Annotated in this window: 55 protein-coding genes; 27 read left to right on the top strand and 28 right to left on the bottom strand. The window is 72.1% G+C overall.

The window, feature by feature from the left end; genetic code table 11:
* Positions 1-174 precede the first annotated feature (174 nt).
* Genes ACFCZ1_RS02175 through ACFCZ1_RS02185 form a run of 3 tightly spaced genes read left to right on the top strand, consistent with a single transcriptional unit; the run spans position 175 to position 3,665 of the window.
* Complete coding sequence (locus ACFCZ1_RS02175; RefSeq protein ID WP_376676396.1) at positions 175-666, top strand: hypothetical protein; 492 nt, start codon at positions 175-177, stop codon at positions 664-666.
* Positions 659-3,379: a cation-translocating P-type ATPase gene (locus tag ACFCZ1_RS02180; RefSeq protein WP_376676397.1), complete on the top strand. Its 2,721-nt coding sequence runs from the start codon at positions 659-661 to the stop codon at positions 3,377-3,379. Before ACFCZ1_RS02175 ends, ACFCZ1_RS02180 begins: the two co-directional genes overlap by 8 nt.
* A complete protein-coding gene (locus ACFCZ1_RS02185) occupies positions 3,363-3,665 on the top strand; it encodes a DUF1876 domain-containing protein (protein WP_376676398.1) in 303 nt (100 codons plus the stop codon). The genes ACFCZ1_RS02180 and ACFCZ1_RS02185 overlap by 17 nt, the downstream gene beginning before the upstream one ends.
* A gap of 149 nt (positions 3,666-3,814) precedes the next feature.
* Here ACFCZ1_RS02185 and ACFCZ1_RS02190 read toward each other — a convergent pair whose 3' ends face one another.
* The 9 genes from ACFCZ1_RS02190 to ACFCZ1_RS02230 all read right to left on the bottom strand — a co-directional run bounded on the left by ACFCZ1_RS02190 (position 3,815) and on the right by ACFCZ1_RS02230 (position 11,497).
* A complete protein-coding gene (locus ACFCZ1_RS02190) occupies positions 3,815-4,810 on the bottom strand; it encodes an Acg family FMN-binding oxidoreductase (protein ID WP_376676399.1) in 996 nt (331 codons plus the stop codon).
* 27 nt (positions 4,811-4,837) lie between these two features.
* The gene (locus ACFCZ1_RS02195; RefSeq protein WP_376676400.1) at positions 4,838-5,713 is read right to left on the bottom strand and encodes a universal stress protein; all 876 of its coding nucleotides are present in this window, start codon (positions 5,711-5,713) and stop codon (positions 4,838-4,840) included.
* 59 nt (positions 5,714-5,772) lie between these two features.
* Positions 5,773-6,651, bottom strand: a complete 879-nt coding sequence (locus ACFCZ1_RS02200) for a universal stress protein (protein WP_376676401.1) — start codon at positions 6,649-6,651, stop codon at positions 5,773-5,775.
* 87 nt (positions 6,652-6,738) lie between these two features.
* On the bottom strand, positions 6,739-7,395 hold the full coding sequence (locus ACFCZ1_RS02205) for a CBS domain-containing protein (RefSeq protein ID WP_376676402.1): 657 nt from the start codon (positions 7,393-7,395) through the stop codon (positions 6,739-6,741).
* Between the two features lie 10 nt (positions 7,396-7,405).
* Positions 7,406-8,032, bottom strand: coding sequence for a CBS domain-containing protein (locus ACFCZ1_RS02210; RefSeq protein ID WP_376676403.1), 627 nt, complete (start codon positions 8,030-8,032; stop codon positions 7,406-7,408).
* 11 nt (positions 8,033-8,043) lie between these two features.
* A complete protein-coding gene (locus tag ACFCZ1_RS02215; protein ID WP_376676404.1) occupies positions 8,044-8,646 on the bottom strand; it encodes a CBS domain-containing protein in 603 nt (200 codons plus the stop codon).
* A 243-nt stretch (positions 8,647-8,889) separates the two neighbouring features.
* Positions 8,890-9,582 carry a CBS domain-containing protein gene (locus tag ACFCZ1_RS02220; RefSeq protein ID WP_376676405.1) on the bottom strand — a complete coding sequence of 231 codons (693 nt, stop codon included), beginning with the start codon at positions 9,580-9,582 and terminating at the stop codon, positions 8,890-8,892.
* Between the two features lie 27 nt (positions 9,583-9,609).
* Positions 9,610-10,479: a universal stress protein gene (locus ACFCZ1_RS02225; RefSeq protein ID WP_376676406.1), complete on the bottom strand. Its 870-nt coding sequence runs from the start codon at positions 10,477-10,479 to the stop codon at positions 9,610-9,612.
* Positions 10,480-10,816: 337 nt separating this feature from the next.
* On the bottom strand, positions 10,817-11,497 hold the full coding sequence (locus ACFCZ1_RS02230; protein ID WP_376676407.1) for a CBS domain-containing protein: 681 nt from the start codon (positions 11,495-11,497) through the stop codon (positions 10,817-10,819).
* 268 nt (positions 11,498-11,765) lie between these two features.
* On the opposite strand from ACFCZ1_RS02230, the gene ACFCZ1_RS02235 reads away from it, so the two are divergent.
* From ACFCZ1_RS02235 to ACFCZ1_RS02250, 4 genes are read left to right on the top strand one after another with little or no spacing between them, the layout of a single operon-like run.
* Positions 11,766-12,668: a universal stress protein gene (locus tag ACFCZ1_RS02235; protein ID WP_376676408.1), complete on the top strand. Its 903-nt coding sequence runs from the start codon at positions 11,766-11,768 to the stop codon at positions 12,666-12,668.
* Positions 12,665-13,522 carry a universal stress protein gene (locus ACFCZ1_RS02240; protein WP_376676409.1) on the top strand — a complete coding sequence of 286 codons (858 nt, stop codon included), beginning with the start codon at positions 12,665-12,667 and terminating at the stop codon, positions 13,520-13,522. Before ACFCZ1_RS02235 ends, ACFCZ1_RS02240 begins: the two co-directional genes overlap by 4 nt.
* On the top strand, positions 13,519-16,128 hold the full coding sequence (locus ACFCZ1_RS02245; RefSeq protein WP_376676410.1) for a cation-translocating P-type ATPase: 2,610 nt from the start codon (positions 13,519-13,521) through the stop codon (positions 16,126-16,128). The genes ACFCZ1_RS02240 and ACFCZ1_RS02245 overlap by 4 nt, the downstream gene beginning before the upstream one ends.
* The gene (locus ACFCZ1_RS02250) at positions 16,125-16,355 is read left to right on the top strand and encodes a DUF1918 domain-containing protein (protein WP_376676411.1); all 231 of its coding nucleotides are present in this window, start codon (positions 16,125-16,127) and stop codon (positions 16,353-16,355) included. Before ACFCZ1_RS02245 ends, ACFCZ1_RS02250 begins: the two co-directional genes overlap by 4 nt.
* 84 nt (positions 16,356-16,439) lie before the next feature.
* Here ACFCZ1_RS02250 and ACFCZ1_RS02255 read toward each other — a convergent pair whose 3' ends face one another.
* Both ACFCZ1_RS02255 and ACFCZ1_RS02260 read right to left on the bottom strand, forming a co-directional pair.
* Positions 16,440-17,093, bottom strand: coding sequence for a CBS domain-containing protein (locus tag ACFCZ1_RS02255; protein WP_376676412.1), 654 nt, complete (start codon positions 17,091-17,093; stop codon positions 16,440-16,442).
* A 75-nt stretch (positions 17,094-17,168) separates the two neighbouring features.
* Positions 17,169-17,633: a cyclic nucleotide-binding domain-containing protein gene (locus ACFCZ1_RS02260; protein ID WP_376676413.1), complete on the bottom strand. Its 465-nt coding sequence runs from the start codon at positions 17,631-17,633 to the stop codon at positions 17,169-17,171.
* Between the two features lie 184 nt (positions 17,634-17,817).
* Here ACFCZ1_RS02260 and ACFCZ1_RS02265 point away from each other — a divergent pair, with 184 nt between their 5' ends.
* From ACFCZ1_RS02265 to ACFCZ1_RS02275, 3 genes are all read left to right on the top strand, one after another.
* A complete protein-coding gene (locus ACFCZ1_RS02265; protein ID WP_376676414.1) occupies positions 17,818-18,096 on the top strand; it encodes an SHOCT domain-containing protein in 279 nt (92 codons plus the stop codon).
* Between the two features lie 31 nt (positions 18,097-18,127).
* On the top strand, positions 18,128-18,589 hold the full coding sequence (locus ACFCZ1_RS02270; protein ID WP_376676415.1) for a pyridoxamine 5'-phosphate oxidase family protein: 462 nt from the start codon (positions 18,128-18,130) through the stop codon (positions 18,587-18,589).
* A gap of 194 nt (positions 18,590-18,783) precedes the next feature.
* Positions 18,784-19,878, top strand: coding sequence for a PP2C family protein-serine/threonine phosphatase (locus ACFCZ1_RS02275; protein ID WP_376676416.1), 1,095 nt, complete (start codon positions 18,784-18,786; stop codon positions 19,876-19,878).
* An 89-nt stretch (positions 19,879-19,967) separates the two neighbouring features.
* Here the strand turns inward: ACFCZ1_RS02275 and ACFCZ1_RS02280 are convergent, their stop codons facing one another.
* The gene (locus tag ACFCZ1_RS02280) at positions 19,968-20,318 is read right to left on the bottom strand and encodes a hypothetical protein (RefSeq protein WP_376676417.1); all 351 of its coding nucleotides are present in this window, start codon (positions 20,316-20,318) and stop codon (positions 19,968-19,970) included.
* Between ACFCZ1_RS02280 and ACFCZ1_RS02285 the strand changes: the two genes are divergently transcribed.
* From ACFCZ1_RS02285 to ACFCZ1_RS02295, 3 genes are read left to right on the top strand one after another with little or no spacing between them, the layout of a single operon-like run.
* Complete coding sequence (locus ACFCZ1_RS02285) at positions 20,296-20,664, top strand: ATP-binding protein (protein ID WP_376676418.1); 369 nt, start codon at positions 20,296-20,298, stop codon at positions 20,662-20,664. The two genes, ACFCZ1_RS02280 and ACFCZ1_RS02285, sit on opposite strands and share 23 nt — an antisense overlap.
* Positions 20,661-20,861: a hypothetical protein gene (locus tag ACFCZ1_RS02290; protein WP_376676419.1), complete on the top strand. Its 201-nt coding sequence runs from the start codon at positions 20,661-20,663 to the stop codon at positions 20,859-20,861. Before ACFCZ1_RS02285 ends, ACFCZ1_RS02290 begins: the two co-directional genes overlap by 4 nt.
* The gene (locus ACFCZ1_RS02295; RefSeq protein ID WP_376676420.1) at positions 20,861-21,019 is read left to right on the top strand and encodes a DUF6126 family protein; all 159 of its coding nucleotides are present in this window, start codon (positions 20,861-20,863) and stop codon (positions 21,017-21,019) included. Before ACFCZ1_RS02290 ends, ACFCZ1_RS02295 begins: the two co-directional genes overlap by 1 nt.
* Positions 21,020-21,341: 322 nt before the next feature.
* Here ACFCZ1_RS02295 and ACFCZ1_RS02300 read toward each other — a convergent pair whose 3' ends face one another.
* The 6 genes from ACFCZ1_RS02300 to ACFCZ1_RS02325 form a co-directional block, all read right to left on the bottom strand.
* Positions 21,342-21,677 (bottom strand): ArsR/SmtB family transcription factor, encoded by a 336-nt coding sequence (locus ACFCZ1_RS02300; protein WP_376676421.1) that lies wholly within the window; start codon positions 21,675-21,677, stop codon positions 21,342-21,344.
* A gap of 222 nt (positions 21,678-21,899) precedes the next feature.
* The gene (locus ACFCZ1_RS02305; RefSeq protein WP_376676422.1) at positions 21,900-22,310 is read right to left on the bottom strand and encodes an STAS domain-containing protein; all 411 of its coding nucleotides are present in this window, start codon (positions 22,308-22,310) and stop codon (positions 21,900-21,902) included.
* Positions 22,311-22,326: 16 nt separating this feature from the next.
* Positions 22,327-22,752, bottom strand: a complete 426-nt coding sequence (locus tag ACFCZ1_RS02310) for an ATP-binding protein (RefSeq protein ID WP_376676423.1) — start codon at positions 22,750-22,752, stop codon at positions 22,327-22,329.
* On the bottom strand, positions 22,749-23,171 hold the full coding sequence (locus ACFCZ1_RS02315; RefSeq protein WP_376676424.1) for a pyridoxamine 5'-phosphate oxidase family protein: 423 nt from the start codon (positions 23,169-23,171) through the stop codon (positions 22,749-22,751). The genes ACFCZ1_RS02310 and ACFCZ1_RS02315 overlap by 4 nt, the downstream gene beginning before the upstream one ends.
* Positions 23,168-24,823, bottom strand: coding sequence for a SulP family inorganic anion transporter (locus tag ACFCZ1_RS02320; protein ID WP_376676770.1), 1,656 nt, complete (start codon positions 24,821-24,823; stop codon positions 23,168-23,170). Before ACFCZ1_RS02320 ends, ACFCZ1_RS02315 begins: the two co-directional genes overlap by 4 nt.
* Positions 24,824-24,897: 74 nt before the next feature.
* On the bottom strand, positions 24,898-25,239 hold the full coding sequence (locus tag ACFCZ1_RS02325) for an ArsR/SmtB family transcription factor (RefSeq protein WP_376676425.1): 342 nt from the start codon (positions 25,237-25,239) through the stop codon (positions 24,898-24,900).
* Between the two features lie 303 nt (positions 25,240-25,542).
* Here ACFCZ1_RS02325 and ACFCZ1_RS02330 point away from each other — a divergent pair, with 303 nt between their 5' ends.
* Positions 25,543-25,902, top strand: coding sequence for a zinc ribbon domain-containing protein YjdM (locus ACFCZ1_RS02330; RefSeq protein ID WP_376676426.1), 360 nt, complete (start codon positions 25,543-25,545; stop codon positions 25,900-25,902).
* Positions 25,903-26,070: 168 nt separating this feature from the next.
* Here ACFCZ1_RS02330 and ACFCZ1_RS02335 read toward each other — a convergent pair whose 3' ends face one another.
* Both ACFCZ1_RS02335 and ACFCZ1_RS02340 read right to left on the bottom strand, forming a co-directional pair.
* Complete coding sequence (locus tag ACFCZ1_RS02335) at positions 26,071-27,351, bottom strand: ATP-binding protein (RefSeq protein WP_376676427.1); 1,281 nt, start codon at positions 27,349-27,351, stop codon at positions 26,071-26,073.
* 251 nt (positions 27,352-27,602) lie between these two features.
* Positions 27,603-28,958, bottom strand: a complete 1,356-nt coding sequence (locus ACFCZ1_RS02340) for an SMI1/KNR4 family protein (protein ID WP_376676428.1) — start codon at positions 28,956-28,958, stop codon at positions 27,603-27,605.
* Between the two features lie 453 nt (positions 28,959-29,411).
* Here ACFCZ1_RS02340 and ACFCZ1_RS02345 point away from each other — a divergent pair, with 453 nt between their 5' ends.
* From ACFCZ1_RS02345 to ACFCZ1_RS02365, 5 genes are all read left to right on the top strand, one after another.
* Positions 29,412-30,635 (top strand): arginine deiminase, encoded by a 1,224-nt coding sequence (locus tag ACFCZ1_RS02345; protein WP_376676429.1) that lies wholly within the window; start codon positions 29,412-29,414, stop codon positions 30,633-30,635.
* 77 nt (positions 30,636-30,712) lie between these two features.
* Positions 30,713-31,714 carry an ornithine carbamoyltransferase gene (gene argF / locus ACFCZ1_RS02350; RefSeq protein ID WP_376676430.1) on the top strand — a complete coding sequence of 334 codons (1,002 nt, stop codon included), beginning with the start codon at positions 30,713-30,715 and terminating at the stop codon, positions 31,712-31,714.
* A gap of 34 nt (positions 31,715-31,748) precedes the next feature.
* Positions 31,749-32,702 (top strand): carbamate kinase, encoded by a 954-nt coding sequence (locus ACFCZ1_RS02355; RefSeq protein WP_376676431.1) that lies wholly within the window; start codon positions 31,749-31,751, stop codon positions 32,700-32,702.
* Positions 32,699-34,231, top strand: coding sequence for a YfcC family protein (locus ACFCZ1_RS02360; protein ID WP_376676432.1), 1,533 nt, complete (start codon positions 32,699-32,701; stop codon positions 34,229-34,231). The genes ACFCZ1_RS02355 and ACFCZ1_RS02360 overlap by 4 nt, the downstream gene beginning before the upstream one ends.
* Before the next feature lie 193 nt (positions 34,232-34,424).
* Positions 34,425-34,619 carry a hypothetical protein gene (locus tag ACFCZ1_RS02365; protein ID WP_376676433.1) on the top strand — a complete coding sequence of 65 codons (195 nt, stop codon included), beginning with the start codon at positions 34,425-34,427 and terminating at the stop codon, positions 34,617-34,619.
* Between the two features lie 325 nt (positions 34,620-34,944).
* On the opposite strand, the gene ACFCZ1_RS02370 is transcribed toward ACFCZ1_RS02365, so the two are convergent.
* The 4 genes from ACFCZ1_RS02370 to ACFCZ1_RS02385 all read right to left on the bottom strand — a co-directional run bounded on the left by ACFCZ1_RS02370 (position 34,945) and on the right by ACFCZ1_RS02385 (position 38,804).
* On the bottom strand, positions 34,945-35,379 hold the full coding sequence (locus tag ACFCZ1_RS02370) for a hypothetical protein (protein WP_376676434.1): 435 nt from the start codon (positions 35,377-35,379) through the stop codon (positions 34,945-34,947).
* 602 nt (positions 35,380-35,981) lie between these two features.
* Positions 35,982-36,929, bottom strand: coding sequence for a universal stress protein (locus ACFCZ1_RS02375; protein ID WP_376676435.1), 948 nt, complete (start codon positions 36,927-36,929; stop codon positions 35,982-35,984).
* A gap of 52 nt (positions 36,930-36,981) precedes the next feature.
* Entirely contained in the window at positions 36,982-37,779 is a 798-nt protein-coding gene (locus tag ACFCZ1_RS02380; protein WP_376676436.1) for a sigma 54 modulation/S30EA ribosomal C-terminal domain-containing protein, read from the bottom strand.
* Positions 37,780-38,081: 302 nt separating this feature from the next.
* Entirely contained in the window at positions 38,082-38,804 is a 723-nt protein-coding gene (locus tag ACFCZ1_RS02385) for a DJ-1/PfpI family protein (protein WP_376676437.1), read from the bottom strand.
* Positions 38,805-38,962: 158 nt separating this feature from the next.
* Between ACFCZ1_RS02385 and ACFCZ1_RS02390 the strand changes: the two genes are divergently transcribed.
* Entirely contained in the window at positions 38,963-40,015 is a 1,053-nt protein-coding gene (locus ACFCZ1_RS02390) for a GlxA family transcriptional regulator (RefSeq protein ID WP_376676438.1), read from the top strand.
* A 235-nt stretch (positions 40,016-40,250) separates the two neighbouring features.
* On the opposite strand, the gene ACFCZ1_RS02395 is transcribed toward ACFCZ1_RS02390, so the two are convergent.
* On the bottom strand, positions 40,251-40,886 hold the full coding sequence (locus ACFCZ1_RS02395) for a CBS domain-containing protein (protein ID WP_376676771.1): 636 nt from the start codon (positions 40,884-40,886) through the stop codon (positions 40,251-40,253).
* A 105-nt stretch (positions 40,887-40,991) separates the two neighbouring features.
* Positions 40,992-42,002, bottom strand: a complete 1,011-nt coding sequence (adhP, locus tag ACFCZ1_RS02400) for an alcohol dehydrogenase AdhP (RefSeq protein WP_376676439.1) — start codon at positions 42,000-42,002, stop codon at positions 40,992-40,994.
* Positions 42,003-42,238: 236 nt separating this feature from the next.
* On the opposite strand from adhP, the gene gap reads away from it, so the two are divergent.
* The 4 genes from gap to ACFCZ1_RS02420 all read left to right on the top strand — a co-directional run bounded on the left by gap (position 42,239) and on the right by ACFCZ1_RS02420 (position 48,485).
* Positions 42,239-43,267 (top strand): type I glyceraldehyde-3-phosphate dehydrogenase, encoded by a 1,029-nt coding sequence (gene gap, locus ACFCZ1_RS02405; protein ID WP_376676440.1) that lies wholly within the window; start codon positions 42,239-42,241, stop codon positions 43,265-43,267.
* A gap of 35 nt (positions 43,268-43,302) precedes the next feature.
* Complete coding sequence (locus ACFCZ1_RS02410; RefSeq protein ID WP_376676441.1) at positions 43,303-43,872, top strand: hypothetical protein; 570 nt, start codon at positions 43,303-43,305, stop codon at positions 43,870-43,872.
* A 156-nt stretch (positions 43,873-44,028) separates the two neighbouring features.
* Complete coding sequence (gene adhE, locus ACFCZ1_RS02415) at positions 44,029-46,698, top strand: bifunctional acetaldehyde-CoA/alcohol dehydrogenase (RefSeq protein WP_376676442.1); 2,670 nt, start codon at positions 44,029-44,031, stop codon at positions 46,696-46,698.
* 68 nt (positions 46,699-46,766) lie between these two features.
* A complete protein-coding gene (locus ACFCZ1_RS02420; RefSeq protein ID WP_376676443.1) occupies positions 46,767-48,485 on the top strand; it encodes a GAF domain-containing protein in 1,719 nt (572 codons plus the stop codon).
* A gap of 145 nt (positions 48,486-48,630) precedes the next feature.
* Here the strand turns inward: ACFCZ1_RS02420 and ACFCZ1_RS02425 are convergent, their stop codons facing one another.
* Positions 48,631-49,095 (bottom strand): pyridoxamine 5'-phosphate oxidase family protein, encoded by a 465-nt coding sequence (locus ACFCZ1_RS02425; protein ID WP_376676772.1) that lies wholly within the window; start codon positions 49,093-49,095, stop codon positions 48,631-48,633.
* Positions 49,096-49,547: 452 nt separating this feature from the next.
* Between ACFCZ1_RS02425 and ACFCZ1_RS02430 the strand changes: the two genes are divergently transcribed.
* Entirely contained in the window at positions 49,548-50,258 is a 711-nt protein-coding gene (locus tag ACFCZ1_RS02430) for a response regulator (protein WP_376676444.1), read from the top strand.
* Positions 50,259-50,413: 155 nt separating this feature from the next.
* On the opposite strand, the gene ACFCZ1_RS02435 is transcribed toward ACFCZ1_RS02430, so the two are convergent.
* The gene (locus ACFCZ1_RS02435) at positions 50,414-51,286 is read right to left on the bottom strand and encodes a universal stress protein (protein WP_376676445.1); all 873 of its coding nucleotides are present in this window, start codon (positions 51,284-51,286) and stop codon (positions 50,414-50,416) included.
* Positions 51,287-51,554: 268 nt separating this feature from the next.
* On the opposite strand from ACFCZ1_RS02435, the gene ACFCZ1_RS02440 reads away from it, so the two are divergent.
* Entirely contained in the window at positions 51,555-52,424 is an 870-nt protein-coding gene (locus ACFCZ1_RS02440) for a universal stress protein (protein ID WP_376676446.1), read from the top strand.
* An 84-nt stretch (positions 52,425-52,508) separates the two neighbouring features.
* Positions 52,509-55,211, top strand: coding sequence for a pyruvate, phosphate dikinase (gene ppdK / locus ACFCZ1_RS02445; protein WP_376676447.1), 2,703 nt, complete (start codon positions 52,509-52,511; stop codon positions 55,209-55,211).
* Positions 55,212-55,273: the final 62 nt, after the last annotated feature.

A 55,273-nucleotide genomic window follows, 5' to 3' on the forward strand; every position in this document is an offset into this window, starting at 1 on the left:
TCTGCCGGGCCGGCCCGGGCGGGGGGGGGGTGGCACCATTTGTCCGCCCCCCCCCGTGTTCGGGGCGGGCGCCCCCGCCGGCGGCGGCGCCCCCCAGCGAACGAACTGCGCCGCGCCGCCGACCGTACACGCGGCCACTGGCTCGTAGCCCTCGCGCTGTCTCCGCTCATCGCCGTGCTCTGTGCCATCGCCGTCGGGACGGCCGTCTGGAACACCGAAGCCCGCGCCGCCCACGCGGAGGCCCTGCACCGGCACCGGGTCCCGGCGACGACGGCCGGTGAGGCCGACCGCCTGCTCCCCGCCCGGTTCAACAGCGCCCGGATGGCCACGGCGCGGGCCGCCTGGGAGTACCCCGCCTCCCACCGGCACACCGACACGGTCCTGGTCCCGGCCGGCACACCCGTGGGCGCGAAGGTCACGATCTGGGTCGATGACGCGGGCAGGGAGGCGCAGGCCCCCCGCTCCGACGGCGAACTCGCCTCGACCGCCGTGGCCGCCGGATCCGGGGCCTTCGGCGTACTCGTCCTGTCCGCCGGGGGAGTCGTGTGGCTCAGGCTCCGCCGCGTCGAGGCGCGCAGCCTGGCCGCGTGGGAGCGCGAATGGGTGCTCGTGGAGCCACGGTGGTCCGGCCGTATGCGCCGGGAACCGGGAGCCGGAGATGACTGAGGCCACCACCTCCCCGCGGTCCGCAGGTCAGGAGCCGCTCCTGAGCCCGGACCCGATGGAGCCGCTGCCGCTGCTGCGCCGCGAACTCCACACCGGCCCGAGGGGCCTCTCCGCCCGGGAAGCGGCCCGACGCCTCGCCGTCTACGGTCCGAACGAGGTCCGCCGCAAGGCGCGTACCTCCCTGGGGCGAGAACTCGTACGACAGCTGGTGCATCCGCTGGCCCTGCTGCTCTGGGCGGCCGCCGCGCTGGCGTTCGTCGCGGCCCTTCCCGTGCTCGGGTGGGCCATCATCGCCGTGGTCCTCGTCAACGCGGCGTTCGCGCTCCTTCAGGAGCGGCAGGCCGAACAGGCGGTGGAGACCCTGGCGAAGTACCTGCCCGAGCACGCCTTGGTGATCCGCGACGGCCGCCCTTCGGCGGTGGAGGCGCGAGAACTGGTGCCGGGCGACCTGGTCGTCCTCGAAGAGGGGGCCAAGGTTCCCGCCGACGCACGGCTGAGCGAGGGAGGCATCGAGGTCGACCTGTCGATGCTGACGGGGGAGTCGACCCCCGCCGAACGCGTCGTCGGCCCCGGACTTATCGGGGCGCCGCTGCTGCAGGAGCCCAACCTCGTGTTCAGCGGCACCGTCTGCACGGAGGGCCAGGCCCGGGCGATCGTGTTCGCCACCGGGGACCACACCGAACTCGGCCGCATCGCCGCACTGAGCCAGCGCACCCGGCGCGACCCCAGCCCCCTGGAACAGCAGGTCAAGAAGGTCGCCTGGTTGATCGCCGCCGTAGCGGTCGCCATGGGCGGCGTGTTCCTGGCGGCTGGTGTCGCCGTGGGCCTGCCGCTGACGGACACCCTCATGTTCGCGATCGGCCTGCTCGTCGCCAACGTCCCCGAGGGGCTGCTGCCGACCATCACCCTCGCGCTCGCCGTCGGCGTACGCGTCCTCGCCCGCCAAGGAGCGGTGATCAAACGCCTGAGCGCCGTCGAAACCCTCGGCTCCACCAACGTCATCTGCACCGACAAGACCGGAACCCTCACCCAGAACCGCATGCGGCTCCAAGCCGTGTGGACGCCGGAGCACGGAAGGGAACCCGGGCCCTGGGACGGCGAGCTGATGCGAACCAGCGCACTGTGCACCACGGTCACCCGAGACGAAAGGGGCGCACTCCACGGCGACCCGACGGAGACGGCCCTGGTCGAGGGCGCCGCCGCCCACGCCGCTCCCGTCGACCTGGGCGGCCGTGACACCGGGCGCCGGGCCCTCTTCCGCTTCGACCCCCGCCTGCGTCTGATGTCCGTCGTCCAAGCCGATGGCGCACACGGTCTGCGGGTCATCGTCAAGGGCGCACCGGAGACGGTGCTGCACACGCTGGAACACGGTTCGGGGTCCGCGGCCGCCGCGGCGGAGGAACTCGCCCACGAGGGAATGCGCGTCCTGGCGGTCGCCGTCCGGGAACTGCCGACCGGTGCCGGGGTACCGGGCCGTCGCCAGGACGCGGAGACCGGGCTGCGCCTGCTCGGGCTCGTCGGCCTGTACGACCCGCCCCGGGCCGAAGTCGCCGCCGCCGTCCGGCGCTGCCACGACGCGGGCCTGCGCGTGCACATCGTCACCGGCGACAACGGTGCCACCGCCGCGGCCGTCGCGCGCGAAGTCGGCATCGGGCTGCCCCGTCTGCACGTGGTGGCACAGTCCGAGTCGATCGGTGACCACGACCTCGACGAACTCCTCGCATCGGCGGACGCCGAAGTCGTCTTCGCCCGCTCCTCACCCGAGACGAAGCTGAAGGTGGCCGACGCCCTGCGCGCCCACGGCCAGATCGTCGCCATGACCGGGGACGGCGTCAACGACGCCCCCGCGCTGCACCGCGCCCACATCGGCGTGGCCATGGGCCTCTCCGGCACGGACGTGGCCCGCGAGGCGTCCACCATGGTGCTGACCGACGACAACTTCGCCACCATCGTCGCCGCGATCGAATCCGGCCGCCGGGTCTACGACAACGTCCGCAAGTTCATCGTCTACATCTTCGCCCACCTCACCCCCGAGGTCGTCCCGTTCCTGGTCTTCGCGCTGTCGGCCGGCGCGGTCCCGCTGCCGCTGACCGTCCTCCAGATCCTCGCCATCGACCTCGGCACCGAGACCCTCCCCGCCCTCGCCCTCGGCCGCGAACGGGCCGAGCCGGGCACCATGAGCCGCCCGCCCCGCCCGAGTTCGCAGGGCGTCATCTCCCGCGACATGCTCATCCGCAGCTGGGGCTACCTCGGTACGGTCTCCGCAGTCCTGGTCATGGGCGCGTTCTTCTACGTGCTGTGGCGAGCCGGCTGGCAGCCGGGAGATCCCACCGGGACGGGCAGCCCACTCCACCACGCGTACGTCACCGCGACCACGGCCACGTTCGCCGGCATCGTCACCTGCCAGGTCGGCACGGCGGTGGCCGCCCGCACCGACCACGCGGCGCTGCGCGACATCGGGCTCTTCACCAACCCCCTGCTCCTGGCCGGCATCGCCTTCGAACTCGCCTTCACGGCAGCCCTCGTCTACGCACCGCCGCTGCAGGGCCTCTTCGGCACGGCCGCCCTGCCGCTCGACGTCGTCGCCCTCATCGCCACCTTCCCCGTCCTCGTCTGGGGCACCGACGAACTGCGGCGATGGGTCAGGCGTACGCACCGCCGCACGGAGTCCCGCCACCCCTCACCGGAGGCACGTCATGTCACACACCGCTGAATGGAAGGTCCGCCTCTACCTCTTCGAGGAGGACCAGACGACGAAGGCCCGCCTGGAACTGGACACCGGCGCGAACAAGCTCATCGGCCACGGCACCGCCCACTGCGCGCCCCAGGACAAGGACGTACCGGAGATCGGCGACGAACTCGCCGCCGCGCGGGCCATGGAGAACCTGGCCCAGCAGCTGAAGCGAACGGCCTACGGAGACATGCGGGCCGTCGGGGCGCCATCGCTTCAGGATTCCCCGAAGCCGTACACGGGCTGGCTGGACATGGAGGCCTCATAGCGCTGCGACCGGGAACGGCCGCCGGGGAGTCGGTGTCCGCGGCTCCCGGTCCGGTCGGGGGCACCCGGAGGCGCCCGGCGGGGGCACCGGATCCGGCATCACGGCCGGCCGACGCCCCTTCGGCACGGCCGGTCCGGTGCTCCGGTGGCTCATCGGACGTCGAGGACCTCGGCCACGGGGCGTCGGGGCGTCGCGGGCCCCTGGGGGCCGTAGCCGAGCCGGATGACCATCTGGACGTGGCTCATCGCCACCCCGGGGTCACGTACCGTCCAGCGGAGTTCCGGCCACTCCAGCGGCTGCGAGGTCATGGAGGTGACCAGGCCGTCGATGGTGGCCTGGAGCAGGACCCGCTCCAGGGCCTGTCCAGCGCGCAGCCAGTCCGCGGGCCCGTCCCCGGAGGTACCCAGCAGTGCGATCCGGGGGCGCCGTTCGAAAGCGGCCCAGCCCCGGCCGGGTACGGTCCGGGAGCGGCCGAAGTCGCGTACGGCGGCTCCCCGGCCGGACTGCTTGGGACCGAAGGCGTAGGCCGGGATGCCGTCGGGCCGGGTCTGCTCGTCCGGTGCGCCCGCACCCGTCCACGCCGTCGTCTCCGCCCGGAGCGCGGGATCCATCTCCTCGCGGTGCTCGGAGTCGTGGACCAGCCCCAGAACGGTCTCGGTGTGCCAGGCGTCCGGCACGGCCAGACGGCAGCCCTCCAGGCGAGCGGCGGCCCGCAGACCGTCCAGCAGGGCGGGCGGTACCTCCTCGTCCGTGAAGGGGAACCGGCTGGAGCGACGTCGCCGCACCGCCGGGTGGAGGGCTGCGAGTCCGCTGTCCGCCCCCGTCGCCCCCGGCTCCCGGAGCTGTACGGCGGCAAGGAGCCACGGGTCGCCGTCGTCGGGCAGCGTCCGTACGACGGGCTCCCAACCCGCCCGGGCCGCGGACACCCGCAGGTTGAACAGCGCGGCGGCGCAGCCCAGGTGGAGGGCGCGGTGGTCGGGGTCGGCGCGGGGCATGGACCGGCTGGGGTCACCGTGCACTTCGATGACTCCGGTGTCCGCCCGCAGGACGAACGTCCAGGGCTGGGCGTTGTGCATCGACGGCGCCATGACGGCGTCCTCGATGAGGGGAACGATCTCTGCTGGGTCCGGGAGTGACGTGGTCATGGGATTTCCCTGCCTGGGCGGTGGGCGTCAGCCGTGGGCGACCACGGCGACCGGCGAGGTCGCGTGGTGCATCACGGCGTGGGCGACCGGGCCGATGTGGGTGCCGAAGGACGAGCGGCGGATGCGCCGGCCGACGACGACGAGGGCGGCGCCGGTGGCGGCGTCAAGGATCTGGATCGCCGCCTGACCGATGGTCACGCGCGGTTCGACCGGCACCGAGGGGAATTCGGCCCGCCACGGGCCCAGGATCCCCTCCAGCTCCGTGCCGATGCCGTGACCGATCTCCATGAGGACCCCGGCGTCGAGCGCCGGCGCATAGCTCAGGACCGGGGGCGGAGACCATCCGTGGACGACGACCAGCGTGCCGTCGCGACGGGCGGCCTCTTCGAAGGCGAAGGCGAGGATCCGGTCACCGGGCTGGTGGATGTCCAGGCCGGCCACGACGTGCCCCCGCTCGGGGACACCGCCCGCCGGGTTTCCCGAGCCGTCGGCGGACCGTACGAGCACGACGGGGCGCTCGGTCTCGGCGATGGTGGCCGAGCCCGTGGACCCGACGACGAAACCGGCGATGCTGCCGAGCCCCCGGGAGCCGAGTACGAGCATGTCGGAGTCCTTCGCGGCGGACGCCAGAGCCAAAGAGGGCAGGCCCCCCACCCGGCGCGTGGAGATCTCCAGCGAAGGGTGCTCGCGCCGCAGCTCGTCGGCCGTCCCGCGCAGGACGCCCTCGGCCCAGTGCCGGCGTTCCTCGGTGGTCGCGACCGGCAGCGGCGGATTCTCCAGCCACTCCTCGGCGTGGACCAGGTCCAGGGACGCACCCCGGAGCACGGCCTCGTACGCCGCCCAGCGGGCCGCCGCAGTACTTTCAGGGGAGCCGTCGAGGCCCACGGTCACTTGGCTCGTCATGAGGTGCATCTCCTTCGATGACGCGGTTCTCCTGCTTCCGGCAAGCCCGGCTCCGCCGGCTAGGGGTGTGCTACGACGGCGACGGGCGCTCGGGAGTGGTGGAGGACCGCGTGAGTGACCGGACCGATGTGCGCGCCGACCGACGAGCTGCGGATGCGTCGGCCGACGACGACGAGTCCTGCCTTCGATCCGGCCTCCACCAACTGCGAGGCGGCATGTCCGGCCGTCGCACGCGCGGCGACCCGGACGGCCGGATACTTCTCACGCCACGGCTCCAACACCTCGTCCAGACCGGCCTTCGCAATCATGTCCAGCTGTGCGTGGACCCGCGGGTCGTACGCCGCTCCGTACCCCGCCACCGGGGGAAGCGTCCAGCTGTGCAGCGCACGCAGTGTGCAGGACCGCCGGGAGGCCTCCTCGAACGCGAAGGCCAGCAGCGCGTCGCAGGGCCGGCCGGTGTCGACGCCCACGACCAGCTCGCGGTCCGCGTCGTGGCCCTGGGAGTGCGCCCTCGCGTCCTCGCCCGCCCGCACCAGTACGACGGGCCGTTCCGTCGCGTGGATGACCGCCATACCGACCGAGCCGAGGATGAACCCGGTGAGGGCGCCGAGCCCCCTGGAACCGAGGACGAGCACGTCTGCGGTGGCTGCCACGCCAGCCAGTGCCTTCGCGGGCCGGTCGTCGAGGGACCGGGTGCTGACGGCCAGTGCGGGATGCCTCTCACGGAGCTCGTCCGCGGCATCGCGCAGGAGCGCCTGCGCCCACCGCGAGCGCATCTCGGCGCTGGCGACGGGGGTGATGTCGCGGGGGGACGACCATTCCTCGGCGTGGACGAGACGGAGCGGAACCCCGCGCGCCAGCGCCTCCCGTGCCGCCCAGTGGGCTGCCGCCACGCTCTCCGCCGAGCCGTCGAGGCCGACGGCGACGAGTCCGTTCATGCTGGCCGTCCTCACGTCAGGTGGGAATCCGGTCGGGCCGCGACCGCGACGGGGTGGAAGGCGCTCGGCGGCACGACACCCGGCTCCTCAGGGTGCGACCGTGTCGTCGACGGCGTAGCCGAGCTGCTCCGTCACCGAGACCACGCCGTCCACGGTGCGGCAGAGCCGGTCGATGACCGGGATGAGGCTCTTGAACTGCACCGTCCCGTGCAGTTCGACGCGGCCGTCGGCCACCTCGACGGTGATGCCCTCGGCGCGCTGGTGCAGCGTGCGGTCGAGGACGTCCCCGATGATCTCGTGGCGGATCGCATCGTCGTCGCGGAGGAAGATGCGCAGCAGGTCCCGGCGGCTGACGATGCCGACCAGCGTGTCCGCCCCGTCGACGACGAGGAGCCGTTTGACGCCTTGCGCTTCCATCAGCCGGGCGGCTTCGGCGACGGTCCAGTCGGGTCCGGCGCAGACGGGGGGAGCGGACATCAGTTCCTCGGCGCGCAGCCCCTCCGCCTTGTCCTCTTCCCACGCTTCCCGCTCGGGCAGCGACCGGAAGTAGTCGCCCTGGCCCGCGGACTTCGGGAGGAGGTCCCCCTCCGAGATCAGGCCGAGGGGGTGCCGCGCGGAGTCGACGACCGGGACGGCCGACACCTGGTGGTCCAGGAGGGTCCGGACGACGTCCTTGAAGACGGCGTTCCGGGGGACGGTGATGACCTCCCGGGTCATCAGCTCGCTCACTTCTCGATGCCTCACGGGTCTTCTCCTACCGCTCGGTGGCTGCCGGTGAGCCGACCGACATGTCGTCATGCTCGTAGTTGAGCCGATTGATCACGTCCACCACTCCGTCGACGCTCTGGCACAGCCGCACGACGATGGGGACGAGGCTGTGCCGTCGCACCGTGCCGCTGAGCGTCACCACGCCATCGGTGACCTCGACGGTCAGGGCCGAAGGGCTGAGCCCGAGTGTCCGGGTCAGCACGTCTTCGAGGATCTCTTCCTGGATCGCGTGGTCACGGCGCAGGAAGAGCTGAAGGAGGTCGCTGCGGCTCAGGATCCCGATGATCCGGCCGCCGGCGTCCACCACGGGCAGTCGCTTGACCGAGTGTTTGCGCATCACACGCGCGGCGCGGACCACGCTCCACTCGGGATCGGCGGTGACGGCCGGGCTGGTCATGATGCCGGCCGCGGTGGTCGAACCGCCTCCGCCGTCGCGTCCGCGGAGCAGGTCCGCTTCGGAGACCACACCCATCGGACGCTCGGAATCGTCCACGACGGGCACGGCCGTGATGCCGAACTCGTCGAGGAGCCGGGCGATCTCCTTGAACGGGGTGCCGGGCCGGACGCTCACGGCCGTCGGAGTCATCAGGTCGGCGACGCTGCGGTGCCTCATCGTCGTTCTCCTCAGGCGGGGACTTCGACGTCGAACTGCGCGGTGACGTCCACGACGCCGGGTACCGTGCGAGCGACCCGCATCAGCACGGCCCCCAGGGAACCGTCGGGGACGGAGCCGTGCAGGTGGACGATTCCGTTCGCCACGTGGACGTGCACCTCGGCCGAACCGGCGGGGATGAGCTCAGCCATGATCAGCTCACGGAGCTCCTCTCCGATGTCCCCGTCGGGGCGGAGGTAGATCTTCAGGAGGTCCCCCCGGCTGACCACACCGACGAGGCGGCCGTCGCCGTCGACCACGGGGAGCCGCTTCAAGTGGCCGCGGGCCATCAGACGGGCGGCGCCCGCGATGGTGGCGTCCTTGGGCACCGTCACCGCCGGTACGGTCATCAGCTCGCCGGCCGAGACGGCGCGGGACTCGTCCGCGCCCTGCGCCTTGAGCAGCAGGTCCGCCTCGGAGACCACGCCCGCGACCCGCCCGTCCTCCGACAGGACGGGCAGCGCGCTGATCCGCCATTGCCGCATGGCCTCCACGATGTCCTTGAACGGTGCTCCGCGATCGACGGAGATGACGGCATGGGTCATCACGTCGTCGACGGTGCGCAGGTGCTTCATGATTCCTCCTGACATATCGGCCGTACGTCCAGCCTCGATATCGCCGTCCTTCGCAGGTAGGGCCGTCCGGGGTGCGCCGGGGACTGACCGGCCCTGCCGCCCGGGCCCGGGCGGTGCTTCAATGAAATGGACGGAAAGAGTCCTTAACGGATGCGGAGAAGCGGCTGATGGCCGTGCACCGCACAATCGGGATCCGCGAGAAGCGGATGGACTCTTTCCGCCTTCTGTCGCCTCCCGCCGCGTTCAGCGGGCGCCGGCACTGTGCTCCGGACCGACATCCTGCGACAGGTCGTCGACCGTGTAGCCGAGGGACTGGTCCACGCTGACGACGCCGTCGACCGACTGGCACAGGCGTTCCACGACGGGGATGCTGGAGCGCTCCTCGACCCGGCCACTCAGGGAGACGACCCCTTCCCGTACGGCCACGTCCACCCCGCCCGGGGTCATCCGGAGGGTCCGTCCCAGCACCTCGTCGACGATCTCGTCGCGGATCGCGTCGTCGCGACGGAGCATCGGCCGCAGCAGGTCCGAACGGCTGACGATGCCCACCAGCGTTCCGGTGTCGTCCACCACGGGGAGCCGCTTGACGCCCCGCTCGTGCAGATAGCGAGCCGTCTCGACGATGCCCCACTCCGGACGGGCCGTGAGGACGGGGGTCGACATCAGCTCGCCGGCCGTGCGGGCGTCCCTGGTGTGCTGGTCCACGTCGGTCGTCCCGCCCATGCGGTCCCGCCCCTCGGTGTCGGGCAGGCCGGCCTGCCGACGGAGCAGGTCGGCTTCCGAGACGAGGCCGATGGGGTGATGGCGGGTGTCCACGACGGGAAGGGCGGAGACGCCGTTGTAGTCGAGGCTCCAGGCGACCGTCTTGAGCGAGGCCTCGGGACTGGCCGTGGCCACGTCCCTGGTCATGACTTCGGCGACAGTGCGATGAGGCATGGCCGGATCTCCCTTGGGTGCGGGCCGTCAGTCGTGGGCGATGACGGCGACAGGTGCGGCGGCGTGGTGCAGGACGGCATGGGCCACCGGTCCGATATGCGCGCCCAGGGGCGAGCGGCGCAGATGCCGGCCGACGACGACGAGGTCCGCGCCCGCTGCGGCCTGGACGAGCTGTGGGCCGGCGGGCCCCGCGAAGGCGGTGCCGGTGACGCTCACGGACGGGAACTTGTGACGCCACGGCAGCAGCGTGTCGTCCAGCATCTGGGAGACGCTCCGGCCGATGTCCCGTTCGTTGTCGGGATCGAAGAAGGGGACGTACTCGTAGGCGGGAGGGAGCTTCCAGCCGTGGACCGCCCGCAGCGCGCAACCGCGGCGGGCGGCTTCCTCGAAGGCGAACGAGAGGACCCTGTCGGCCGCCTCGTGGATGTCGACACCCACGACGATCTCGCCGTACCGGGCGGGCTCCGTGTCCGCGGGTTCGTCCGACGCCCGTACGAGGACCACCGGCGTCTCGGTGGCCGCGAGCGTCGACATGCCCACCGAGCCGATGAGGAAGCCGGCCAGGCCGCCCATGGCACGGGAACCGAGGACGAGCAGCCCGGCGTCGGTCGCCTCGGCGGCAAGGGCCGCGGCCGGCCTGCCGGAGAGACACCTCGTGGTGGTCTCCACATCGGGGTGGCGGGCGCGTACGTCAGCCAGTGCCTCGGTGAGCGCCTCGTCGGCCCACCGGTCGGCCGCCTCGTGGCCCGTGCGGGGGATGGCGGGGCTCATCGGCCAGTCGACGGCGTGGACGAGCCTCAGCGGCACGTGCCGCAAGGACGCCTCCCGGGCGCCCCAGCGGGCGGCGGCCACGCTCTCGGGAGAGCCGTCGACGCCGACAGTCACGTGGTGCTTCATGGTGGGAACCTCCTGGGCGCCGCGGGGTTGCGGTCTGGCTCTCAGCATGGCCCGCGGGGCCAGGGGCGGAGGAGGGGCCATGTGGCCCCATAGAGGACCCGACCAGCCCCGGCCGCGCGGGGGAAGTCCGCGCCGGTCCCGCCTCCGGGCCGGGGAGGCCCGGGCGGCCGCTCAGCGCCCCGATCAGGCTGATGAAGTCGAGCGGGTCCACCTCCAGGGTGTCCCGGAAGGGCCGGCGTCCGCGCGGTGACGCCGGCGAACACGGCTGTGCGGTGCCCGGGCGTCCCCCGGACGGCCCACGCCCGGCCCCCGGACGGCCCACGCCCGGCCCCCGCGGTCACCAGGGCATGTCACGGGCGCTGCGCGAAGGGGGCGTGAGCGGGGAGTCGTCGACGCGGGCGCTCAGACGGGGCACGACCGCGACCACGCCCTCGACCTGCCCGGTGAGCCGGACCAGGACCGGGACCTGACTCCGTCTCTCCAGCCGGCCGTCCAGCGCGACGACGCCGTCCACCACGTGGACGGCGACCGCGTCCGCGCCCAGCCCCATGGTGTCCATGAGGATGCCCTCGACCACGCGCCGCCGTATCTCCGCGTCGGGTCGCAGAAAGAGCCTGAGCAGGTCACGGCGGGTGACGATGCCGACGAGGCGTTCCTCGTCGTCCACGACCGGCAACCGTTCGACGCCTCGGCGGGCCATCAGGCGGGCGGCGCCCGCCACGGTCTCCTCCGCGGGGACGGTCACCGCCGGCGCCGTCATCACCTCACCGGCGCTGAAGTCGGCGGGGAACGTCCCCCGGCCGTCGGGCACGCCGCGCGCGAGCGGCCGATCCGCGGTTTCCCGGCCGATCAGGTCGCTCTCGGAGACGACGCCCAGCACCCGGTCCTCGTCGTCGAGGACGGGCAGTCCGCTGATGTCGTGCTGAGCGAGCAGCTTCGCGACATCCTTGAATGAGGTAGAGGTGACGACCGAGACGACCTCGTCGGTCATCAGGTCTCCCACCTTGATGTGCTTCATGAGACACCTCCCGCCGTCACGGCGATCCACACGGGCGTGATGGCGCCGGAGGTCGCTCGGGAACCCACGATCCGCCGACCCCTACGAGAGGAGGAGGGCCGAACGGTCCGGTGCCGGGACCGACCGGACCAGCCCCCACGCCTGCGGAGGCCGCCCTCCGGCACGAGCCGGGACCTTCGGCCCCCGCCGGGGACCTGAGCGGCCCTCCGGGTGTGGGAGTCCGCAGTGCCAGCCTGAGAGCCCGACCCAGGCTCTCCGAGGAGGAACCATGGAAGGCACCACGAGCAGCTCGGAGCTCGGCTCCGTCGTAGTAGGCGTCGACGGATCCGAGCCGGCCCGCCGGGCAGCGCTGTGGGCAGCGGCCGAGGCCACGCGCCGAGAGCGCCCGCTGCACATCGTGTACGGGGCCGACACCGACGGCCGGGCCCTGTACGTCTCGGTGGAGAGCATCGAGAACGTCCGCCGGGCGGGCCGTGAACTGCTGGACGTCACCGCCGCCGCGGTGACCGAGCAGTTCCCCGGCCTGCAGGTCAACACCGAGTTCAGCCGTAGCTCACCCGTACCGAGCCTCCACCGGGCCGCAGGACTCCACGGCACCATCGTGGTCGGCAACCGCGGCGCGGGCGGATTCGGCTCACTCATGCTCGGCTCGGTCGGGCTGAAGGTCGCAGCGGGCGCGAAGACGCCCGTCGTCATCGTCAGGGGCATCGAGGACGGCGCCGAGACGGGCACGGTGCTCGCTGCCGTCCGCGACGAGCACGACCTCGAGGCCGCACGGTACGCCGCACGCGAGGCCCAGCTCCGCAAGAGCTCGCTGCGGCTGCTGCACGTGTGGAACATCCTGCAGTCCGTCGGCAACGTCGTGACCTTCCTCGACGACGTGGACCAGATCGCGGACGAGCACGTCCATCACCTGAACGCAGTAGGAGCACGGATCCGCGAGGAGTTCCCGGACCTGTCCGTGCAGGTGGATGCCGAGAAGAGCACGTCCGTGGCCAGCGTGCTGGTCGAGGCCTCGCGCGAGGCGGACCTGGTGGTGATGGGCGGCCGGCGGTCCTCCAGCTATCTCGGACCCACACTCGGACGGGTGACGCACACCCTGATCCACCACTCGCACTGCCCGGTGCAGCTCATTCCGCGCCACGGCCACGAGCACGGGAGCCAGTCGTGACGGACTCTGGCGAACGCCGTGAGATCGTCGTCGGCATCGACCCGGCCAGGGACTGGCGGATGGCCCTGGCCTGGGCGGTGGACGAGGCCCGACGGCGCCGGTGCGGGCTGCGGCTCGTCGCCGCCGTGCCCCCGACGCGCGACCGGCACGCCGACGGCACCTCCCACGGCATCGCCCTGCACCAGGCCGCCTCGGAAGCCCTCGGTGCCGCTGCCGCCTGGAGCCTGGAGCGCCACCCGGAGGTCGAACCGGCCGTGGACCTGGTCGACGGGCTCCCCGCCCAGGCGATAGGACGACTGTCCGGGCAGGCCCGCATGATCGTCCTCGGTTCGCGCCACCTGAGCCGTAGCTCGGAGTTCTTCAGCGCCGGTTCCCTCGTCGTCCCCGTCACCGCGCAGGCGCGCTGTCCGGTCGTCGTGGTGGGCGACGCCGAGCACGTCACACAGCAGCCGCCCTACCTCGTCGTGGGCATCGACGGCAGCGAGTCGTCGAAAGCGGCACTGGCGCTGGCGTTCGAAGAGGCCGATCTCAGAGGAGCCAAGCTGCGCGCCGTTTCGGTGTGGCAGGCTCCGCTCTTCCTGCTCCACGACGAGGAGGAAGCACTGCAGGCGCAGCGACGGATGCTGGCCGAGACGACGGCCGGATGGACGCAGAAGTACCCCGACGTCGCGGTGACGCACGAGGTGCCGATCGGGCACCCGGTGGAGGAGCTCGCCGGGGCCGCCGAGCACGCACTCGCCGTGGTCGTGGGCCGTCGGGGCAGGGGCGGTTACACCGGCATGCGACTCGGATCGGTCGTCCACGGGCTGCTGCACCGGGCCCACTGCCCGGTGATCACGGTTCCCGTCCCGTGAGGGACGCCGTGACGACGCCCGCCGCCCAGCAGGCGCCCTCTCCCGCAGGCCCCCACAGGGGTTTGACGGAGGCGGAGGCGGCGCGCCTGCTCGGGGAACACGGCCGCAACGAGGTGGCGGCCGCCAAGACCGTGCCGCTGTATGCCAGAGTGCTCGCGCAGCTGAAGGACGCACTCATCCTGGTGCTGCTGGGAGCCGTTGTGCTGACCCTCGCGATCGGCGACCATGCCGACGCGGTGGTGATCGCTCTGGTGATCGTGGTGAACACCGCGGTCGGTGTGGCGCAGGAGATCCGCGCCGACAATGCCGTGGCCGCCCTCTCCGCACTGTCCGCCCCCAACGCCCGGGTACTGCGTGACTCCGCCGCCGGGGAGGTTCCGGCCGCTGAAGTCGTTCCCGGCGACATACTGCTCCTCGGCGAAGGTGACATCGTCGCCGCCGACGCCGAACTTCTCGAAGCGTCCGCCCTGTTGGTCGACGAGTCCATGCTCACGGGTGAGTCGGTGGCCGTGGACAAGGACTCCGGAGCCCGGCTGAGCGCCGGGACCGTCGTCGTGCGGGGAAGGGGCGTGGCGACCGTGACGGCCACGGGGGCCGGCAGCGCGCTCGGCCGCATCGCCGCCCTGCTCGACGGCAAGAGGGAACCGACCCCCCTGCAGCGCCGTCTCGGAGCCCTCGGCCGTATTCTCGCCGTCGTGACCCTGGCCCTCTGCCTGGTCGTGTTCGTGCTCGGCCTCGTCCGAGGGCTGCCCGTCGCCACGATGGCGGTGACGGCGATCAGCCTCGCCGTGGCGGCGGTCCCCGAATCCCTCCCGGCGGTGGTCACCCTGGCCCTCGCGCTGGGCGCACGCCGGATGGCGGACCGGCATGCCCTGGTGAGGCGGCTTCCCGCAGTGGAGACGCTGGGCTCGGTGACGGTCCTGGCCACCGACAAGACCGGCACCCTCACGGAGGGGCGCATGGTGGTCCAGCACGTGTGGACGCCCCGCGGCGCGGTCGACTTCTTCGGTGTCGGCTACGAGCCGGAAGGCGACGTGCTGGTCGAGGGCAGGCAGCCGACCGCCGACGAACTCGATCCCGTACGCGAGCTGTTGACCGTGACGGCCCTGTGCAACGACGCGGGGCTGCGCCCGCCCGAGGACCCTTCGGACGAAGAGGACCGCTGGACCGCGGTCGGAGACCCCATGGAAGCCGCGCTCCTGGCAGCGGCCGCCAAGACCGGCTGCGCGGGCCGAGCCGGCCTGCACCGTGAGCACCCGAGAACGGACGAGGCGCCGTTCGACAGCTTGCGCAAGCGGATGACCACCTTGCACACGACGCCGTCGGGTCAGGTGCTGGTGTGCCTGAAGGGCGCGCCGGAAGTGGTGCTGGACGCCGCCATCCTCGGCGACGGGCCCGATCTGCTCCACGGCGCACGGCAGGAGGCGGCACTGCTGGCCGCCCACGGCTATCGGGTCCTGGCGGTCGCCTCGGCCACACGCGACGACGTACCGCACCGCGCCGTCGAAGCGGAATCGGGGCTGCGCCTGCTGGGCCTCGTAGCGATCAGCGACCCGCCCAAGCCCCACGCGACCGCCACGCTCGCCGCCTGTCGCGCGGCGGGCATCACCCCGGTGCTCATCACCGGGGACCACCCCGCCACGGCACGGGCGATCGCGACCCGCGTCGGACTGCTGAACGGCGACGACCCGTCGGGGGAGTGCGTCGTCACCGGTCCGGACGTAGCGGCCGGACGGATCACCGACCTCACCGGCGTCACGGTGTTCGCCCGCACGACGCCGCAGCAGAAACTGGACATCGTCGAGGCGTGGCGCTCGCGTGGCGAGATCACCGCGATGACCGGCGACGGAGTCAACGACGGTCCGGCCCTGCGGCAGGCCGACATCGGCGTCGCCATGGGCCGACGCGGCACCGAGGTCGCCCGGCAGGCCGCCGACCTGGTGCTCACCGACGACGAGCTGTCGACCGTGGTCGCGGCCGTGGAGGAGGGCAGACGCGTCTACGACAACATCCGCCGCTTCCTCGTCTACGGGCTGGCCGGCGGCGCGGCGGAGATCCTCGTGATGCTGGCCGGCCCCCTGCTGGGACTCGCCCTGCCGCTGCGGGCGGGGCAGATCCTGTGGATCAACCTCCTCACCCACGGACTGACGGGTGTGGCCATGGGAGCCGAGCCCGTCGCGCCGGGAGCCATGCACAGGCCCCCTCGGCCACCGGGCCAGCAGATCCTCGGGGACGGAGCGTGGCAGCGGCTGCTCCTCCTCGCCGCCGTGGTCTCCGCGTCGAGCCTCGGCGCGGGAGTCGTCGCGCGGGACTGGGGCCTGCCCTGGCAGAGCGTCCTCTTCCTCGCGCTCCTGGCAAGCCAGCTGGGCGTGGTGCTCGGCCTGCGCACCCGTCTGCTGACCCGCCAGAACCTCTTCCTGCCGCTGTCCGTACTCGCGTCGATCCTGTTCGCCGCGGCGGCGCTCTACGTGCCGTTCCTCCAGGCGGTACTGGACACCGAGCCCCTCGGCCGGGCGGGTGCCGGGCTCGCGGCGATCGCCGCCCTCACCGGATTCGCCGCGGCCCGACTCTCCAGAAACGCGTTCCACAAGGAGGCACGACGATGAACTTCGAGATGACCGGAAGCGGTATCCACGCCCACCTCGGGGACCAGGTCGTGGTGGACGGCCCCACGGTCGGCAAGCCCGGCCGGGACGGCGAAGTCGTCGGCCTGCACCATGACGACGGCACCCCGCCGTACGACGTCCGCTGGTCGGACACCGGCAGGGTCTCGCTCTTCTTCCCCGGCCCGGACGCCCACGTCAGGCATTTGGGCGACGCCGAGGGGAAGTAGCCGCGCCAAGTGGGCGCACCCGCCCGGCTCAGTGGCGGGCGGGTGCGTGGAAGCCGGTGTCAGGCAGCCGTGAAGCCGGTGTTGTCAGGAAGCCGTACCGACGGGACGCGCGGACTCCATCCGCACGTCCACGACCCCTTCGACGGCGCGGACGGCCCGGACGACCAAAGGTGCCAGGGCGCGGTCCCGCAGGTCGCCCCGGAGGGTGACGACACCCTCCTCGACCGTGCAGTCGACGCCTGCCGGGGAAGCCGGATCCGCGAGGACGGCGGTGCGGACCTCGTCCTCGATCTCCTCGTCCGGCCGCAGGAACACCTTGAGCAGGTCGCTGCGGCTGACGACGCCCTCCAGCATGCCGATGCCGCTCACCACCGGCAGCCGCTTCACGCCGTTCCTTGCCATGATGCGGGCGGCCTCGGCGATCGTGGAGTCCGCGTGCACGGTCACGGCAGGGCTGGACATGAGGTCCCCGGCGAGCACCGCTCCGGCTTTGGAGGCCTCCTCCGTCCACCCCGGCAGTGCCGGGTCTGCCGGGTCGTCCTGACGGAACTCCTCCTTCGGCAAGAGGTCGGCCTCGGAGACAACGCCCACGACCCGGCCCTCTCCTTCGAGTACCGGGAGGGCGCTCACTCCCCACTGGTGCATCAGCTCGACGATCTCTTTGTACGAGGCCTCGCGGCCGATGGCCACGGCGGTCTGGGCCATGACGTCACTCACGGTGTACTGGGATGCGGGCATGGCCGGCTCCCTCACATGATGTCGATGGGGACTACCCGGACTACCTGACGACCCGGACGACCCGGACGCCCCGGTTCACAGCGAGCTGCCGCTGCCGTGAGGGGCGTAGAGGTCGAGGAGACGCACCCTGGCGGCCACGAGCCGATGGGCGAGCACCTGGCCCACCCAGCGCCCCATGGCCGAGCCGAAGCCGGTGTCGGCCTCCATCATCGTGCGCACGGCTGCGGCATCGAACTCGTGGGCGCGTACGGGGCTCGTCGCCTCCGCGCCGAAGTGCCAGGTGTAGGGAGGGAACAGCCAGGACCAGCCGACCAGCTCGCCGGAACCAAGGGTCTCGATCGCCGCGGCCCGTCTTCCGGGCACATGGACGTCGAGGCCGACCGTGCCGGACCGCACGATCCAGAACCGGTCTGCGTGGCCTCCCTCGTTGAAGAGGCGGGCACCTGCGGGGAAGCTGACCTCACGCGCGATGTCCGTCAGACGGGCGCGGTACTCCGCCGGCAGGGCGGCCGAGATCCGGGTGGGAGAAGGTGTGCTCATCGGGGGCCTCCGTTCGAGTCCGCATTCAGTCTGGGGCAAGGGCGGGGCGGCGGTGATGGGCCGATCGGCCCTGGTCGTGACCCCTACCGGCCCATACCCCGACGCGGTGGACCGGTGGACATTGGGAACACGCGGGACCTGCCCCGTGGGCGGGTCCCGGGCCATCGCCACAGGAGCGTGAACCATGTTCTGGTACGACCACGGAATGGGCGGTTGGGCCTGGGTCGCCATGTTCAGCATGGTGCTCCTCGTGGCCCTCGCCGTCACGGCGATCGTTCTGCTCCTCCGCAGCGACCGTTTCCCCGCGCACCCGGCGGAGCCCCGCGCCGCACCCTCCGCCAAGCAGGTGCTCGCCGAACGGTTCGCCCGAGGTGAGATCGACGAGGAGGAGTTCGAGCGGCGTCTGACCGTGCTGCGTGAGAACGAGCCCGGTCGAAGCCGCCCCGGACCCGGAGAGGGCTGAACCGGTGGAGGGGGCCGAGCAAGGGACGCGGATGATGGACCACGAAGCGACGCGGCGACCGGCGCCCGGCCTCCCGGACGAGGTGCCGGCCCGGCGCATGAAGCCGTTGGACCGCAGCGAAGCACTGAGCCTGCTCGGCACGGTATCGATGGGACGCATCGTCTTCACCGAGCACGCCCTCCCGGCCGTGCGGCCGGTCAGCCATCTCGTGGACGGGGAGGACATCATCGTCCGGCTCCAGGACGGCGCGGCGCTCGCTTCGCTCATGGCGACCCCCGGTGCGCCCGGGGTCGTCGTCGCCTACGAGGCAGATGCCATCGACCCCGAGACCCGCCTCGGCTGGAGCGCCGTCGTCACCGGCTATGCGTCTCTGGTCGCCGAGGAGGACGGGGCCGACCCGTACGAGGCGCTGCTCGTGCCCTGGGTGGGGCAGACGGCGACCAGGGCCCTGCGCATCGTGCCGGATCTCGTCACGGGCTTCACGCTCGAATGACGGCCGACGGGCGGGAGCGGACCCGGGCATCCGACTGGGTACGCGGCTCCGGCGGCGGCTCTCGCGGCCGGTGGACCGGGTGGCGGCCATGGGCCCGGGCGAGGCAGGCTGTACTCATGAGAGCGCACTTGCGCTCGCCCCCCGGACCGCGAGCCGATGGCCACCACCAGGTTCTCTTTGTCTTCGCGGAGTGCGTGCCCTTCGCGATCGCCCTGCTGGTGCTCCTCATCGAGCTCACGCCGGCGCACTTCATCTATACCGGCCCCATGCTGGTCGCGACACCCGCTCTGGCGGCGCTGACGATGGGTCCCAAGGGCACGCTCGCCGCGGCGGGGGTGGCCGTGGGGGTCAGCGTGACCACCGCCACCTACAACGGCGCCTGGGGCACCCAGCAGGTCTACACGAACTTCCTCGCCCTGTTCCTGGTGTCGATGGCGAGCTTCATGACGAGCCGCACCGCGCGCACGCGCACGGAGAACGAGCTCAACCAGATCCGCCGGATCGCCACGGCCGCCCAAGAGGTCCTGCTGCGGCCGGTGCCGGACCGGCTGGGCCCGGTACGGGCGGCCAGCATGTACCTGGCGGCCGAGACGGGAGCCCAGATCGGCGGCGATCTGTACGACGTGGTCCAGACCCGGTACGGGGTCCGGATGATCGTCGGGGACGTCCGGGGCAAGGGACTGCCCGCCGTGCGGGCGGCCGCGGTCGTCCTGGGCGCGTTCCGGGAGGCCGTGCACTACGAGGACGACCTGGTGGACGTCATCGACCACTGCGGAGCGGCCCTGCGGCGGGACGCCGTCGTCGCGGGTGCGGGTGCGGGTGCGGTTGGCGACGGCGACGCCCTTCTGGAGGGATTCGTCACCGCGCTCGTGGCCCAGATCCCGGACGGCCCTCACGTCGAGGTGATCAACAGGGGCCATCCGCCGCCACTGCTGCTGCACGAGGGCACGGTCCGGTCTTTGATGCCCACCGTCCCCCTGCCGCCGCTCGGCCTCGAGGAATTCATCGACGGTCCTCCCGGGCGGACGGACAGCTATCCGTTCGCACCGGGGGACCGGCTGCTGTTGTGCACCGACGGCGTCATCGAGGCCCGGGACCCGGACAACACGTTCTTCGACCTCTCCGAGGCCATGATGACCATGCGCGACCACACCCGGGAGGCGTTCCTGGAGGGCCTGCGCCGGGCATTGCTCCGCCACACTCAGAGCCGCCTGGCGGACGACGTGGCGATCATCCTCGTCGACCGGCGCGAAGACGAGGGGCACCGGTCGGCCGGAGGTCCGACCTAGTGCTGTGACTGGAATTCCGCCGAAGCCCGTGGACGGTGGCCCGACCGGGCGGGGCTGCACCGGCTAGACTTGCAGAGTTATGCAATTTACTAGTTCTGGAATCGGTGGACGGGGGTTGCGGTGTGGCCGGGTTCGAGGAAGCGGCGCTGGGACGGGTCCGCGTGGCGCGGGCTCGTCTCCGGGCTGCGCAGGAGGCTGACGATGCCTTCGAGGAGGCGCAGGCCGCGGAGGAGCTGGAGGACGCGCTGCGCGTGGCCCGCGATCACGGCGTGGCCGCCGACCCCGGGGAGGGCCGGTGAACAAGATGGAGCCACCGGCCCGTCCGGGGCGTCGGTGACGGCCCGGCACCCCAGCGGGCAGCCGGCTGCGGTGCAGGTGCGCAGGCATGTGTGGGCGGTGCCGCTGGTGCCGGGCTCGGTGCGGGCCGTACGCGAGCGCACTGAACGCTCCCTGCGCCTCTTCGGCCTGGAGAGCGCCTCCGCCCTGTTCGGGGCGGCGCTGCTCGTGGTCAGCGAACTGGTCGCCAATGCCGTTCGCCACGCCCGGCACTCCCCGGAGGCAGAGGTCACCCTCCACATGACCGAGCACCTGCTCGTGGTCGCCGTCGGGGATCTGGACCCGCGCCCCTTGACGCCGGCCGACCTCGACCGGACCTCGGGGCAGGGGCTGCGCACGGTGGCCGACCTGGCACGCACCTTCGGCGGCGACGTGCGGATCGAGCCCGTTTCCGACGGGCGCGGGAAGACGGTCGTCGTCCGCTTCATCCTGCCGGGAGGCACACCGTGACCAGGACCGCCCGAGGGGCCGTCCAGCTGTACGAGATCACCTGCCTCGGGAGCGGCTCCGAGCCGGATGTCCGCACGGTCGGGGCGGCAGAGGTCGCGGCCGTCATCGCGCACGCCGGCGAGCACGGCATGCGCATGCTCGTCCGCCCGTGCACCCGCCCGCTCCGGGCGCCCGACAACAAGAAGGAACCCACGTGATGACGGACGACACCCCCGGGACGAACTCGTCGGCGGACGAGGAGAAGTGGAAGGAGAAGGGCGTCGCCCTGCGCGCCTTCTTCTACATCTTCGGCACCCACGTGTTCGCCGGTTTCATCTGGCTGCTGTTCTACCTGGGCGAGCACGCCCAGAAGTGAGACCGGCGCCGTCCGGACCGTGGCGCCGTCCCGGGCGCTCCCGCGCGAGGCGGGGCCTGGGCGGCGGATCGGGCCGAGAGGGCGGGCCTGGAACCGGAGGAGCGGCCGCCGTCCGGTGCCGGCCGCGTGACGGACCGCGCCGGGGGAGGACCGCCGCCGTACACGGGGCCCGGACCCGGTGGACCTTGCCGGTCACTTCACCGGGTCCTGTCGTCGAAGTGGCGTCGGTCGGGCGCGCGGCGTTCCCCCGGTTACCGCATGGGAGGGCCCCGGCGCCGTGCATCGCAAGGCGGAGGGGCGCCCGAGTACTGGACGACAGGGCCTAGGGCTGGCTGGTGGCGCGGAGGTCCGCCAGGAGTTCGGCCTGGCCTTGCAGGACACCGGAAAGGATGCCCCTGGCGACCCGCAGCAGTTCGGCGAGCTGCGGGTGGGTGAGGCTGTAGTAGACGTTGGAGCCCTCGCGGCGGGTGACCACCAGGTTGGCCTTGCGCAGCACGGCCAGCTGCTGGGAGAGGCTGGCGGCCTCCACTCCGACCTCGGGGAGCATCTCGGCGACCGCGTGCTCGCGTACGGACAGGAGCTCCAGGACGCGGATGCGGACCGGGTGCCCCAGCGTTTTGAAGAACTCCGCCTTGAGCTGGTACAGCGGTGTGCTCACCTGGGTACCCCTGCCTTGACTGCCCATCTCATCCACCCGGAACCGTTCCTTCGGGGGAGCATCCGTGACGCCCCCTCTTCACACGTTGTGACCTCCACAATTGCAGATCCCTGCAACTCCTGGGACCCCGGTGGCCGACGTTCGTCACGTTCGGACCCCCGGGAGGGGATCTTTCGCCGTTCAGGCCTGCCCACGGAGCCGGGGCCGGGGCCGGTGCCGGTCTCAGGTGAGGGCGGGTTCCCCGGGGTCCTGCGGGGCGGCCCAGTCGTCGGTGCTCCACTGCTTGATCGTGCCGTGGTCGCCGTGGGCGGCCAGGGCGGCGGCGAGGTCGCAGTGGACGGGGACGGCCGGGCAGGTGGCGTCGGGGACGAGGGAGCCGTCCGCGGGAATGGCCGCGAGCTCCAGGCGGCGGCCGTGTTCGGCGAGGCGGCGTGCGGCCTGGGCGACGGCGATCTGCCCGCCGGCCGACCAGCCCAGCAGCCCGGTCAGGTCCAGGATGACCGGACCGGTGCCCCGGGCGACCGCCCAGCCGACGGCGCCGGTGAACCGGTCCGTCGCGTCCGGCCCGAGATATCCCGCCAGGGACAGTACTCCCAGGTCCCGGCGGGTGGTGTAGCGCCATTCGATCGTCATAGTCAGCTCCTCGGCTTCACAGGGGGAGGGTGATCCAGATGGCCTTGCCGCGCCCGTCAGCGTCGGTGCGCAGGACGGCGGTGCCGCCGAGCTCCATCGTCATTTCGACCACCATGGCCAGGCCGCTGCCCGGGGCGCTCGCGAGCGCCCCGAAGAGGGCCGGCTGGTAGGGGTGGCGGTCGTGGACGGCGAACGCGAACGCACCCGGCCCGTGCGCGTACGTGACCGTGATGATCGGGGAGAGGGCGGCGGCGTGGCGGACGGCGTTGGTGACCAGCTCGGCCAGGATCAGCAAGGCGGGGCCCACGCTCGGATGCCGCAGCCCCACGCCGCACTCCACGAGGACGAGTTCGGCCGTCTCGCGGGCGATCCGGACGGCCGAGCCCATGGCGGGTACGTCCAGCACGTGCCGGTAGGGCATCGTCTCGACCTGGACGCTCACCGGCCCGCCCCCGTCACGGTGCGGGCCAGGCGGAACCCCGACACGGACTGCGGGTGCAGGCGCAGCAGGGTGTCGTGGGGGCCGTGGGCCCAGCCGGGCAGGGTGCGGCGGTAGTGGGCGGCCTCGTCGGGGTCGGCGATGACGTCGGCCGGGCCGTGGGCGGTCACCGTCCAGCCGGTGCCGGCCGGAGCGCGGATCTCGTCGACCTGGTAGGTCAGCAGCGCGCGCCCGGAGACGGCGGCCGCCTGAACGGGCGAGCGGACGATGAGGCGTCCGTACTCCATCACGTGGGTGGCGGGGCGCACGACGGCCAGGTCCCGCCGGACGTAGACGAGGCGGCCTTGGCCGGAGCCTTCGAGGAGCCACAGGGCCTCGGTGCCGGACACCTCGACGAGGTGGCGGTCGGCGGGGACGGTCATCGTGCGGCCTTCCGGGTGCGGTGCGGTCGGTGACGTGTACGGGCCAGCAGTCCCGCCTGCTCCAGGTGTTTGCGGGCCCCGGCGATTGCTTCCGGGGTGGTGGCGTACTCACGGCCCTCCAGGCGCAGCAGGTCCAGGGCGCCGACGGCGTCCAGGGCCTGGCGCTGGCCGGGCCGGATGCCGGAGGCGAGGACGGCGATGCCGCGCCGGTTCAGCTTCTCCACGGCGTCCTTGAGGACGAGGGCGCCGGTGGCGTCCAGGGCGGTCACCCTCGACATGCGCAGGATGACGACCTTCACGTCGGCGACCTCGGACAGTTCGAGGAGGAAGCGGTGGGCGCCGGCGAAGAAGAGGGGGCCGTCGATGCGGTAGGCGACGATGTGCTCCGCCAGGAGGGCGTGCTCCTCGTCGCTGTGCTCTCCGGGCAGGTCCGGGCGGAAGTCGACCTGCTCCATCCGCGCCTGACTCGCGACCGCCTTCAGGGCGAGCGCCCCCGCGACCACGAGGCCGATGATCACGGCATAGACGAGGTCGAGGACCAGGGTCGCCGCAGCGGTCAGAACCAGTACGACCGCGTCCGAGCGGGTCGCCTTCGCCATCGCGCGGAGCGAGCCGACCTCGACCATCCGGACCGCCGTCGCCAGCAGGACCCCCGCCAGGGCGGCGAGGGGGATCGCCGAGACGAGGGGTGCGGCGGCGAACACGATCACCGCGAGCACGGCGGCGTGAGTGAGGGCGGCCAGGCGGGAGGAGGCGCCGGTGCGGACGTTGACCGCGGTCCGGGCGATGGCGGCGGTGGCCGGCACGCCGCCGAACAGGGGGGACACGAGGTTGGCGATGCCCTGCCCGAACAGCTCCTTGTCCGGATCGTGCTTCTGCCCCACGGTCATCCCGTCCGCGACAGTGGCCGACAGCAGCGACTCCAGGGCGGCCAGGGCGGCCACCGCAACGGCGGGGGCCAGCAGGGAGCCGACCGCCGAGAGGTCGAGGAAGGCGAGGGAGGGGGCGGGGAGCCCGGACGGCAGGTTCCCGATCGGGGCCGCCCCGCCCAGGTGGAAGAGCTTCGCGACCACGGTCGCGGCGATCACCGCGACGATGGAGAACGGGATCGTCGGCTTCCACCGGGCCCCCGCCAGCATCACCGCCGCAACGGAGAGGGAGAGGCCGATCGCGGTCCAGTTCGGGAACGCCACGAATTCCACGAGCGCCCGCCAGGCCACCAGCAGGACCTTCTCGCCCTCCGGCTTCGAAACCCCGAGCGCGTTGGGCACCTGCTGAAGGCCGATCACGCACGCGATACCGAGGGTGAACCCCTCGACCACGGGCGCCGGCACGTACCGCATGTACTGCCCGGCGCGAAGGAGGGCGAGGCCGATGAGCAGGACACCGGCCATCAGACCCACGGTCAGGACACCGCCGGGCCCGTACTGGGCCACGATCGGCACCAGGACGACGGTCATCGCACCCGTCGGGCCGGACACCTGGAGGTTCGACCCACCGAACACGGCGGCAAGAGCGCCCGCGACCACTGCGGTGGCCAGCCCGGCCTCCGCGCCCAGCCCCGAGGAGACCCCGAAGCCGAGTGCGAGCGGGAGGGCGACGATGGCCACGGTCAGTCCGGCCAGGAGGTCCCGGCGTGGACTGCGGCCCATGACCGCGAAGTCGGCCCGGACGGGCAGGACCGATCGGACCCGGCCGAGCACGGACGTCAGCACGGCGTTCCCGCTCACGGCGCCGAGACCTCGGAATCGCGCAGCTCCTCCAGCAGCTCGCTCTGCCCGGTCAGCACCTCGGTCAGGATGCGCCGTGCCGCCCGCATCAGCTGGGCGACGTCCCCGCCCGCCAGCTCGTAGACCACCGTCGAGCCGTCACGGACCGAACTGACGATCCCCGAGCGGCGCAGCACCGCGAGCTGCTGCGACAGGGCGGAGGGCTCCACCTCGATCGCGGCCAGCAGGCCGCGTACGGGCATCGGGCCGTCCTGGAGCAGCTCCAGGACCCTTATCCGCACGGGGTGCCCGAGCATGCGGAAGAACTCGGCCTTGGCCTGGTACAGGGGAACCGGCACGGTCTCGCACCTTTCTCGCCACCCCGAGCAGCGGGGCACATGTCTGGTGCTCCGCCCATGGCTACCTACGGGCACAGCATCTACAGCATCTATGAAATTGCAGACTTTTGCAATTTATAGATACTGCGATCAGTTCGACGGTGCCGGCCTCGGGCTGCGGCGGAGCGCCCGGGTGTGGCGTCCTGAGGATGTAGCGAATTGCAGAAGTTTGCAATCAGGATATCCTGGGCTCCCTGATCGCACGCGGGCGCCGCCAGTGCTCCGCCAGTGCACCGCATGTACGCACAAGCTAGGACAGAACAGATGACGGCGAGCCTGCCTTCGTGCCCGAAGTGCTCCAGCGAGTACACCTACGAGATGAACGCTCTGATGGTCTGCCCGGAGTGCGCCCACGAGTGGGTTCCGGCCGCGGCCGGGGCGGATGACGCGAGCGCCTCCGGCGAGCGGGTGATCAAGGACGCCGTCGGGAACGTGCTGAACGACGGCGACACCGTGACCGTCGTCAAGGCCCTCAAGGTCAAGGGAAGCCCGTCGGGGATCAAGGCGGGCACCAAGGTGCGCAACATCCGCCTGGTCGACGGGGTCGACGGCCACGACATCGACTGCAAGATCGACGGATTCGGCGCCATGCAGCTCAAGTCGAGCGTGGTCAAGAAGGCCTGACCAGAGGGCGCTGACCGGGGGAGGGGCGCCGGCCGACGCTGCGGGACGGCCCCTGGCCGGGTGTGCCCGCCCGGCGGGTCCCGCCGGGCGGGCACGGCACCGACACCGGTTCGCGGGAGGCGGTGTGATCCCGCCCCGGCCGGGATCATCACGGCGTGTGCCCCGATGTCACATGCGCACGTATTCCTCGGTGTCCTCGGCGAAGTCCTTCAGAGCCTGGTCGGTGAGTGTGGGGCGGGTCTGTTCGATGGCCCGCAGGTAGTCCTCCGTGCCGCCCGGCAGGCCTTTCCCCTGGGCGACTTCGCGTTCGAAGGCGGTCTGGGCACCTTTGCGAGCGGCGAACTCGATGTCGGCCGGCGTGAACATCGCGCTCGCCTCCACCAGACGGTGCAGGTCGACGTGGCCGGCGGCGGGCCCGAGGTAGCGCCGCCAGACCGCCGAACGGGCCTTGGGGTCCGGCGGGCCGACGGGGATGACGTAGTCGAAACGGCCGGGCCGCAGGAACGCCGGGTCGAGGGAGCGGACGGAGTTCGTGGCGCAGATCAGGAGGCGGTCGTCGTGGTCGCGGAAGCCGGGGATCAACTTGAGCAGTTCGTTGGTCACCCCGTGACTGGGGTCGACGGCCGTACCGGACCGGACGGACGCGATCTCCTCGACCTCGTCGATGAAGAGCACCACCGTCTCCAGCTCGGCCAGCTCGGTGAACGCCTCCCGCAGCGAGGCCGCCAGTCCTCCCTCCCGTGACGACGCGAGCCGGGAGGGGAAGAGCTCCACGAACGGCCACTGCAGCCGCGAGGCGACCGCTCGGGCGAAGCTGGTCTTGCCGGTGCCCGGCGGCCCGAAGAGGATGACCGCCTTCGGCGGCCTCACGCCGTACTGCTCGGCCAGCACGGGCTGGGCCAGTGGCAGCACGATCCGCCGCTCGATGGTTTCCTTCTCCCGTTCCATGCCCGCGAGGCCGTCCCACAGACCTCCGGGAAGCATCCTTCCCCCGAGTTCCGCGAGGAGGCCGGCGTCGCTCGCGCCCGGGTGCTCGACCTTCTCGTAGAAGACGAGCCCGGCCCGGGAGCGGTAGCCGCAGTTCTCCAGGGCCGCGGTTCCCGTCGCCCCCGGGGCGAGGAGCGCGCCGATCCGGCGGACTCCCAGTGACCGCAGACGCCGCTCAAGCTCGGCGATCAAGGAGCTCCCGATGCCGCGGTTGCGCCACGTCGCGGCCAGGGCCACCACGGTGATCCAGCCCCGCTCGCCACAGGCCTGCGCCACGGCGACGCCCACCAGCTCGTCGCCGACCACCGCCACCATGGCCGGTCCTCCGGCCCTGGCCACGGTCACGACCTCCGACACGGGGAAGACGGCAGGGGCCTCGTCCGCCTGCTGGTTCTGGTCCCAGATCTGGATGGCGCGGTCCAGGTCGTCGTCGCGGAAGTCCCGCAATCGCCACGTCGGCATCGCCACCACCTCCGCGAAGGGATCACCGCCGCTCCGCGGCGCGGACGGCGTGGTGCTCTCGGCAACGGATCCTTGATCCTCGCTTCATTCTCCGTGTGTGTGCCACCCGTGCGCGCGTCGAACGATCCGGCACGGGAGCCGCCGACGGCCGCGGGGCGGTCGGGCACGTTCCCCGGGCTGCACCCCGGCCCCGCAGGACCGGCCCGTTCCTGCGGGGCGGGGAGGGCACCTCGCCTGTGCGGCCCCACCGGTCACGCCGCAGGGCCGAGGTCTCCCTCGATGAGCGTCTGCACGATCCGGGGCCGGTCCCAGAGGGCCAGGATCTCGTTGGCGACGGCCACGACGGGCAGGTGGTCCTGGTCCCGCACCTTGATGGCTGCGGCCTTCAGGGTGCGCGGGACGGCTCCGGCGTCAAGGAGCGCGCGCCATTCCCGCGCGCCGAGTTCCAGGAACTCCAGTCCGGTGAGCCCGGCGACCTCCAGCGGGTCGGCCAGTGTGCCGGGCATGGCCGTGAGAGTGCGCAGGCGGGGCAGTCCGGTGAGGGGCACGAGGCTGAACGGTGTGCCGTCCCAGGCGCCGATCGACAGGACCTCCAGGGCGGGACGGGCGGCGGCCCGGACGGTCCCAAGGTATCCGGCGCCGATCCTGGCCTCGGCCGCAGGCTCATCTCCGCGGCGCTCACGGCGTTCCTCCCGCACCCGGCCCAGAACGAAGTCGGTGAGGGAATCGGCCACGAGCTCGGCGCCGAGGCTCTGCTCGTGATCGACCAGGATGACCTGCCCGAAGTGTCCGGCCGGGCCGGGAGTCAGGTCGACCGCGAACTCGTCGCCGCCGTTGCTCCCGAAGGCGATCCAGCCCGGTGAGCCGGCCAGGCCCTGCACCGCGGCGTCGGGCGCGGTGCTGACCGTACGCTCCGCGCCGAGGGCCCAGCCGGGGTGACGGACCGCCGCGTCGACGGCGAACAGGGTGTCCAGGCCGGAGAGCTCGCAGCCGACCGCCCTGCCGGCGCGCCCCGCCGCTGCGAAGTCGTCGCGCCAGTCCACCCGTGTCACCCGGTAGAGCACCTTGAGCTCATCTGACAGGGCGACACCGAGGCGCGCCTCGGCGGCGGCGATCTCCTCTTCCGTCGCGCCGACGGCGTCGGGCAACTGCTCGCGCAGAGTCCGCTCCAGCAACTCCGGATCCGCCGAGGGTGCCGGCACGGCCCCGGGCACCGGATCAGGACGGCGCAGCCAGGGCTCGGGAAGGGCGCCATCGGCCAGGACGAGCACCCCCAGGTCCGGGTAGCCGACGGCCGGTTCCACGGACGGGCTCGGCCAGACCAGTCCGAGCGTGGTCCCTCCGTCCGGTCGGGCCTCGGCCCTGAAGGCGATCTCCTGGACTCCGCCGTGCGCGAGGGCCCTCTGAATGCCCACCACCGCGCTCCGCGCCGTCGACGACATGGATCCCCGGTGGGCAAGGCTCCAGCCGGTTCGGCTGATGCGTCCGGCGACCCGGGCCGACCGGGCTGCACGCCGGTCCGCGTCGTCGGCCAGCATGAGCCTCAACACGGGCTCCCAGGTCGCGAAATCGCATACCGATGACAAGGGGGGTCTCTGATCAGCCATGCGCAGACCGTACGCGGAGCCACCGACAGCGGGGGCGGCCGGGCCATCGCCGGCCCACGGGCCAACCGAGAGGCGGACGCCGGCCCGAGCTCTCGCACAGAACGCCGTCGTACCGCACGCTGACCGCTGACCGCTGACCGCTGACCGCTGACCGCTGACCGCTGACCGCTGACCGCTGACCGCTGACCGCTGACCGCCGGCTCGCCCCACGCCGCCGCACGGGATTCCCGACCGTCGCCCAGCAGGGCCGAAGGGCCCTGAGGGCCGACCGAACGGTCCTCCCGGAGAGTGCCGACCGGCCCGCCACCAGGGACTGTTGCGGCCGGGCATGGCGGGACGCGAGTGACAGAGTTCAAGTGCTCCCCGAGGCGCCCCCAGCGGACGCTCGGCCAGCCTCACGTCCTTGTGCCGCGCCCGTTGGGCGCACCTTCCTTCTCACCTCCGGGGGACCCCATGACCTTTCACGTCGACTCCGAGACCGGCCGGCTGAAGCAGGTCATCCTGCACCGGCCCGACCGCGAACTGACCCGCCTCACACCCACCAACAAGGACGCGCTCCTCTTCGACGAGGTGCTGTGGGCGAAGCGTGCCCGCGAGGAGCACGACGCCTTCGCCGACGTCCTGCGGGACCGCGGAGTGCGCGTGCACCTCCTCGCCGACCTGCTCACCGAGACGCTGGACGCCGTCGAGGCTCGGCAGCTCGTCATGGACCGGGTCTTCGACGAACGCGAGTTCGGCGTCCTCGGCACCGGCCGGCTCCGCACGTACTTCGACTCCCTGGAGCCGGCCGCACTGACCGCCTGCCTCATCGGCGGCGTCACCAAGGCCGAACTGCTGGAGCGCACGGGCCCGATACCGAGCGTACGACTGCACGCCATGGCGCCCGACGACTTCCTCCTCGCGCCGCTGCCCAACCACCTGTTCACCCGCGACACCTCGTGCTGGGTGTACGACGGCGTGAGCGTCAACCCGATGAACAAGCGGGCACGGCGCCGTGAAACGGTTCACTTCGAAGCCATCTACCGACACCACCCCCTTTTCGAGAAGGGGGAGTTCCACCGGTGGACCGACGGGCAGGAGGCCTATCCCGCCACCATCGAGGGCGGCGACGTCCTGGTCATCGGCAACGGTGCGGTGCTCGTCGGCATGAGCGAGCGCACCACCCCGCAGGCCGTGGAGAACCTCGCCCTGCGCATGTTCGCGGCGGGTTCCGCCCGGCGGATCGTGGCCATCAGCCTGCCGAAGACCCGCAGCTTCATGCACCTCGACACGGTCATGACCATGGTCAGCGGCGACACCTTCACCCGCTACGCCGGCCTCGGCATGCTGCCGACCTCCACGATCGAGCCGGGCACCGGCGGGGAGGGGCTGAGGGTCACCGACCACGCCCCCGAGCACATGGACCAGGCCATCGCCGACGCGCTCGGTCTGCCCTCCATCAACGTCCTCACCCCCAGCCAGGATCTCCGGTCCGCCGAGCGGGAGCAGTGGGACGACGGCTGCAACGTGCTGGCCGTGGAGCCCGGTGTGGTCGTCGCCTACGAGCGCAACGTGACCACCAACACCCACCTGCGCAAGAGCGGGATCGAGGTCATCACCGTGCGAGGCAGCGAACTCGGCCGGGGCCGTGGTGGCCCGCGGTGCATGACCTGTCCCATCGAGCGCGAGGCCGCCTGACCGCCCCCGCCCCCCGCCGCCGCCCACGGGCGCGGCCCCCGTCCGCCGCACCCCCCATACGCACCAAGGAGCCTGCCATGCACGACGACCTGCACAAGCGCCCGTTCTTGAAGGAACTCGACTTCACTCCGGAGGAGTTCCGCCACCTGCTGGAACTGTCCGCCGACATCAAGGCCGCCCGCCGCGAGGGGCGCGAGGAGCAGCGGCTGCGCGGCAAGAACATCGCCGTCATCTTCGAGAAGACCTCGACGAGGACCCGGTGCGCCTTCGAAGTGGCCGCCCACCAGCAAGGCGCGCACGTGACCTACCTCGACCCGGCCGGCTCCCAGCTCGGACACAAGGAGTCGATCAAGGACACCGCCCGCGTCCTCGGCCGCTACTACGACGGGATCGAATACCGGGGCAGTGACCAGCGCCTGGTGGAGGAGCTGTCCGAGCACGCCGGCGTACCGGTCTGGAACGGCCTGACGGACCAGTGGCACCCCACCCAGTCGCTCGCCGACGTGCTCACCATGTGGGAGCACACCGACAAGCCGCTGAACCAGGTGTCCTTCGCCTACTTGGGCGACGCCAGGAACAACGTCGGCAACTCCCTGCTGATATCCGCGGCGATGCTCGGCATGGACGTACGCATGGTCGGCCCGCGTTCCCTGCACAACGCCCCCGACGTCGTCGAACAGGCGCGGCGGGCGGCGGCCGTCAGCGGCGCGCGGATCACCCTGACCGAGGACGTGGCCGAAGGCGTGGCCGGCGTCGACTTCGTCTACACCGACGTATGGCTCTCCATGGGGGAGCCGCCGGAGATGTGGGACGAGCGCATCACCCTGCTGGGGCCGTACCAGGTGACCGCCAAGGTTCTGGAGGCCACGGGCAACCCGGCGGTCAAGTTCATGCACTGCCTTCCGGCCTTCCACAACAGCGACACCACCGTCGGCGCCAAGATCGCGGCGCGGACCGGCATGACCGCACTGGAGGTCACCGACGAGGTCTTCGAGTCCTCGCACTCCATCGTGTTCGACCAGGCCGAGAACCGGCTCCACACCATCAAGGCGGTCCTCGTCGCCACCCTCGCCGACTGAGCCGGCATCCCCTCGACCCCGGGAGAAACACATCATGCGTGTAGTCGTCGCACTGGGCGGCAACGCCCTGCTCCGCCGCGAGGAGCGGCCGGACGCCGCCGTGCAGCTCGCCAACATCCGCGCCGCCGTGGCCGCCCTCGCCCCCCTCGCACACGAGCACGAACTCGTCATCACCCACGGCAACGGACCGCAGGTCGGCGTACTCGCCCTCCAGAGCGCCGCCGACCGCTCCCTGAGCAGCCCCTACCCCTTCGACGTCCTCGGCGCGGAGACCCAGGGCATGATCGGCTACTGGCTGCTCCAGTCCCTGCAGAACGCCCTGCCCGGACGGCAGGTGTGCGCCCTGCTCAACCAGACCCTCGTCTCCGCAGCCGACCCCGCCTTCGCCGACCCGGCCAAATTCGTGGGCCCCGTCTACGACCGCACCGAAGCGGAGCGACTGGCCGCCGAGCGCGGCTGGACCGTCAAGCAGGACGGCACCCACTGGCGACGCGTCGTGGCCTCCCCCCGTCCGCAACGCGTCGTGGAGACCCGGCTGATCCGGCTCCTGCTGAACTCGGGAGCGGTAGCCGTGTGCGCCGGGGGCGGCGGCGTACCGGTGATCCGTGACGAACAGGGGCAGCTGTCCGGCGTCGAAGCCGTGGTGGACAAGGACCTCACCGCCGCCCTCCTGGCCGAGGCGCTCGACGCCGACGCACTCCTGCTGCTGACGGACGTGCCCCACGTTTCGCTCGGCTACGGCACCCCCGGCGCCGAGCCCATCGGACGGACCACGCCCGCAGCCCTGAGAGCCCAGCAGTTCCCCGCCGGATCCATGGGACCCAAGGTCGACGCCGTGTGCCGGTTCGTCGAACTCACCGGCGGCATGGCGGCCATCGGCGCCCTCGAAGACGCCCGGGCCATCCTGGACGGTGCCGCCGGCACCGTCGTCACACCCAGCGGCCGCTACCGCGGAACCGACCACGACGGAACGCAGGACCTGACATGACTCTGCAGAGCGCACCCGCATCCCCGCAGCCGACCGGTGCGAGAACGGACTCCGGCACGCCCGACGGCCCGAGCCGCCGGCTCCGGTTCCCGTCCGCCTTCACCGTCCTGATCGCCGTCACCGTGGCGGTCTGGGCCCTGACGTTCGTCATCCCCGCCGGCCGCTACGACACCAAGGACGGCAGCCCCGTCCCGGGCACCTACCACCCCATAGAGCTGGCCACCGGCTTCTGGGACCGGCTGAAGGACCTGTTCCTCTCCCCGGTCAACGGGCTGTACGGCGTCACCGACGCAGGGACCGGCCTCACCACGCCCGGCGGGACCGGCTCCTTCGCGGGCGCGGCCGGAGTGTTCCTCTTCATCCTGGCCGTGGGCGCGTTCATCACCGTCACGATGCGCACCGGGGCACTCACGGCGGGAGTGGCGCGGCTCGCGCAGCGTCTGCACCACCGCAGGACCCTGCTCCTCGTCGTCCTGCTGACGGTGTTCTCCCTGGGCGGGACCACCTACGGCATGGCGGAGGAAACCCTCGGCTTCTACGGGCTGATGATCCCCCTGATGCTGGGCCTCGGGTACGACCGCATGGTCGCCGCGACGGTCATCATGGTGGGAGCCGGCGTCGGTACCCTCGCCTCGACCGTCAACCCCTTCGCCACCGGGGTGGCCTCCGACAGCGCCGGCATCGGCACGGGAGAGGGCATCGTCCTGCGACTGGTGATGTGGGTGAGCCTGACCGCACTGGCAGCCGCGTACGTCGTGCGCTACGCCCGCCGCGTCAGCGAAGACCCCTCGCGGTCGTTCACACCCCTCACCGAGGACGACCTCCGTATCAAGAACGAGGGCAGTGACGCGGCGAAGCTCACGGGCCGCCAGCGCACCGTCCTGTGCCTCTTCGCGGCCACCTTCCTGTTCATGATCTTCGCCGTGGTCCCCTGGTCCGATCTGAACGTCACCTTCCTGCCCACGCTCGGCTGGTACTTCCCCGAACTCGCCGCCCTGTTCATCGTCGCGGCGGTCGCCGTGGGGCTGGTCGGCGGCCTGGGAGAGAAGGGGACGGTGAACGCCATCACCGCCGGCGCAGGGGATTTCATCGGAGCAGCGATGATCGTCATGCTGGCCCGGGGCGTCACGGTGATCATGAACAACGCCAGTGTCACCGACACCATCCTCGACGCCCTGCAGAGTGCGGTGGCCGGCACGTCCTCCGGCGGGTTCGCCGTCCTGACGTTCGTGGTGAACCTCCCGCTGGCCTTCTTCGTCCCTTCCTCGTCCGGCCACGCGGCCCTCGCCATGCCCATCCTCGCTCCCCTGGCCGACTTCGCCGGGGTGAGCCGGGCCCTGGTGGTGACCGCGTACCAGTCGGCTTCCGGATGGGTGAACCTCGTCACGCCCACTTCGGCCGTCGTCATGGGCGGTCTCGCCCTCGCGAAGGTCCGCTACGACAAGTACCTGCGGTTCATGGCACCACTGATGGGTGCGCTGCTGGTAGCCGTCGCCGGATTCCTCGCGCTCGGTGCGGCCGTGCTCTGAATCGGTACGCATCCGGCAGATGGCCGGCCGGTCGAGTCAATCGACCGGCCGGCCATCCTCGTGCCCGGCGCGACGCGGGCCCCATGGCTCTGCCGGAGGGGGCCAACAGGCCCCTGGGCGGGCACCAGTTGATCCGCGAGAGTGAGATCCGGCGGGGCAGGGTGCCCATAAGCCGTTCAAGGAGGTGGGCCTCATGCCCGGACTGCTGGCCATCGGAGCCATTACATCCATCGGCCTGGGTGCGATTCTCGTCTTTGCAGTGGACTGGCAGTGGCAGAGCGCCGACCGGCCACTGGTGGGGCTGATCATGATGGCCGTCGGGATGCTCGCCCTGGTCGCCGCCACCAATATGGCCGGCCACGAATCCCGTTCGGGCAAGACGCCGTAGGGCTGTGGCGCGAGTGAGCGCCCGCCCGCCCGCACCTCGGGTCCGGCCGGGCGGGGAGAGCCGGTCCTGTGGAAGAGCCCGGCCGTCCCCCACCGCAGCACCCGCCAGGAGCCGTCCGGCCGTTCCTGTGACCGCACCCGGCTCGGGCCGTCGGCCTGGGCATGGGGCGGAAGCGGCCTGGTGATCCGCCGGATGCCGGGCGGGAGCGGCTACGGCCGTCCCTGCCGCCGCGAGCCGCTATGACACGCGCGGCAACGTATTCCCCGGCACCGTCACGACGGCCGCCCTCGTCATCCGGCCGCGTACGTGAGCGTGCCGACCGTGGTCACGAGATGGCCCATGCGTCTCTGCCCAGCTTGTTGTACCCGTCGTCCATGGTGTCGGAGTCGAGGAAGAGCGGCCGCGTGAGCAACCGGTCCCCGGCCCGCTGCAGGCACAGAGCCACGCCGAGGCTCAGCGACCCGACCTCCCCTCCGGGCAGGCAGACGAGCTCGGGGTCGGGTCCTCGGCGCTCGGCACGTGCTTCCACCCACCGCTCCAGCTCGGAGGGAACCCGGCCGACCAACGCCGTGTCCTTCACGAAGACCTGCGGCCCCCCGAGAGCATCGACCCTGACAGCACGCAAGCGGTCACCCACGGCGAAGTAGAGCGTCAGCCCCACCTCGGAGTAGCTGTCGTGACCTGCTTCGTCATGCGCGTTGCGCACACTCCAGTCGGCTCGGATGCCGCCCAGCTCAGCGGACGCTTCACCACGACTCATCCCAAAGCTCAGGGGTCCCACGCTCACGAATGGATCCAACGTCCACCGTTGTCGCTCGCTGTCCGGCAGGACGTCCCACATACGCATGGGATCACCCTACGGCCATCCGGGCGGGCGGCCGGCTCGCCCCTCTCGAACAGCCCTTGACCCCTCGTCGCGCAACTGAGCGACGAGGGGTCAAGGGTTCACGGAGGATATGGGCCCGCCCACATCCAGGACCTGGACCGGACGTGGACCCGGACCTGGCAGCGGAGGGCACGCGCGCCGCGGGAGCGGCGCCGTGCGCCCCGGCGTACGCGGATGGGCGGCTCACCGCTGGGCACGCCGTTACGAAGGGCGCGGTGCGGCGGGAGCCGTGGGGCCCGGGCCGATGGCTGCCCGGACGCCTCACCTCCGCCCAGCGCCAGGTGTCACCGCGTCCGCGGTGGCGGGAGCCACAAGTGCCCGGGCGAGCAGTGCACATAGACGCTCCCGCGCCGGCTCGGCCGCCCCTGCGTTACCTGCGGGAGCGGCCGTACCCGCTGCGGTGAGGCGCCTGGAGGAACGACCGGACCCGGCACGAGCCATGGCTCGTGCCGGGTCCGTGAGGTTGCCCGCGACGGTCAGAGGTGAGGGACGACCGCCACGGGCGCCGTGGCGTGGTGCAGCGCCGCGTGCGTGACCGGGCCGATGTGCGCTCCGATCGCCGCCCGGCGTATGCGCCGTCCCACGACCAGCAGCGAGGCCTCCTTCGAGGCCTCCACAAGGTGCTCCGCGGGCCGGCCCACCATGCACTGCTCCTTGACCTCGACCTGGGGGAACTTGCTGCGCCACGGCCGCAGCGCGTCGGTGAGCGCACCCGCCTCACGAAGTCCCAGCGCGACGCCGTGGCCGGGATCGGCCGCCGCGGGGTCGTAGCCGTCGACCGTCGGTACGCTCCAGCCGTGGACGACCCGCAGGGTCGCCGCCCGGGCAGCGGCGGCTTCGAAGGCGTAGGCGAGCACCTCGTCGCACGGCCGGGAGAGGTCGAGGCCGAGCACTACGTCGAGGTACTGCCCGTCGTCCTTGTGGTCCTCGCGCTCCTCGTGGTCGCCGGTCCCGGGCCGCGGTTGACCCTCGGCCCGCTCCCCGGCCCGTACGACGACGACCGGGCGCTCGGCGCGCGCAATGACGGGCATGGACACCGATCCGGCCAGGAAGCCCGCCAGGGTACCCAGCCCCCGGGACCCCACGACCAGGACTTCCGCCTCCTTGGCCGCGGAGAGCAACACCTCCGCGGGGCGGCCGCACACCTGCTCGACGGTGATGTCCAGGCCGGGGTGCCCCTCCCGCAGCCGATCGGACACCTCGCCGGAGACGCTCTCGGCCCAGTGCTGCGCGATGTCCGTCCCTGTGCCGGGCGCGGTGGCCACGCCTGTGAACGGTGCGTGGGCGGAAGCCGGCGACCAGTCCTGCCAGGCGTGTAGGAGGTGCAGGGGCAGACGGCGCAGCCGCGCCTCGCGGGCGGCCCACTCTGCGGCGGCCAGGGACTCGGCCGAGCCGTCCACGGCTGCGATGACGGTACGTGACATGGTTTCCTCCGGGCGAGCGGATTCGGATGGCGGGCGGTGTTGCCGGAACGCGTTACGAGGACGGAGTGATCAGTCCGTAGTGGCCGTCGTAGCGGTGGTAGAGGACGCTGCCGCGTTCGGTGGCCGTGTCGGCGAAGAAGACGAAGGGCAGTCCGGTGAGGTGCAGCCGCGAAACGGCCTCGGCCACACTGCTCATGGGCACGGGAACCGTGCTCACTCCGAGCAGTCCGTCGACCTCGCGTTCCTGGCCCAGGGGTCCCAGCGAAGCCATGCGGTGCCGGCCGGTGCGGACGTCGCGGTAGATGACGCTGTCGCGCCCGGAGGCCAGGTCCGTGAAGACCCAGAAGTCGTAGTCCATGGCCTCCAGGTCGATCACGGCGTCCTCGGGCGTCTGGTGGCCCAGGCTGAAGGACTTGTGCCGCACGATGCGGCGCTCCTCGGCCGGAAGGTGATGACGGTTCGGGCGGTGTTCGTGGCCCGGGCTGTCCCACCATGCCTGGGTGTCCGGGCCGCTGCCGTGGAGGCCGTACGGCCCGTGCCGCCGTGCCCGGGCGAGCCGGGCGGTCAGTCGCTCCTGCAGGAGGTCGACCGCCTCGAACATGGTGTTCGCGGCCACGTGGGCCCGTACCGGGCGGCCGTTGACGTCCACCACGGCCTGAGCCGTGGCCGGGCGGTTCGCCGACGTGTTGACGGCTTGAGTGAGCTTCACCCGGACGGCCAGCACCGGTTCGCCCACGTGGCCGACCACGGCGAGCACCTTCTCCTGGGCGTAGACGTCGGCGCCGTCGGGCACCTGCCCTCGGGTGCGGACCTGGACGTCGACTGCCTGACTGGTCTTGAGACCGCTCATGGGAACTCCTCCTTGATCGCTTCCAGCCTGCCTGCCGCGGCCGCTCCCGGGCAGAGCCGTCCGGGCCCCCGCCGGAGCACCACCGGTACCCCCATCGCCCGCGGATCCGGGACGTCCGGGCGTCCGGTCAAGGCCGTTCGGCCCTCAGCCCGCGGACGGGCAGGAGGGGTGACGGCGGCCTGCACGCGGTCCTCGCCCTCGGCCTTCCTCCGCTCGTGGAACGACCTCGGAGGCAGGACAGCACCGGGCCGCGACCGCAGTGGACAGAAGTCCCGCTGCCTGAAGCCCAGTTGCTCAGTCGCTCAGTTGCTCAGTTGCGCCAGGAGGGCAGGGTGGCCGGCGAGGGCGTTCTCGAGCAGCTGTCGGGCGAAGGGGGCGTACTGCCCGCCGTCGGCAGCCGTCCAGTCGATCGGGCCGAAGGGCGGCTCGGGGTCGTACTCGATGAACAGCTGGACCATGCGCGCGACCCCGTCGCCGGCGAGGCGGCCGACGAGGTGCAGTGCCATGTCGATGCCGGCCGAGACTCCGGCGGCGGTGATGACGTGCCCGTCCTCGACCCAGCGCCGGGCGACCGGCGTTGCCCCGAAGCGGGTGAGCAGGTCCCGGTACATCCAGTGCGTGGTGGCCCGGCGGCCCTCCAGGAGCCCTGCCGCCGCGAGCAGCAGCGAGCCGGTGCACACCGAGCCGACGACCCGGGACCGCGCCGCGATCTCGCGCAGGTTCCGCAGGAGTTCCTCGTCGGCCATCGCGGCGAGGGTGGGGACGAGCCCGCCGGGCACGATCACCGCGTACGGATCGGCCAGCTCCTCGAAGGTGTGACTGGGCGCCAGGGACAGCGGGGTGTCGCTCTCCACCGGCTCGATCCGCTCGCCGACCACGACGGTGCGGTAGCCGGGGACCAGATCGGCCAGCGCCGCGAAGACCTGCAGCGGGCCGACGATGTCCAGCGGTGTGAGACCCGGGTACAGCACGAAGGCGATGGTCTTCACCGGGGTCGCGGACGGAGCGGGCGAGGGTTCGGTCATGACAGGACTCCTGAAGGTCGGTGGGGGCCGGTTGCGGGCGGCGAACCGCCGCCCCGGCCACCTTCACCCGCCGCCGCCACCAAAGACGCACGGCTGCGGACTCCCTGTCCGAAATCCTGGGATGCCTGTCCTTCAGACGGGTCGGGTAGTGTCGCGGCATGACGCCAGCTGTCCGCCACCGGGTGGTGGTCGTGGCCTACGACGACGTGGAACTCGTGGAGGTCGCCTGCGTGACCAGCGCCTTCGACGGGGCGAACCGCCTCGGCGCGAACCCTCCCTACGACGTCCGCCTGGTCAGCCCCGAGGGCCGCCCGGTGCGCTGCTCCTCAGGACTGGTCCTGGGCGCGCAGGCGGCGCTGGAGCGTACCCGCGGCCCGGTCGACACGCTGCTCGTCGTCGGCGGGCCGGGCCACTTCGCGGCGGCGCAGAACACCCGGCTGGTCGAGCACGTGCGCCGCCTGGCCGGCATCGGCCACCGGGTCGCCTCGGTGTGCACGGGCGCGAGTGTGCTGGCGGCGACCGGGCTGCTCGACGGCAGGCGCGCCACGACCCACTGGGCGTACGCGCACGACCTCGCGCAGCGTCACCCGGCCGTCCACGTCGACGCCGCGCCGCTGTACCTCCGCGACGAGCACGTCTGCACGTCGGCCGGGGTCACCGGGGCGCTCGACCTCACCCTCGCGTTCGTCGAGGAGGACCACGGGCCGGCCCTCGCCCGGGCGCTGGCGCGGTTGATGGTGACCTACCTCCAACGGCCCGGCAACCAGGCCCAGATCAGCATGTTCGTCGACGCACCGGCTCCGGAGCACCGGACCGTGCAACAGACCGTCGAGCACATCACCGCGCACCTCGGCGACGACCTCGGCGCCACCGCGCTCGCCGCGCACGCGGGAGTCAGCGCGCGCCACCTGGCCCGGCTGTTCCTCGACCAGCTCGGACAGACACCGGCCCAGTTCGTACGGACCGCCCGAGCCGAGGCGGCCGCACAACTCCTCGTCTCCACGGCGCTGCCGCTGGCATCGGTCGCCCGGCGCTGCGGGTTCAGCTCCGCCGAGACGATGAGGCAGGTGTTCCTGGAGCGCTACGGAACCGCACCCAGCCAGCACCGCACGCTCCACGGCGCTCCCCGGGCCGCACCCCCCGGGGGCGCCCCGATTCCCCCTGCGGGCCGGTCGGAACACCACCGCGCCGCGGGCAGGGCCCGGGCGTAGGACCGGAAGCCCGGCGGCCCAGCCCGATCTCCCCGCCCCGCTGACCGTACGCACGACCGCGGGACGCCGCCCCGTGCCGCGCGGCAGCACCCGGGCACCGCACGGCGGAGGGGCGCCCGGGTACTGGAGGTACCCGGGCGCCCCGGAACAACGCGGCGAGGAACGGTGCCCCGGAGCCCCTCCCAGCGGTGGCCGGGGGAGCGTCGCGGGCCGGCGCCACCTTCGACGACGGGAATCAGCGGCCTGCAGTCAGCCGGTTCACCACACCGACCACGCCGTCCACCCGCCACGCGGCCCGGATCAACAAGAACGCATCGACCTCCGCTCCTGGCGAGCCCGCCATGGTGACCATCCCGTCCCGGACGTCGATGTGCAGCCCGTCAGTGCGGTGGACGGCCGGAGCCCGGGCGGAAACGGCGTCGGCCACGTCCGCGCGGATCTCCTCGTCCGTCCTCAGGAAGACGCGCAGAAGATCACGTCGGGTGGTGATGCCGATGAGGCGGTCCTCCTCGTCCACCACGGGCAGCCGGTCGATGTGGCGGCGTTCCATGATGCGTGCGGCGTCGACGACGCGCTGCTCGGGATGCACGGTGACAGCGGGGCTGGTCATCAGCTCGCGGGCCACCAGGGCGGGTGCCGCGGTGGCGCGGGCGCCTGCCAGTCGCCTCAGGTTCCACAGTGCCCGGCGCCGGCCCGATCCGTCCCGGCCGCGACCCGCCTGCCTCTTGATGAGGTCCGTCTGGGAGACCACGCCCATGACCTTGTCATCGTCGTCCACCACCGGCAGGCCGCTGATCCGGTGGACGGTGAGCAGCCGGGCCAGTTCCTTGAAGGAGGTGTCCGGGCGTGCCCCGACGACCTCGCTGGTCATCACTTCGCCCACAGTCCGCTCTCTGACCATGGCTCTCTCCAGTCGTTTCGCAGGTTTCTGGCAGCCGCCGAAGGCGACCTGGGGGCCGGGAAAACACGGGGTGCCTCACATCTCGAAGACGATGCGAGCCTTCACCGTTCCCTTGAGCACCTCGTCGATGCATTCGTTGACGGACGTCAGCGGCCGGGTCTCGTAGATCACGCGGGTCCGGCCGGCGGCGTGCAGCTGGAAGACTTCGGCCAGGTCCTGGCGGGTGCCGACGATCGAGCCGATGACGGAGGTCCCGCCGAGCACGGTGGAGAAGATCGGGACCTGGATGGTGCCGTCGGCGGGCAGGGCCACCATGACCAGCTTCCCGCCCCGGCGCAGTCCCGCGAACACGGTCGCGAAAGTCTCCTCGTTGACCGCCAGCGCGAGGGCGGCGTGGGCTCCACCGTGCTGCTGGAGTACGGCTGCCGGGTCTTCCTTGCGGGCGTCGATCAGGATGTCCGCGCCGAGGTCGGCGGCGAGCTGGAGCTTTTCGTCGGAGACGTCGATCGCGGCCACCGTCGCCCCGGCGATCTTCGCGTACTGCACGGCCAGGTGTCCCAGTCCGCCGATGCCGGAGATCGCCACGAGGTCCGCCGGTCCGACACCGGCGACCTTCAGCGCCTTGTACGTGGTCACCCCGGCGCAGGTGAGCGGAGCCGCCTCGCGCGGGTCGATGCCGTCGGGAACGGGCTGCGCGAAGTCTGCGTGGGCCAGCATCTTCTCGGCGTACCCGCCGTCGACGCCGTAACCGGTGTTGACCTGCTGCTCGCACAGCGTCTCCCAGCCCGACAGGCAGTGCTCGCAGCGCCCACAGGCCCAGCCCAGCCACGGCACGGCCACGCGCTGCCCGACCGACAGGTGCGTGACGCCGTCGCCGAGCTCCTCGACGATGCCGACACCCTCATGTCCGGGAACGAACGGCGGGGTGGGCTGGACCGGCCAGTCGCCGTGCGCGGCGTGGATGTCCGTGTGGCACAGTCCGCACGCCTCGACCCGGACGCGCACCTGGCCGGGGCCGGGTACGGGGTCGGGCCGCTCCTCGATCACCAGCGGCCCGCCGAGCACCTTCACCACTGCTGCCTTCATCGCCCACTCCTCATGTTTGCCGTTGCTTCCAGCGTGGCGCCGGGCACGAGCACGGGACAGAACCGGTCAGGACCTGTACGGCGGGCCGTTCGGCCCGCAAAGGGCAGGGCCGGGCGGGCCCCCTCGGAGGAGGGCCGGGCGGCCCCGGGGCGGCCCCGTTCGACCCCTGCCCCCGGCGCGGCCGAGCCCACAGGCTGGCGTCACTCGCATCGGCACCCATCGGAAGGGCGGCGGAGATGACCGTACGCATCGGGATCAACGGCTTCGGACGCATCGGCCGGAACTACCTGCGCTCCGTCATGGAACGCGCGGAGGCACACAGCGGCACCCCTCTCGAGGTGGTGGCCGTCAACGACCTGGCCTCCCCGGCGGCGCTGGCCCACCTGCTCACCTACGACTCCACCTACGGCCGGCTTCACCGCACCGTCGACCACGACGGCGAATCCATCACGGTGGACGGTCACCGCATCGCGGTCACGTCGCAGCGCGACCCCGCCGACCTCCGGTGGGACGCGCTCGGCGTGGACATCGTCATCGAGGCCACCGGCCGCTTCCGCACCAAGGAGGAGGCCGGCCGGCACGTGACGGCAGGAGCACGCAAGGTGCTGCTCTCCGTCCCCGGCAAGGGCGTCGACGCCACCATCGTCATGGGCGTCAACGAGTCCACCTACGACCCGCGAATGGACCACGTGATCTCCAACGCGTCCTGCACCACCAACTGCGTGGCCCCCATGGTGAAGGTCCTCCACGAGCGCTTCGGCATCGTCAAGGGGCTGATGACCACCATCCACGGCTACACCAACGACCAAGTCGTGCTCGACGGCCCGCACAAGGACCTGCGCCGGGGCCGTACGGCCGCGGTGAACATCATCCCGACCAGCACCGGCGCCGCCCGCGCCGTCGGCCTGGTGCTCCCGGAACTCGCGGGCGCCCTCGACGGCATCGCCGTGCGCGTGCCGGTCGAGGACGGCTCGCTGACCGACCTCAGCCTGGTACTGGCACAGCAGGTGTCCGCGCAGGACGTCAACGACGCGTTCCGGGAGGCTGCCGAGGGACCGCTGAAGGGCGTCCTGCGGGTGAGCGACGCCCCGATCGTCTCGCGCGACATCGTCGGCGACCCCGCCTCGTGCATCGTGGACGCCCCGCTGACGCAGGCCCACGGGGACCTGGTCAAGGTCTTCGGCTGGTACGACAACGAGTGGGGCTACACCAACCGCCTCGTCGACCTGACCCAGTACGTCGCCGCGCTGCTCGACGCGCGGTGAGCGGCCGACGGGGCGCGGCTTCGGAAGCGGACGCCGTGAGGGTGCGGAAAGCCGGGCCGTGGCTGTGGCGGTGGCGGCGCAATCCCCTGCGCCGCCGCTCGTACCTGGTGGAGGGCTGGATCATCCTGGCCTCGGCGGTGATCGGGTTCATCGGCGCGCCCCTGGGCGGCGCGGTGACATGGGAGGCCGTGCTGGACGGCCGGGCCCGTCAGCGGGCGGAGCGCCACCTCACCGAGGCGGTGCCGGTGGACGCCGCCGCGGCACCCGCGGCCGGGGCCGGCAGCCGCACCCGCGTCACCGTGCGGTGGACCGCCGCCGACGGCACCGCGCACACCGGCCGGGTGCCGGCCGGAAGCCACCCGGAGCGCGGAGCGGGCGTACCGCTGTGGACCGACGGCGAAGGCGAGATGGTCTCCGCACCGCTCGGCCCGGCTGCCGCACGGGTCGATGCCGCGGTGGCCGCACTCGCCGTCACGGTGACCCTCGGTTCCACGGCGCTCGCCGTCCACCGGAGCGTACGACGGCGGTGTGAGCGCCGCCGCAGCGCGCAATGGGCGCGGGAGTGGGCCCGGGTGGCGCCCGAGTGGGACCGCAGGGACGCCTGAGCGGGAGGGGCCGGAGACCATCGGGCCCCGCTGCGGGACCTTCGGGACCTTCGCCGCGAGCCCGTGCGGCGGAAGGCTGTAGGTGACAGAACGGACGGCCGTCCCGGTGGCCGGCCACGTGTGGCCGCTGCGCCACCCACATCCAGGGAGCTCTCCATGACTCAGGCGACCAGTGACCCCCGCACCACCTCCGACGGTGCCCTCGACAGTGCCCCTTCGGACGCGCGCATCGCCGTGAACCTGCTGGTCGACAACGCCTCCAAGGCGCTCGCCGACTTCGAGTCGTTCACGCAGGAGCAGGTCGACCACATCGTCGCCAAGGCGTCGGTGGCCGCCCTGGACCAGCACACCGCCCTGGCGCGCTTGGCGGTGGAGGAGACCGGGCGGGGTGTCTTCGAGGACAAGGCGGCGAAGAACATGTTCGCCTGCGAGCACGTCACCCACAGCATGTCCCGGACGAAGACGGTCGGCGTCGTCGGCCGCGACGACATCGAGGGCATCATCGAGATCGCCGAACCCGTCGGCGTGCTCTGCGCGGTCACGCCCGTCACCAACCCGACGTCCACCACCATCTTCAAGGCGCTGCTGGCGCTGAAGACGCGCAACCCCGTCGTGTTCGCCTTCCACCCGTCCGCGCAGGTGTGCAGCGCCGAGGCCGCGCGCATCGTGCGGGACGCCGCCATCGCCGCCGGAGCGCCCGAGCACTGCGTGCAGTGGATCGAGGAACCCTCCATCGAGGCCACCAGCCTCCTCATGCGCCACCCGGGAGTCGCGCTGATCCTGGCGACCGGCGGCAACGCCATGGTCAAGGCCGCCTACTCGGCCGGCAAGCCCGCCGTCGGCGTCGGCGCCGGCAACGTGCCCGCCTACGTGCACCACAGCGCGGACCTGCGCCGGGCGGTCAACGACCTCGTTCTGTCCAAGTCCTTCGACAACGGCATGATCTGCGCGTCCGAGCAGGCGGTCATCCTCGACACCGACGTGTACGACGAGGCGCTCGCCGAGTTCCGGCGCCTGCACGCGTACGTCGCGACCGCCGAGGAGAAGCGGATGCTGGAGACCTACCTGTTCCCGCCGGACCCGGCCGGTCGACAGGGCCGCGTCAACCCGGCCGCCGTCGGGCAGAGCCCGGACCGGATCGCCGAACAGGCCGGGTTCACCGTCCCCGCCGACACGTCGCTCATCCTGGCCGAGGCGAGTCACGTCGGGCCCGACGAGCCGCTGACGCGGGAGAAGCTCTGCCCGGTCCTCACCGTGCTGCGGGCCGAGTCCACCGAGGAGGGCTTCGACCTCGCGGCGGACATGGTCGACTTCCACGGCCAGGGGCACAGCGCGGTGATCCACACCGGTGACCCGGCCCTCGCGGAGCGCTACGGCCGCCGGATGAAGACCGTACGGATCATCGTCAACTCGCCGTCCTCGCAGGGCGCGATCGGCGGCATCTACAACCGTCTGCTTCCGTCCCTGACCCTGGGCTGCGGTTCCTGGGGCAGTACCTCGGTCTCGGACAACGTCTCGGCGGCCCAGCTGCTCAACATCAAGCGCGTCACCACCCGGCAGAACAACCTGCAGTGGTTCAAGGTGCCGCCGAAGATCTACTTCGAGCCCCAGGCCATCCGCTACCTCGCCGCGATGCCCGAGGTCCACCGCGTCACCGTGGTCACCGACGCCACCATGACCCGCCTCGGTTACGTGGAGCGCGTCAGCCGCGTCCTGCAACAGCGGCAGCAGCCCGTGACCATCCAGGTCATCGACGACGTCGAACCGGAGCCGAGCATCGACTCCGTGCAGCGCGGCGCGGCCCTCATGCGTGACTTCCGGCCGGACACCATCATCGCCCTGGGCGGCGGATCCCCCATGGACGCGGCGAAGGTGATGTGGCTGCTCTACGAACAGCCGGACGTCGACTTCGCCGACATGCGGCAGAAGTTCTCCGACATCCGCAAGCGCGCCTTCCGCTTCCCCGTGCTCGGCAAGCGGGCCCGCCTGGTCTGCGTCCCCACCACCTCGGGCACCGGCGCCGAGGTCACCCCCTTCGCGGTGATCTCCGACCCGGAGACCGGCAAGAAGTACCCGCTGGCCGACTACGCCCTGACGCCCAGCGTCGCGATCATCGACCCCGTCCTGACCGCCGACCTGCCCGCGTCGCTCGCCGCCGACAGCGGCTTCGACGCCCTCACGCACGCCACCGAGGCGTACGTCTCCGTGTACGCCAACGACTTCACCGACGGTCTGGCGCTGCACGCCATCAAGCTGATCTTCAACAACCTCGAGGCGGCGGTCACCGGCGAGGCGGCACGACGGAGCCTGGCACGGGAGAAGATGCACAACGCGGGCACCATCGCCGGCATGGCCTTCGGCAACGCCTTCCTCGGCATCGTCCACGCCATGTCCCACACCCTGGGGGCCACCTTCCACATCGCCCACGGGCGGACCAACGCGATCCTCCTGCCGCACGTGATCCGCTACAACGGCACCGTTCCCGCCAAGCTGACGGGATGGCCCAAGTACGAGAGCTACCGGGCCCCCGAGCGCTTCCAGGACATCGCCGGTGCCCTCGGGCTCCCGGCATCCACCCCCGCCGAGGGCGTGGCCTCGTACGCCGCCGCGGTGGAACGGCTGCGGGACGCCGTCGGCATCGAACCGTCCTTCCGGGCCCTGGGCATCGACGAGGCCGCCTTCATCGGCGCGCTGCCGCAGCAGGCACTGAACGCCTATGAGGACCAGTGCGCCCCGGCCAACCCGCGCATGCCGATGCTGGACGACATGGAGGACATCATGCGCACGGCCTACTACGCCGGGCCCCGGCCACTGCCCGCCATCTGACCGTAGGATCACCCGCGCGGCCCGATATCCTGTCGGTCTACAGCGGGTGATCAAGGTCAGGAGGCCAAATGGGGGTGGAGGAGCCGTTGTCGCGGATGCCTCAGATGCGGCTCGACGAGCTGCTCGAGGAACTGCAGGCGCGTATCAACGCGGCCCGCGGCACCCGGGACCGGGTGCACAGCCTGCTCGAGGCGGTCGTTTCGGTGGGGCGCGAGCTCGACCTCTCCCAGGTGCTGCGACGCATCGTGGAGGCCGCCGCACTGCTGGTCGACGCCCAGTACGGAGCCCTCGGGGTCATCGGACCCGACGGCCGGACCCTGTCGCAGTTCCTCACCCACGGGCTCACGGACGAGGAGATCGCCAGGATCGGTCCCCTGCCCGCGGGACACGGGATCCTGGGAAAGCTCATCCGGCGTCCTGAGCCGCTGAGGCTCACCGACCTGAGCGCGGACGAGGCATCGTACGGATTCCCTGCCCACCATCCGCCCATGCGGACGTTCCTGGGCGTGCCGATCCGCGTGCGGAACGAGGTGTTCGGCAACCTCTACCTGACCGGCAAGCGCGGTGGCCTGGACTTCGACGCCGAGGACGAGTCGGTGATCTCCACCCTGTCCGTCGCGGCTGGTGTGGCCATCGACAACGCCCGGCTCTACGAGGCGTCGCAGCGCCAGCAGCGATGGCTGCGGGCGAACGCGGAGATCACCAGCAGCCTGCTCTCCGGCAGTCCGCGCCGGGAGGTCCTGGAGCTCATCGCCCGCCGCGCCGAGGAGATCACGGGCGCAGCGCTCGCCGACGTGTCCGTGCCCGTCGCCGGGACGGACGACCTCGTCGTCGAGCTGGCCATCGGTGCGGACAGTGACAGCCGCCGCGGCCTGGTGGTCCCGGTCGACGGCACCCTGTCCGGCGCCGCCTACACGGCCGGCGCACCCGTGACCACCGTCGGCCTCGACGCGGACGACCGCTACGCCGCGGGCCCGGGTCGCTTCGACGGCCTGGGGCCGGCGGTCGCCGTCCCCCTGGGCACCGCCGCCAAGGACACCAGAGGCGTCCTGCTGCTCGCCCGCCACTCGGGAGAACCCGTCTTCACCGAGGCGGAACTGGAACCTCTCCTGGCCTTCGCCGGACAGGCCGCCCTCGCCCTGGAGCTGGCCCAGCGCCGTAGTGACACCGAGCAGCTCGCCCTCCTGGAGGACCGCGACCGCATCGCCCGCGATCTGCACGACCTCGCCATCCAGCGGCTGTTCGCGACCGGTATGACCCTGCAGAGCGCCGGCCGGCTGGTGCAGAACGAGGGCGCCGCCGAACGCATCTCGCGCGCCGTCGGCGACCTCGACGAAACCATCAAGATCATCCGCTCCACCATCTTCGGCCTGCGCGCACGAGACGAGCACACGGGACCGAGTCTTCGGGCACACGTGGCCCGCGCGGTGGGCGAGACGGCGACCACGCTCGGCTTCCCGCCGCGCCTCAGCATGGAAGGACTCCTCGACACGGACGTTCCGGAGCAGGTGGCCGAGCACGTCACGGCGGCCCTCACCGAAATGCTGAGCAACGCCGCCCGCCACGCCCACGCGTCGCGCGTCGAGGTCGCCCTGCAGGCCACCAGCCACGAAGTCATCCTCACCGTGACGGACAACGGCCGGGGCATCCCCGACGGAGGCAGGCGCAGCGGCCTGAGCAACCTTGAGGAACGGGCTCACCGCATGGGCGGCACGCTGACGATCGAGCGCCCCGACGCGGGCGGCAGCCGGCTCGTGTGGCGGGCGCCACTCACCGTCGGCGCGTGACGGCCCGGTGACCCCGCTCTCGCAGGACGCCGGTCCGTACGCGTGACACCGCCGCACGCCCCCTCCGCCCCTTGTGGGAGGGGGCTCCGGTCGCGGTGACCTCCTGCCGTGACACCGGAGGGGGGCCGCCTGCCCGGTCGGCGCGCTACGTGGTGAGCTGCAAGCCCGTGACCAGGTCGGGCTGGATGCGTAGCGCGGCGTTCATGTCGGGGTGGTCGATCCACGGGCGCAGGCGGGCGGCGAAGCGCGCGAGTTCACCGGGATCGGTGACCCGGTGGGCGTAGCCGGTCACCACGACGCTCCAGCCGATGTGCGTGTCCGGGTCGATGACGTCCGCCTCGTACGCGACCACGACGCCTATGGCGTCGCTGGGCGCGACGATGGAGGTGAGCGTCGCGCCGTCGTGGAGCTGGACGATGATGTCGTCGCCGTCCATGAGGTGGTTGACGGGGCGGACGGCCGGCAGGGCGTGCTGGGTGAAGACGATGCGCCCCAGGGAGACGCTGCCGAGCAGGCGCAGCGCCTCGGCGCGGTGGAGTCGTGTCATGCGCCTGGGCGCCACCGCCTCCCGGTGGTCATCCACCGTTCGATGCGTGGCTTCGTCCTGCATCATGCTCACCTTCTGCTCTGGCTCGGTCCCGGGTGGCACCACGTGCCGTCAGCCAGCGTCCCTGCGGACGGCCGTCGGCAATAGGGCCGAACGGACCCTTCGTGCGGGTCGGAAGTCAAGCCGTCCTGCCAAACGGCCCTGTCGCTTCGGAGGGGCCGGGCGAAGGAGCGGGGCCGGGTGCGGTCCGGGCCGCCGACGCCGGCTCGATGCGTGCCGCGGTGTGGAGATCGGGTTCCCCGGCCGGGGCGACGGCCACCGTGGCCAAGGCCTTCCTGACGACACCTCGCCGCACGCTGGCCGACCCGGATGCGAGCCGGCGCTGTCAGGGGCATCAGAATGTGGGGGTGTGCCGCACATCAGGGCCATCCGGCCCTGGCCGATGGTCCCTGTCGCGCGGCACCATGCAGTGGGTCCGCCTGCGGCGGAACAAAACGGCGAACACGGAGTGTGCAATGACGGACAGCAGCGGCGGCCTCACCGAGAAGGAACCGGTCAGGGTCTTCCTCCTCGACGATCACGAGGTGGTGCGCCGCGGTGTGCACGATCTGCTGGATGCCGAGCCGGACCTGACCGTCGTCGGGGAGGCGGGCACGGTCGAGCAGGCGCTCGTCCGCGTGCCCGCACTGCGCCCGCACGTAGCCGTCCTGGACGTGCGTCTGCCGGACGGGGACGGCGTGAGCGTCTGCAGGGAGCTGCGCTCCAGCATGCCCGACCTCGCCTGCCTGATGCTGACGTCGTTCGACGACGAGGAGGCGCTGCTCGACGCGATCATGGCCGGCGCGTCCGGCTACGTCCTCAAGCAGATCACCGGCACCGACCTGGTCAACGCGGTGCGGACGGTCGCCTCCGGCCAGTCCATGCTGGACCCCGGGGCCACGGCCCGGGTGATGGCCCGGCTGCGCGGCGGAGCCCCCGAGGAAGAGCACCCGCAGGGCCTGCCCGGCCTGACGGAGCGGGAGCGCGAGATCCTCGCCCTGGTGGGGGAAGGGCTGACCAACCGGGAGATCGGCAAGCGGCTCTACCTGGCGGAGAAGACGGTCAAGAACAACATCTCCCGGCTGCTGGCCAAGCTCGGCGTCGAACGGCGGGTGCAGGCCGCCGTCATCGCCACCCAGGCACTGTCCGCCCAGGGCGATCCGAGCGGGCGGCTCAACAGGGCGTGACGGCCGCCCGAGGAGCTGAGCGCAGGCAGCGCAGGCAGCGCATGCTCACGCACTCGCGAACCGGCTGAGCGGCCCGTGCCCGGCATCCTTCCCGGATGCCGGGCACGGGCCGCTTCCGCGTGTCCGTCGGAGGGGTCGGCCGACCCATGAGGCCGTCAGGCGTGTGGCACGACGGCGACGGGGCAGGGGGCGTGGTGCAGCGCGGCGTGGGCGACGGACCCGATGCGGGTACCGACGGGCGCGCGGCGTGCCCGGCGCCCGACCACGAGCAACTGCGCGCTCGACGCGGCCGACAGCAGCACCTGCCCTCCGCTGCCGATCTCGACGTGCTCGACGACCGGCACGTCGGGGTAGCGTGCACGCCACGGAGCGAGTGCCTCCGCCAGCGCCTGCTTCTCGAACGGCTCCAGCCCTCCGGCCTCGTCGGCCAGCACCATCGAGCCGGGGCTGTAGGCGTAGACGGGCGGCAGGCTCCAGGCCCGCACCGCGCGAACGGCGGCGCCGCGGGCGGCCGCGGCCTCGAAGGCGAACCCGAGCACCGCGTCGCAGTCCTCGGGCGTGCCCTGCTGGCCCACGACGACCTCGCCGCCCGCCCCCGAAAGCGTCTTCCCGTCCCGGGACCGGACCGACACCACCGGCCGGGTCGAGCCGGCGATCACCTGCTGTCCGTACGAGCCCAGCAGGAAGCCCATCAGGGCGCCGTGCCCGCGTGAACCGAGGACCAGCATCTCGGACCGTTCCGCCTCGCCGAGCAGTGCGGCGACCGCCGTGTCGTGCACCACTTCAGCGGTGACGGCCAGGTCCGGATACCGCTCGGCGACGTGCTTCCCGGCCTCGCGCAGCACGGCGCGTGCGGCCTCGGCCTGAGCCTCCTCGTCCTGGACGACGGGTACGTCCAGCGGCTGCCACAGCCAGGCGTGCACGATGCGCAGCGGTACCTTCCGGATCCCGGCTTCGCGTGCCGCCCAGTCGGCCGCTGCCAGGCTTTCCGCAGATCCGTCCACTCCGACGGTGATGGCGCGGGTCATGGGGGCTGCCTCCATATCGTTCGACGGGCACGGCCGTCCGGGCCGCCCCCTTCTTCTCTTCCCAGCATCAGCGATGCGGGCACCGTTTCCGGAGGGCCACTCGGCCCTGTGTTCCGGCCGTTCGGCCACGACGTCCGACCGCCGCCCGGTCGTGCGCGGGCATGGGGACTACAGGTCCCGCGGCAGGGACTTGTGGCCCCTCCGCGGCGTATCGCGGGGAGGCCACTGTTGAGGCGAAGACCCGTCCCCGTTCTCCTGAGGAGCCGTTATGTCCCGCACCGTCACCGTTGGCTTCGACGGTTCCCGTGAAAGCCTGGCCGCCGTGGACTGGGCTGCTGAGGAGGCACTGCGCCGCGGGGCGCCGCTGCGGCTGCTCCAGGTCTGGGGCAAGGACGACGACCCGCGTACGCGCTTGGTGGACCAGGCGACGGCCCGGGGGTGGGGTGAGCGGGCGCTCGGTACGGCGGAGCGGCGGCTGCGCCGGCGTCACCCGGAGCTCGGGATCGAGACGGCATGGGTCTGCGGTGACCCGGTGGAGGAGCTGTGCGCCGCGCAGGAGGCGGAGCTGCTGGTGCTCGGCTCACGTGGCCTGGGCGCTCTGGCCGGCTTCCTCGCCGGGTCCGTCTCGCTGGCCGTGCTCGCCCGCACCGAGCGCCCCGTGGTCCTGGTCCGCCCGCACAACCGTGCGGCGGCGGGGGAAAGCGGTCCGGCCGGAGAGGTGGTCGTCGGTCTGGACGTGTCCGCGCCCGGCGACGAGGTGCTCGCCTTCGGCTTCGCCCAGGCCGACCGGTACGGCTGCGGCCTGCGGGTGCTGCACACCTGGGCCGTTCCGACGCTCTACGGACCCGACATGGGCGGCGCCCTGCAGCTGGTCATGGCGGAGGTCGCCCAGGACGCGCGCCGGGCGCTCGACGAAGCGCTGGCCCCGTGGACGGAGAAGTACCCGAACGTGTCCGTCGTCCGCGAATGCCACCAGGGCCGGCCTGCGCACGACCTCGCGCAGGCCACGCCGGGGGCCCGGCTCGTCGTGGTGGGCCGCCGCAACCGGCGCGCGCGGCTCGGCACCCACATCGGGGCCGTCACCCACGCCGTCGTCCACCACTCGCTGGCTCCCGTCGCGGTCGTGCCGCACGACTGACGGACCACCGCTCCTGAGCACACGGCCACATGCCCGTGCCCCTCCCGGGGACCCGGCACCCACCGAAGAGACGGGCGAGCAGCCATGACCACCTATGTGTACGACTTCTCCGAGGGCGGCCGGGAACGGGCCGGTCTCCTGGGAGGCAAGGGCGCGAATCTCGCGGAGATGGCGCGCATGGGCCTGCCCGTGCCGCCCGGTTTCACCGTCACCACCGAGGCCTGCCGGGTCTTCCTCGCCACCGGCCAGCCCCCGGCCGGCCTCGACCGGCAGATCGGCGAGCATCTCGCGGCGCTGGAACGAGCGGCCGGGAAGCGCCTCGGCCAGGTGGACGACCCCCTCCTGCTGTCCGTCCGCTCGGGGGCGAAGTTCTCCATGCCGGGCATGATGGAGACCATCCTCGACATCGGGCTGAACGACTGCGCGGTCCTGGGCCTGGCCAAGACACCCGAGCGCGAACGCTTCGCCTGGGACTCCTACCGGCGCCTCGTGCAGATGTTCGGCGTTACGGTCATGGGCGTCGACGGCGCCCACTTCGAGGAGGCGCTCGCCGCCGTCAAGAAGGAGCACCACCGGACCGACGACTCACAGCTGGACGCCTGCGACCTCATCCGGCTCGTCGAAACCTTCAAGGACCTGATCCGGGAGCAGACCGGGGAGGAATTCCCGCAGGATCCGGCCGAGCAGCTGCGGCGGGCGGTCCTTGCCGTGTTCACCTCCTGGAACGGCGAGCGCGCACGCCTCTACCGCCGCCGTGAACACATCCCGGACGACCTGGGCACCGCCGTCAACATCCAGGCCATGGTCTTCGGCAACCTCGGTCCCGACTCCGGCAGCGGCGTCGCCTTCACCCGGGACCCGGCAACCGGCCGACCGGGCGTCTACGGTGACTACCTGCCCGACGCCCAGGGCGAGGACGTCGTCTCCGGCATCCGCAACACCGTTCCCCTCCAGGACCTGGCCGGCCTCGACCCCACGTCGTTCACGCGGCTGTGCGGCTACATGGACCAGCTGGAGGCCCACTACCGCGACCTGTGCGACATCGAGTTCACCATCGAGCGCGGCACCCTGTGGATGCTCCAGACCCGCGTCGGCAAGCGCACCGCCCAGGCCGCGTTCAGCATCGCCTCCCAACTCGCCGACGAAGGACTCATCAGCGAGCGGGAGGCGCTGGGCCGGGTCAGCGGTGAGGCGCTCGCACGGCTGATGTTCCCCCGTTTCGCCGCCACGGACACCAGCGAGGTCATCGCGCGAGGCGTGCCCGCCTCACCGGGAGCGGCCGTGGGAGCCGTCGTGTTCGACTCCGCGGAAGCGGTCCGCAGGGCGGCCGCCGGCGAGAAGGTCGTGCTCGTACGACAGGAGACGACGCCCGACGACCTGCCGGGCATGGTCGCCGCCCAGGCGGTGCTCACCAGCCGCGGCGGGAAGACCAGCCACGCCGCGGTCGTCGCACGCGGCATGGGCAAGGTGTGCGTCTGCGGGGCGGAGGACATCGTCGTGGACACACGGGAGCGGCGCTTCACCGCCGGTGGCGTGACGGTCCCCGAAGGCACGGTCGTCTCCGTCGACGGCTCGCAGGGCCTGGTGCGCCTCGGCTCCGTACCCCTGGTCGACTCCGAGGTCATGCGGTACTTCGACGAGGGTGGCGTGCTGCCGGCCGACGGCACGGCCCGGCAGCCGGTGCGTGACGTGGACCGGCTCATGCGCCGGGCGGATGCCGTACGGGGCCTGGAGGTCCGGGCGAACGCCGACACCCCCGAGGACGCGGCCCGCGCCCGCCGCTTCGGCGCCCAGGGAATCGGCCTGTGCCGCACCGAGCACATGTTCCTGGGCGACCGGCGCCCGCTCGTCGAGAGGATGATCCTCGCGCACGGCGACACCGAACGCGAGGCGGCGCTCGCCGCGCTGCTGCCGCTCCAGAGGCAGGACTTCACCGGCATCCTCGAAGCGATGGACGGACTGCCGGTCACCGTCCGGCTGCTCGACCCGCCGCTGCACGAGTTCCTGCCGGACCGTACGGAACTCGCCGTCCGTCTCGCACGCGGCGAAGCCCTCGGCACGCCACCCGACCCGCACGACACCGAACTCCTGGCGGCCGTCACGCGCATGCACGAGGAGAACCCGATGCTCGGCCTGCGCGGCGTACGCCTGGGGCTCGTGGTGCCCGGGCTGGTGGCCATGCAGGTACGCGCGCTCGCCGAGGCCGTCGTCGCGCGCAGGCGGGCGGGCGGCGACCCCCGGGCGGAGATCATGGTCCCGCTGGTGGACGCGGTCGAGGAGCTCCACCTCGTACGGGAGGAAGTGGACCGGGTCCTGGCGCGGGTCTCGGAAGAGACGGGCGTGGACATCGCCTGCCCCGTCGGAACCATGATCGAACTGCCCAGGGCGGCCCTCACCGCCGGCCGGATCGCGAAGGAGGCGCAGTTCTTCTCCTTCGGTACGAACGACCTGACACAGACCACCTGGGGCTTCTCGCGCGACGACGTCGAGGCCGCGTTCTTCTCCGCGTACCTCGACAAGGGCATCTTCCCCGTCTCCCCGTTCGAGACGATCGACCGCGAAGGCGTCGGCCGGCTGGTGCGGATCGCGGTCGAGGAGGGCCGGGCAGCCCGCCCGGACCTGAAGATCGGCGTGTGCGGGGAGCACGGAGGCGACCCCGCGTCGGTCCACTTCTTCCACGACACCGGACTGGACTACGTCTCCTGCTCGCCCTTCCGCGTTCCGGTCGCCCGCCTGGAGGCCGGCCGGGCGGCCCTGGCGGCGAACGGCGACGACCCGAGCGCGTGACCCCGCACCGCCCTGCCCGAACGCTGCCCGTGGGCCCGGCACCCCATCGGCGGGCGCCGGTC

The organism is Streptomyces sp. NPDC056224 (assembly GCF_042267665.1).
In the GTDB taxonomy this organism is placed as follows: domain Bacteria; phylum Actinomycetota; class Actinomycetes; order Streptomycetales; family Streptomycetaceae; genus Streptomyces.

What these genes read in the sequence shown, in the direction of transcription:
- ACFCZ1_RS02180 (WP_376676397.1), top strand. Translation starts at nt 659, where the DNA reads ATGACTGAGGCCACCACCTCCCCGCGGTCCGCAGGTCAGGAGCCGCTC.
- ACFCZ1_RS02185 (WP_376676398.1), top strand. Translation starts at nt 3,363, where the DNA reads ATGTCACACACCGCTGAATGGAAGGTCCGCCTCTACCTCTTCGAGGAG.
- ACFCZ1_RS02190 (WP_376676399.1), bottom strand. Translation starts at nt 4,810, where the DNA reads ATGACCACGTCACTCCCGGACCCAGCAGAGATCGTTCCCCTCATCGAG.
- ACFCZ1_RS02195 (WP_376676400.1), bottom strand. Translation starts at nt 5,713, where the DNA reads ATGACGAGCCAAGTGACCGTGGGCCTCGACGGCTCCCCTGAAAGTACT.
- ACFCZ1_RS02200 (WP_376676401.1), bottom strand. Translation starts at nt 6,651, where the DNA reads ATGAACGGACTCGTCGCCGTCGGCCTCGACGGCTCGGCGGAGAGCGTG.
- ACFCZ1_RS02210 (WP_376676403.1), bottom strand. Translation starts at nt 8,032, where the DNA reads ATGAGGCACCGCAGCGTCGCCGACCTGATGACTCCGACGGCCGTGAGC.
- ACFCZ1_RS02215 (WP_376676404.1), bottom strand. Translation starts at nt 8,646, where the DNA reads ATGAAGCACCTGCGCACCGTCGACGACGTGATGACCCATGCCGTCATC.
- ACFCZ1_RS02220 (WP_376676405.1), bottom strand. Translation starts at nt 9,582, where the DNA reads ATGCCTCATCGCACTGTCGCCGAAGTCATGACCAGGGACGTGGCCACG.
- ACFCZ1_RS02225 (WP_376676406.1), bottom strand. Translation starts at nt 10,479, where the DNA reads ATGAAGCACCACGTGACTGTCGGCGTCGACGGCTCTCCCGAGAGCGTG.
- ACFCZ1_RS02230 (WP_376676407.1), bottom strand. Translation starts at nt 11,497, where the DNA reads ATGAAGCACATCAAGGTGGGAGACCTGATGACCGACGAGGTCGTCTCG.
- ACFCZ1_RS02235 (WP_376676408.1), top strand. Translation starts at nt 11,766, where the DNA reads ATGGAAGGCACCACGAGCAGCTCGGAGCTCGGCTCCGTCGTAGTAGGC.
- ACFCZ1_RS02250 (WP_376676411.1), top strand. Translation starts at nt 16,125, where the DNA reads ATGAACTTCGAGATGACCGGAAGCGGTATCCACGCCCACCTCGGGGAC.
- ACFCZ1_RS02255 (WP_376676412.1), bottom strand. Translation starts at nt 17,093, where the DNA reads ATGCCCGCATCCCAGTACACCGTGAGTGACGTCATGGCCCAGACCGCC.
- ACFCZ1_RS02260 (WP_376676413.1), bottom strand. Translation starts at nt 17,633, where the DNA reads ATGAGCACACCTTCTCCCACCCGGATCTCGGCCGCCCTGCCGGCGGAG.
- ACFCZ1_RS02265 (WP_376676414.1), top strand. Translation starts at nt 17,818, where the DNA reads ATGTTCTGGTACGACCACGGAATGGGCGGTTGGGCCTGGGTCGCCATG.
- ACFCZ1_RS02270 (WP_376676415.1), top strand. Translation starts at nt 18,128, where the DNA reads ATGATGGACCACGAAGCGACGCGGCGACCGGCGCCCGGCCTCCCGGAC.
- ACFCZ1_RS02295 (WP_376676420.1), top strand. Translation starts at nt 20,861, where the DNA reads ATGACGGACGACACCCCCGGGACGAACTCGTCGGCGGACGAGGAGAAG.
- ACFCZ1_RS02305 (WP_376676422.1), bottom strand. Translation starts at nt 22,310, where the DNA reads ATGACGATCGAATGGCGCTACACCACCCGCCGGGACCTGGGAGTACTG.
- ACFCZ1_RS02315 (WP_376676424.1), bottom strand. Translation starts at nt 23,171, where the DNA reads ATGACCGTCCCCGCCGACCGCCACCTCGTCGAGGTGTCCGGCACCGAG.
- ACFCZ1_RS02320 (WP_376676770.1), bottom strand. Translation starts at nt 24,823, where the DNA reads ATGGGCCGCAGTCCACGCCGGGACCTCCTGGCCGGACTGACCGTGGCC.
- ACFCZ1_RS02330 (WP_376676426.1), top strand. Translation starts at nt 25,543, where the DNA reads ATGACGGCGAGCCTGCCTTCGTGCCCGAAGTGCTCCAGCGAGTACACC.
- ACFCZ1_RS02335 (WP_376676427.1), bottom strand. Translation starts at nt 27,351, where the DNA reads ATGCCGACGTGGCGATTGCGGGACTTCCGCGACGACGACCTGGACCGC.
- ACFCZ1_RS02340 (WP_376676428.1), bottom strand. Translation starts at nt 28,958, where the DNA reads ATGGCTGATCAGAGACCCCCCTTGTCATCGGTATGCGATTTCGCGACC.
- ACFCZ1_RS02345 (WP_376676429.1), top strand. Translation starts at nt 29,412, where the DNA reads ATGACCTTTCACGTCGACTCCGAGACCGGCCGGCTGAAGCAGGTCATC.
- argF (WP_376676430.1), top strand. Translation starts at nt 30,713, where the DNA reads ATGCACGACGACCTGCACAAGCGCCCGTTCTTGAAGGAACTCGACTTC.
- ACFCZ1_RS02355 (WP_376676431.1), top strand. Translation starts at nt 31,749, where the DNA reads ATGCGTGTAGTCGTCGCACTGGGCGGCAACGCCCTGCTCCGCCGCGAG.
- ACFCZ1_RS02360 (WP_376676432.1), top strand. Translation starts at nt 32,699, where the DNA reads ATGACTCTGCAGAGCGCACCCGCATCCCCGCAGCCGACCGGTGCGAGA.
- ACFCZ1_RS02365 (WP_376676433.1), top strand. Translation starts at nt 34,425, where the DNA reads ATGCCCGGACTGCTGGCCATCGGAGCCATTACATCCATCGGCCTGGGT.
- ACFCZ1_RS02370 (WP_376676434.1), bottom strand. Translation starts at nt 35,379, where the DNA reads ATGAGTCGTGGTGAAGCGTCCGCTGAGCTGGGCGGCATCCGAGCCGAC.
- ACFCZ1_RS02375 (WP_376676435.1), bottom strand. Translation starts at nt 36,929, where the DNA reads ATGTCACGTACCGTCATCGCAGCCGTGGACGGCTCGGCCGAGTCCCTG.
- ACFCZ1_RS02380 (WP_376676436.1), bottom strand. Translation starts at nt 37,779, where the DNA reads ATGAGCGGTCTCAAGACCAGTCAGGCAGTCGACGTCCAGGTCCGCACC.
- ACFCZ1_RS02385 (WP_376676437.1), bottom strand. Translation starts at nt 38,804, where the DNA reads ATGACCGAACCCTCGCCCGCTCCGTCCGCGACCCCGGTGAAGACCATC.
- ACFCZ1_RS02390 (WP_376676438.1), top strand. Translation starts at nt 38,963, where the DNA reads ATGACGCCAGCTGTCCGCCACCGGGTGGTGGTCGTGGCCTACGACGAC.
- ACFCZ1_RS02395 (WP_376676771.1), bottom strand. Translation starts at nt 40,886, where the DNA reads ATGACCAGCGAGGTCGTCGGGGCACGCCCGGACACCTCCTTCAAGGAA.
- adhP (WP_376676439.1), bottom strand. Translation starts at nt 42,002, where the DNA reads ATGAAGGCAGCAGTGGTGAAGGTGCTCGGCGGGCCGCTGGTGATCGAG.
- gap (WP_376676440.1), top strand. Translation starts at nt 42,239, where the DNA reads ATGACCGTACGCATCGGGATCAACGGCTTCGGACGCATCGGCCGGAAC.
- adhE (WP_376676442.1), top strand. Translation starts at nt 44,029, where the DNA reads ATGACTCAGGCGACCAGTGACCCCCGCACCACCTCCGACGGTGCCCTC.
- ACFCZ1_RS02420 (WP_376676443.1), top strand. Translation starts at nt 46,767, where the DNA reads ATGGGGGTGGAGGAGCCGTTGTCGCGGATGCCTCAGATGCGGCTCGAC.
- ACFCZ1_RS02425 (WP_376676772.1), bottom strand. Translation starts at nt 49,095, where the DNA reads ATGCAGGACGAAGCCACGCATCGAACGGTGGATGACCACCGGGAGGCG.
- ACFCZ1_RS02430 (WP_376676444.1), top strand. Translation starts at nt 49,548, where the DNA reads ATGACGGACAGCAGCGGCGGCCTCACCGAGAAGGAACCGGTCAGGGTC.
- ACFCZ1_RS02435 (WP_376676445.1), bottom strand. Translation starts at nt 51,286, where the DNA reads ATGACCCGCGCCATCACCGTCGGAGTGGACGGATCTGCGGAAAGCCTG.
- ACFCZ1_RS02440 (WP_376676446.1), top strand. Translation starts at nt 51,555, where the DNA reads ATGTCCCGCACCGTCACCGTTGGCTTCGACGGTTCCCGTGAAAGCCTG.
- ppdK (WP_376676447.1), top strand. Translation starts at nt 52,509, where the DNA reads ATGACCACCTATGTGTACGACTTCTCCGAGGGCGGCCGGGAACGGGCC.